General features: G+C 57.7%; 62 protein-coding genes (1 of these 62 cut by a window edge). 36 read left to right on the top strand and 26 right to left on the bottom strand.

The window, feature by feature from the left end:
* The 6 genes from ABJM03_RS03695 to ABJM03_RS03670 form a co-directional block, all read left to right on the top strand.
* A protein-coding gene (locus tag ABJM03_RS03695) for a DNA-3-methyladenine glycosylase I (RefSeq protein WP_348415650.1) crosses the window boundary here: on the top strand, positions 1-87 show its 3' portion. It extends 483 nt beyond the left edge of the window; the window shows 87 of its 570 coding nt (coding positions 484-570); its start codon lies beyond the left edge, outside the window; its stop codon occupies positions 85-87.
* A 114-nt stretch (positions 88-201) separates the two neighbouring features.
* A complete protein-coding gene (locus tag ABJM03_RS03690) occupies positions 202-678 on the top strand; it encodes a hypothetical protein (protein WP_348415648.1) in 477 nt (158 codons plus the stop codon).
* A 190-nt stretch (positions 679-868) separates the two neighbouring features.
* A complete protein-coding gene (gene rpsD, locus ABJM03_RS03685) occupies positions 869-1,489 on the top strand; it encodes a 30S ribosomal protein S4 (RefSeq protein ID WP_348415647.1) in 621 nt (206 codons plus the stop codon).
* Between the two features lie 162 nt (positions 1,490-1,651).
* A complete protein-coding gene (gene hisC, locus ABJM03_RS03680; RefSeq protein ID WP_348415645.1) occupies positions 1,652-2,734 on the top strand; it encodes a histidinol-phosphate transaminase in 1,083 nt (360 codons plus the stop codon).
* 3 nt (positions 2,735-2,737) lie between these two features.
* Complete coding sequence (locus ABJM03_RS03675; protein WP_348415643.1) at positions 2,738-3,664, top strand: prephenate/arogenate dehydrogenase family protein; 927 nt, start codon at positions 2,738-2,740, stop codon at positions 3,662-3,664.
* Positions 3,661-4,422: an extensin family protein gene (locus tag ABJM03_RS03670; protein WP_348415641.1), complete on the top strand. Its 762-nt coding sequence runs from the start codon at positions 3,661-3,663 to the stop codon at positions 4,420-4,422. Before ABJM03_RS03675 ends, ABJM03_RS03670 begins: the two co-directional genes overlap by 4 nt.
* On the opposite strand, the gene ABJM03_RS03665 is transcribed toward ABJM03_RS03670, so the two are convergent.
* Entirely contained in the window at positions 4,419-5,414 is a 996-nt protein-coding gene (locus ABJM03_RS03665) for a DUF2125 domain-containing protein (RefSeq protein WP_348415640.1), read from the bottom strand. The genes ABJM03_RS03670 and ABJM03_RS03665 overlap by 4 nt on opposite strands.
* A 63-nt stretch (positions 5,415-5,477) precedes the next feature.
* Here ABJM03_RS03665 and ABJM03_RS03660 point away from each other — a divergent pair, with 63 nt between their 5' ends.
* From ABJM03_RS03660 to ABJM03_RS03650, 3 genes are all read left to right on the top strand, one after another.
* Entirely contained in the window at positions 5,478-6,008 is a 531-nt protein-coding gene (locus ABJM03_RS03660) for a gamma-glutamylcyclotransferase (protein WP_348415638.1), read from the top strand.
* Positions 6,009-6,076: 68 nt separating this feature from the next.
* Positions 6,077-7,300: a biopolymer transporter ExbB gene (locus tag ABJM03_RS03655; protein ID WP_348415636.1), complete on the top strand. Its 1,224-nt coding sequence runs from the start codon at positions 6,077-6,079 to the stop codon at positions 7,298-7,300.
* Positions 7,301-7,302: 2 nt separating this feature from the next.
* Complete coding sequence (locus ABJM03_RS03650; RefSeq protein ID WP_348415634.1) at positions 7,303-9,114, top strand: peptidoglycan -binding protein; 1,812 nt, start codon at positions 7,303-7,305, stop codon at positions 9,112-9,114.
* Between the two features lie 66 nt (positions 9,115-9,180).
* Here the strand turns inward: ABJM03_RS03650 and ABJM03_RS03645 are convergent, their stop codons facing one another.
* From ABJM03_RS03645 to gloB, 3 genes are all read right to left on the bottom strand, one after another.
* Complete coding sequence (locus ABJM03_RS03645) at positions 9,181-10,074, bottom strand: M23 family metallopeptidase (protein WP_348415632.1); 894 nt, start codon at positions 10,072-10,074, stop codon at positions 9,181-9,183.
* 62 nt (positions 10,075-10,136) lie between these two features.
* The gene (gene clpA / locus ABJM03_RS03640) at positions 10,137-12,458 is read right to left on the bottom strand and encodes an ATP-dependent Clp protease ATP-binding subunit ClpA (protein WP_348415630.1); all 2,322 of its coding nucleotides are present in this window, start codon (positions 12,456-12,458) and stop codon (positions 10,137-10,139) included.
* Between the two features lie 242 nt (positions 12,459-12,700).
* Positions 12,701-13,492 (bottom strand): hydroxyacylglutathione hydrolase, encoded by a 792-nt coding sequence (gene gloB / locus ABJM03_RS03635; RefSeq protein WP_348415629.1) that lies wholly within the window; start codon positions 13,490-13,492, stop codon positions 12,701-12,703.
* 59 nt (positions 13,493-13,551) lie between these two features.
* Here gloB and ABJM03_RS03630 point away from each other — a divergent pair, with 59 nt between their 5' ends.
* Positions 13,552-14,286, top strand: coding sequence for a methyltransferase domain-containing protein (locus tag ABJM03_RS03630; RefSeq protein WP_348415627.1), 735 nt, complete (start codon positions 13,552-13,554; stop codon positions 14,284-14,286).
* An 88-nt stretch (positions 14,287-14,374) separates the two neighbouring features.
* On the opposite strand, the gene ABJM03_RS03625 is transcribed toward ABJM03_RS03630, so the two are convergent.
* A complete protein-coding gene (locus tag ABJM03_RS03625) occupies positions 14,375-14,557 on the bottom strand; it encodes a hypothetical protein (RefSeq protein WP_348415626.1) in 183 nt (60 codons plus the stop codon).
* 642 nt (positions 14,558-15,199) lie between these two features.
* On the opposite strand from ABJM03_RS03625, the gene ABJM03_RS03620 reads away from it, so the two are divergent.
* From ABJM03_RS03620 to ABJM03_RS03595, 6 genes are all read left to right on the top strand, one after another.
* Entirely contained in the window at positions 15,200-15,760 is a 561-nt protein-coding gene (locus ABJM03_RS03620; protein WP_348415624.1) for a F0F1 ATP synthase subunit delta, read from the top strand.
* On the top strand, positions 15,761-17,299 hold the full coding sequence (atpA, locus tag ABJM03_RS03615) for a F0F1 ATP synthase subunit alpha (protein ID WP_348415623.1): 1,539 nt from the start codon (positions 15,761-15,763) through the stop codon (positions 17,297-17,299).
* Positions 17,300-17,312: 13 nt separating this feature from the next.
* Positions 17,313-18,188, top strand: coding sequence for a F0F1 ATP synthase subunit gamma (locus ABJM03_RS03610; protein ID WP_348415622.1), 876 nt, complete (start codon positions 17,313-17,315; stop codon positions 18,186-18,188).
* 19 nt (positions 18,189-18,207) lie between these two features.
* The gene (gene atpD, locus ABJM03_RS03605; protein ID WP_348415620.1) at positions 18,208-19,632 is read left to right on the top strand and encodes a F0F1 ATP synthase subunit beta; all 1,425 of its coding nucleotides are present in this window, start codon (positions 18,208-18,210) and stop codon (positions 19,630-19,632) included.
* A 14-nt stretch (positions 19,633-19,646) separates the two neighbouring features.
* A complete protein-coding gene (locus tag ABJM03_RS03600) occupies positions 19,647-20,075 on the top strand; it encodes a F0F1 ATP synthase subunit epsilon (RefSeq protein ID WP_348415619.1) in 429 nt (142 codons plus the stop codon).
* Positions 20,076-20,197: 122 nt separating this feature from the next.
* Positions 20,198-20,548 (top strand): H-type lectin domain-containing protein, encoded by a 351-nt coding sequence (locus ABJM03_RS03595; RefSeq protein WP_348415617.1) that lies wholly within the window; start codon positions 20,198-20,200, stop codon positions 20,546-20,548.
* Positions 20,549-20,650: 102 nt separating this feature from the next.
* Here ABJM03_RS03595 and ABJM03_RS03590 read toward each other — a convergent pair whose 3' ends face one another.
* Positions 20,651-21,670: a ribose-phosphate pyrophosphokinase gene (locus ABJM03_RS03590; protein ID WP_348415615.1), complete on the bottom strand. Its 1,020-nt coding sequence runs from the start codon at positions 21,668-21,670 to the stop codon at positions 20,651-20,653.
* 104 nt (positions 21,671-21,774) lie between these two features.
* Between ABJM03_RS03590 and ABJM03_RS03585 the strand changes: the two genes are divergently transcribed.
* Entirely contained in the window at positions 21,775-22,371 is a 597-nt protein-coding gene (locus ABJM03_RS03585; RefSeq protein WP_348415613.1) for a 2-hydroxychromene-2-carboxylate isomerase, read from the top strand.
* Between the two features lie 80 nt (positions 22,372-22,451).
* Here ABJM03_RS03585 and ABJM03_RS03580 read toward each other — a convergent pair whose 3' ends face one another.
* The 7 genes from ABJM03_RS03580 to ABJM03_RS03550 form a co-directional block, all read right to left on the bottom strand.
* Positions 22,452-23,492 carry a low specificity L-threonine aldolase gene (locus ABJM03_RS03580; RefSeq protein ID WP_348415611.1) on the bottom strand — a complete coding sequence of 347 codons (1,041 nt, stop codon included), beginning with the start codon at positions 23,490-23,492 and terminating at the stop codon, positions 22,452-22,454.
* Positions 23,492-23,986 (bottom strand): YcgN family cysteine cluster protein, encoded by a 495-nt coding sequence (locus ABJM03_RS03575; protein ID WP_348415610.1) that lies wholly within the window; start codon positions 23,984-23,986, stop codon positions 23,492-23,494. The genes ABJM03_RS03580 and ABJM03_RS03575 overlap by 1 nt, the downstream gene beginning before the upstream one ends.
* Positions 23,983-24,915 (bottom strand): bifunctional riboflavin kinase/FAD synthetase, encoded by a 933-nt coding sequence (locus ABJM03_RS03570; protein WP_348415608.1) that lies wholly within the window; start codon positions 24,913-24,915, stop codon positions 23,983-23,985. The genes ABJM03_RS03575 and ABJM03_RS03570 overlap by 4 nt, the downstream gene beginning before the upstream one ends.
* A gap of 36 nt (positions 24,916-24,951) precedes the next feature.
* Positions 24,952-25,395: a MaoC family dehydratase gene (locus tag ABJM03_RS03565; RefSeq protein WP_348415606.1), complete on the bottom strand. Its 444-nt coding sequence runs from the start codon at positions 25,393-25,395 to the stop codon at positions 24,952-24,954.
* A gap of 91 nt (positions 25,396-25,486) precedes the next feature.
* Positions 25,487-26,359: an HAD family hydrolase gene (locus ABJM03_RS03560; protein WP_348415604.1), complete on the bottom strand. Its 873-nt coding sequence runs from the start codon at positions 26,357-26,359 to the stop codon at positions 25,487-25,489.
* Positions 26,360-26,486: 127 nt separating this feature from the next.
* Positions 26,487-27,407, bottom strand: coding sequence for a manganese-dependent inorganic pyrophosphatase (locus ABJM03_RS03555; protein ID WP_348415602.1), 921 nt, complete (start codon positions 27,405-27,407; stop codon positions 26,487-26,489).
* A 125-nt stretch (positions 27,408-27,532) separates the two neighbouring features.
* Positions 27,533-27,886, bottom strand: coding sequence for an MmcQ/YjbR family DNA-binding protein (locus ABJM03_RS03550; RefSeq protein ID WP_348415600.1), 354 nt, complete (start codon positions 27,884-27,886; stop codon positions 27,533-27,535).
* A gap of 60 nt (positions 27,887-27,946) precedes the next feature.
* Here ABJM03_RS03550 and ABJM03_RS03545 point away from each other — a divergent pair, with 60 nt between their 5' ends.
* The 5 genes from ABJM03_RS03545 to ABJM03_RS03525 all read left to right on the top strand — a co-directional run bounded on the left by ABJM03_RS03545 (position 27,947) and on the right by ABJM03_RS03525 (position 32,808).
* A complete protein-coding gene (locus ABJM03_RS03545) occupies positions 27,947-28,618 on the top strand; it encodes a DUF2161 family putative PD-(D/E)XK-type phosphodiesterase (RefSeq protein WP_348415598.1) in 672 nt (223 codons plus the stop codon).
* 170 nt (positions 28,619-28,788) lie between these two features.
* The gene (locus ABJM03_RS03540) at positions 28,789-29,076 is read left to right on the top strand and encodes a co-chaperone GroES (protein WP_348415596.1); all 288 of its coding nucleotides are present in this window, start codon (positions 28,789-28,791) and stop codon (positions 29,074-29,076) included.
* Between the two features lie 75 nt (positions 29,077-29,151).
* Positions 29,152-30,801 carry a chaperonin GroEL gene (groL, locus tag ABJM03_RS03535; RefSeq protein WP_348415594.1) on the top strand — a complete coding sequence of 550 codons (1,650 nt, stop codon included), beginning with the start codon at positions 29,152-29,154 and terminating at the stop codon, positions 30,799-30,801.
* Positions 30,802-30,974: 173 nt separating this feature from the next.
* Positions 30,975-31,703, top strand: a complete 729-nt coding sequence (locus ABJM03_RS03530; protein WP_348415592.1) for a HAMP domain-containing sensor histidine kinase — start codon at positions 30,975-30,977, stop codon at positions 31,701-31,703.
* A 274-nt stretch (positions 31,704-31,977) separates the two neighbouring features.
* Complete coding sequence (locus ABJM03_RS03525; protein ID WP_348415590.1) at positions 31,978-32,808, top strand: DMT family transporter; 831 nt, start codon at positions 31,978-31,980, stop codon at positions 32,806-32,808.
* Here the strand turns inward: ABJM03_RS03525 and ABJM03_RS03520 are convergent.
* Complete coding sequence (locus ABJM03_RS03520; protein WP_348415588.1) at positions 32,798-33,256, bottom strand: NUDIX hydrolase; 459 nt, start codon at positions 33,254-33,256, stop codon at positions 32,798-32,800. The two genes, ABJM03_RS03525 and ABJM03_RS03520, sit on opposite strands and share 11 nt — an antisense overlap.
* 72 nt (positions 33,257-33,328) lie before the next feature.
* On the opposite strand from ABJM03_RS03520, the gene ABJM03_RS03515 reads away from it, so the two are divergent.
* Positions 33,329-34,105, top strand: coding sequence for an alpha/beta fold hydrolase (locus tag ABJM03_RS03515; RefSeq protein ID WP_348415586.1), 777 nt, complete (start codon positions 33,329-33,331; stop codon positions 34,103-34,105).
* The gene (locus ABJM03_RS03510; protein WP_348415584.1) at positions 34,092-35,234 is read left to right on the top strand and encodes an alpha-D-ribose 1-methylphosphonate 5-triphosphate diphosphatase; all 1,143 of its coding nucleotides are present in this window, start codon (positions 34,092-34,094) and stop codon (positions 35,232-35,234) included. Before ABJM03_RS03515 ends, ABJM03_RS03510 begins: the two co-directional genes overlap by 14 nt.
* Before the next feature lie 52 nt (positions 35,235-35,286).
* Here ABJM03_RS03510 and ABJM03_RS03505 read toward each other — a convergent pair whose 3' ends face one another.
* The 3 genes from ABJM03_RS03505 to ABJM03_RS03495 all read right to left on the bottom strand — a co-directional run bounded on the left by ABJM03_RS03505 (position 35,287) and on the right by ABJM03_RS03495 (position 37,172).
* The gene (locus ABJM03_RS03505) at positions 35,287-36,354 is read right to left on the bottom strand and encodes a 5-(carboxyamino)imidazole ribonucleotide synthase (RefSeq protein WP_348415583.1); all 1,068 of its coding nucleotides are present in this window, start codon (positions 36,352-36,354) and stop codon (positions 35,287-35,289) included.
* Entirely contained in the window at positions 36,347-36,835 is a 489-nt protein-coding gene (gene purE, locus ABJM03_RS03500; protein ID WP_348415581.1) for a 5-(carboxyamino)imidazole ribonucleotide mutase, read from the bottom strand. The genes ABJM03_RS03505 and purE overlap by 8 nt, the downstream gene beginning before the upstream one ends.
* Before the next feature lie 112 nt (positions 36,836-36,947).
* A complete protein-coding gene (locus ABJM03_RS03495; protein WP_348415579.1) occupies positions 36,948-37,172 on the bottom strand; it encodes a DUF465 domain-containing protein in 225 nt (74 codons plus the stop codon).
* A gap of 165 nt (positions 37,173-37,337) precedes the next feature.
* Between ABJM03_RS03495 and ABJM03_RS03490 the strand changes: the two genes are divergently transcribed.
* The 3 genes from ABJM03_RS03490 (at position 37,338) to ABJM03_RS03480 (ending at position 38,929) form a co-directional block, all read left to right on the top strand.
* Positions 37,338-37,751, top strand: coding sequence for an Hsp20 family protein (locus tag ABJM03_RS03490; protein ID WP_348415577.1), 414 nt, complete (start codon positions 37,338-37,340; stop codon positions 37,749-37,751).
* A gap of 5 nt (positions 37,752-37,756) precedes the next feature.
* On the top strand, positions 37,757-37,978 hold the full coding sequence (locus ABJM03_RS03485; RefSeq protein ID WP_348415575.1) for a DUF1150 family protein: 222 nt from the start codon (positions 37,757-37,759) through the stop codon (positions 37,976-37,978).
* 78 nt (positions 37,979-38,056) lie between these two features.
* Positions 38,057-38,929: a PhzF family phenazine biosynthesis protein gene (locus tag ABJM03_RS03480; RefSeq protein WP_348415573.1), complete on the top strand. Its 873-nt coding sequence runs from the start codon at positions 38,057-38,059 to the stop codon at positions 38,927-38,929.
* Positions 38,930-39,010: 81 nt separating this feature from the next.
* Here ABJM03_RS03480 and ABJM03_RS03475 read toward each other — a convergent pair whose 3' ends face one another.
* Positions 39,011-41,086 carry a bifunctional sulfate adenylyltransferase/adenylylsulfate kinase gene (locus tag ABJM03_RS03475; RefSeq protein ID WP_348415571.1) on the bottom strand — a complete coding sequence of 692 codons (2,076 nt, stop codon included), beginning with the start codon at positions 41,084-41,086 and terminating at the stop codon, positions 39,011-39,013.
* Between the two features lie 136 nt (positions 41,087-41,222).
* Entirely contained in the window at positions 41,223-42,170 is a 948-nt protein-coding gene (gene trxB, locus ABJM03_RS03470) for a thioredoxin-disulfide reductase (protein ID WP_348415569.1), read from the bottom strand.
* A gap of 261 nt (positions 42,171-42,431) precedes the next feature.
* Here trxB and ABJM03_RS03465 point away from each other — a divergent pair, with 261 nt between their 5' ends.
* Entirely contained in the window at positions 42,432-42,932 is a 501-nt protein-coding gene (locus tag ABJM03_RS03465; protein ID WP_348415567.1) for an Lrp/AsnC family transcriptional regulator, read from the top strand.
* Between the two features lie 28 nt (positions 42,933-42,960).
* Here ABJM03_RS03465 and ABJM03_RS03460 read toward each other — a convergent pair whose 3' ends face one another.
* The 5 genes from ABJM03_RS03460 to lgt all read right to left on the bottom strand — a co-directional run bounded on the left by ABJM03_RS03460 (position 42,961) and on the right by lgt (position 47,202).
* A complete protein-coding gene (locus ABJM03_RS03460; protein ID WP_348415565.1) occupies positions 42,961-43,737 on the bottom strand; it encodes a Hint domain-containing protein in 777 nt (258 codons plus the stop codon).
* Positions 43,738-44,073: 336 nt separating this feature from the next.
* A complete protein-coding gene (locus ABJM03_RS03455; protein WP_348415563.1) occupies positions 44,074-44,220 on the bottom strand; it encodes a hypothetical protein in 147 nt (48 codons plus the stop codon).
* 287 nt (positions 44,221-44,507) lie between these two features.
* Positions 44,508-45,260, bottom strand: a complete 753-nt coding sequence (pgeF, locus tag ABJM03_RS03450) for a peptidoglycan editing factor PgeF (RefSeq protein WP_348415561.1) — start codon at positions 45,258-45,260, stop codon at positions 44,508-44,510.
* Positions 45,257-46,318 carry an SAM-dependent methyltransferase gene (locus ABJM03_RS03445; RefSeq protein ID WP_348415559.1) on the bottom strand — a complete coding sequence of 354 codons (1,062 nt, stop codon included), beginning with the start codon at positions 46,316-46,318 and terminating at the stop codon, positions 45,257-45,259. Before ABJM03_RS03445 ends, pgeF begins: the two co-directional genes overlap by 4 nt.
* Complete coding sequence (gene lgt, locus ABJM03_RS03440) at positions 46,315-47,202, bottom strand: prolipoprotein diacylglyceryl transferase (protein ID WP_348415558.1); 888 nt, start codon at positions 47,200-47,202, stop codon at positions 46,315-46,317. The genes ABJM03_RS03445 and lgt overlap by 4 nt, the downstream gene beginning before the upstream one ends.
* A 91-nt stretch (positions 47,203-47,293) precedes the next feature.
* On the opposite strand from lgt, the gene ABJM03_RS03435 reads away from it, so the two are divergent.
* The 5 genes from ABJM03_RS03435 (at position 47,294) to ABJM03_RS03415 (ending at position 50,475) form a co-directional block, all read left to right on the top strand.
* Positions 47,294-47,533, top strand: coding sequence for an accessory factor UbiK family protein (locus tag ABJM03_RS03435; RefSeq protein ID WP_348415556.1), 240 nt, complete (start codon positions 47,294-47,296; stop codon positions 47,531-47,533).
* A gap of 315 nt (positions 47,534-47,848) precedes the next feature.
* The gene (locus tag ABJM03_RS03430) at positions 47,849-48,349 is read left to right on the top strand and encodes a YbjN domain-containing protein (protein WP_348415554.1); all 501 of its coding nucleotides are present in this window, start codon (positions 47,849-47,851) and stop codon (positions 48,347-48,349) included.
* A 32-nt stretch (positions 48,350-48,381) separates the two neighbouring features.
* Complete coding sequence (proC, locus tag ABJM03_RS03425; RefSeq protein ID WP_348415552.1) at positions 48,382-49,197, top strand: pyrroline-5-carboxylate reductase; 816 nt, start codon at positions 48,382-48,384, stop codon at positions 49,195-49,197.
* Entirely contained in the window at positions 49,190-49,528 is a 339-nt protein-coding gene (locus tag ABJM03_RS03420) for a tRNA-binding protein (protein ID WP_348415550.1), read from the top strand. The genes proC and ABJM03_RS03420 overlap by 8 nt, the downstream gene beginning before the upstream one ends.
* Complete coding sequence (locus tag ABJM03_RS03415) at positions 49,525-50,475, top strand: D-glycerate dehydrogenase (protein ID WP_348415548.1); 951 nt, start codon at positions 49,525-49,527, stop codon at positions 50,473-50,475. The genes ABJM03_RS03420 and ABJM03_RS03415 overlap by 4 nt, the downstream gene beginning before the upstream one ends.
* Here ABJM03_RS03415 and ABJM03_RS03410 read toward each other — a convergent pair.
* Entirely contained in the window at positions 50,472-51,053 is a 582-nt protein-coding gene (locus tag ABJM03_RS03410) for a thymidine kinase (protein WP_348415546.1), read from the bottom strand. The two genes, ABJM03_RS03415 and ABJM03_RS03410, sit on opposite strands and share 4 nt — an antisense overlap.
* Positions 51,054-51,193: 140 nt before the next feature.
* On the opposite strand from ABJM03_RS03410, the gene ABJM03_RS03405 reads away from it, so the two are divergent.
* Both ABJM03_RS03405 and arsH read left to right on the top strand, forming a co-directional pair.
* Positions 51,194-51,652, top strand: a complete 459-nt coding sequence (locus ABJM03_RS03405; RefSeq protein WP_348415545.1) for a hypothetical protein — start codon at positions 51,194-51,196, stop codon at positions 51,650-51,652.
* Positions 51,639-52,361, top strand: a complete 723-nt coding sequence (gene arsH, locus ABJM03_RS03400) for an arsenical resistance protein ArsH (RefSeq protein ID WP_348415543.1) — start codon at positions 51,639-51,641, stop codon at positions 52,359-52,361. The genes ABJM03_RS03405 and arsH overlap by 14 nt, the downstream gene beginning before the upstream one ends.
* Here arsH and ABJM03_RS03395 read toward each other — a convergent pair.
* Positions 52,358-53,482 carry a beta-ketoacyl-ACP synthase III gene (locus ABJM03_RS03395; protein WP_348415541.1) on the bottom strand — a complete coding sequence of 375 codons (1,125 nt, stop codon included), beginning with the start codon at positions 53,480-53,482 and terminating at the stop codon, positions 52,358-52,360. The two genes, arsH and ABJM03_RS03395, sit on opposite strands and share 4 nt — an antisense overlap.
* Positions 53,483-53,658: 176 nt before the next feature.
* Between ABJM03_RS03395 and ABJM03_RS03390 the strand changes: the two genes are divergently transcribed.
* Positions 53,659-54,114, top strand: a complete 456-nt coding sequence (locus ABJM03_RS03390; protein ID WP_348415539.1) for a BrnA antitoxin family protein — start codon at positions 53,659-53,661, stop codon at positions 54,112-54,114.
* Positions 54,115-54,544: the final 430 nt, after the last annotated feature.

Genomic DNA, 54,544 nt, shown 5'->3' with positions numbered 1-54,544 from the left:
TATGCGTGGATGCAGGCCTGCGGCTTGGTTAATGATCACCTTGTAACCTGCCACAGGCATGCGGCTTGTGCGGGTATGATGCGCTGAAATTGAACAAATTCCGGTGCAGATAACCTCTTGTTAGTAACTATCGGGAAGGGCTCGTGCCTTAGGTGCTTTTGCATCCCGGTATGTCCGGGGAGCAAAAGAGGATAGTAGGCAATGATGACGATTCAGGGCGGCATGCCCGCACAAAACAGCTATGGTCAGAATGCTTCGGGCCTAAGCGATACGCAAAAGGCGGGTCTGGCCCAAGCGTTGCAGAATTATGATGTTGAAAACCTGTCTGATGAAGATGCCAAGGGATTGGTGTCGCAAATTGATGAACTGGGGATCGAGGCGGGCAGGGATCTGACGGCAGCCTTGGGGAGCGTGGGTATCGATGCCAAAGCGCTAGGCGATCAGGCGGGCGGTGGCCCGGGTGGCGCTGGCGGTCGGGGAAAAGGTGGACCGCCCCCTGCTGGTGCCGGGCAAGGAGCTAAAGGCCCGGACAGTGCCGCGATCGAGACATTGCAATCGGTCGTCGAGCAGTTGCAGGAGGCGACCGAGACAGAAGAGGATTTCAGTCTGGTCCTTCTGGAAAGCCTTGAGGCGGCGGGGCTGGATACCTCATCGCCGATCGTAGATTATATGGTCTGATGGCCAGCACAGCGCGCGGGTGGCAAAATTTGTTTTTCGCGCGTTGACTCTGGATCGCAGCATCGTATAAGCGCGGCTCTATTGGTGTTGGTGGCCCTCGCAAGAGGATGCCTGTCGGGGGAAACCCAAAGGACAACGCCCTTTACCGCCCCATCTGCAATCCTGCGGGGGCCTTTGAAGGAGAACAGCCGTGACTAAACGTACAGCTGCCAAACATAAAATTGACCGCCGCATGGGCGAAAACATCTGGGGCCGCGCAAAATCCCCAGTGAACCGCCGTGAATATGGCCCCGGCCAGCACGGTCAGCGCCGTAAAGGCAAGATTTCCGACTTCGGTATCCAGCTGCGCGCCAAGCAGAAGCTGAAAGGCTACTACGGCGACCTGACCGAAAAGCAATTCCGTCGCATCTATGGCGAAGCCGAGCGTGTTAAAGGCGATACAGGTGAAAACCTGATCGGTCTGCTTGAGCGTCGTTTGGACGCGGTTGTGTACCGCGCCAAATTCGTTGCAACAATCTTTGCTGCACGCCAGTTCGTAAATCACCGCCACGTGCGCGTGAACGGCAAGCTCGTGAACATTCCTTCCTACCGTGTAAAAGAAGGTGACGTGATCGAAGTGCGTGACCGTTCCAAGCAAATGGTTGCTCTGGTCGAAGCCACACAGCTGGCCGAACGCGACGTGCCTGACTACATCGAGGCCGACCATTCCAAAATGACTGCAAAATTCGTGCGCACACCTAACTTGGGTGACGTGCCGTATCCGGTTGTTATGGAACCGAACCTTGTGGTGGAATTCTACGCGAAGAACTAAGTTTCTTCGCACTGAGTTTGGAAGGGCCGCATGTAACAATGCGGCCCTTTTTCGTTTGTCGCCCTGTTTTTCTGATATGCGTGCAGTCCATGCGACAAGTTGGGAGTGGCGCCCTGCCAGCCCCAAGGATAAAACGTTCCCAGTTTAGTTGGACCTGATAGAATGACACAGATGATTACGCCCCAGCCCGGTATCATGGATATTGCCCTTTATCAGGGGGGCGCGTCCCATGTCGCGGGACATGACAACGCGCTCAAGCTCAGCTCGAATGAAAACCCGTTCGGCCCGTCCGAAGCGGCGCTGAAGGCCTATGCGAAAGAGGGGCACCAACTGCACCGCTACCCCAGTTCGGACCACGCGGGGCTGCGTGCGGCCATTGCCGAAGTGCACGGGCTGGATGCGCAGCGGGTGATCTGTGGTGCAGGATCGGACGAAATCATCGCCTTTTTATGCCAAGCTTATGCGGGTCCGGGGGCCGAAGTTATACACACCGAACACGGCTTTGCCATGTACCGGATTTCCGCGCTTGCCGCCGGTGCTACGCCTGTTGAAGTCCCCGAGCATGAACGCGTCACTGATGTTGATGCGATCCTTAAGGCCTGCACGGATAAAACGCGTCTGGTATTCATCGCCAACCCCAATAACCCGACCGGCACAATGATTGCCGAGGCGGATGTGGCCCGTCTGGCCGAGGGGCTACCACCGCAGGCTTTGCTGGTGCTCGACGGTGCTTATGCGGAATATGTCGAAGGCTACGATGGTGGTGCTGCGCTGGTGGATCAGCGGGACAATGTCGTGATGACGCGGACATTTTCAAAGATTTACGGCCTTGGTGGGCTGCGCGTGGGCTGGGGGTATGGTCCGGCGCATGTGATTGACGTTTTGAACCGCGTGCGTGGGCCGTTCAACCTTACTAATGCGGCGCTGGCGGCGGCCGAGGCGGCGGTGCGGGATGTGGCTTATGTGGATTACTGCCGCAAGGAAAATGCGCGTTGGCGCAGCTGGATGGCTGATGCGCTGGCCAAACTGGGCGTGCCTTCGGATGTGTCCTTGGCCAATTTCATTTTGGCGCGCTTCACGTCGCAATCCGAAGCGGAAGCTTGTGATCTGCACCTCCAATCCCAAGGGCTGATTGTGCGCCGTGTGGCGGGATATAAATTACCGAGCTGTTTGCGCATTACCGTGGGCGACGAAAGTGGCTGCCGCCGTGTGGTCCATGCGGTTCGACAGTTCAAAGAGGACTGAGACATGGCGCAGATTTATGACCGCGTTGCCTTGATCGGGCTAGGGCTGATTGCGTCCTCGATGTACTGGGCGATGAAACAGGGCGGGCTGGCAGGCACTGTTACCGGCTATGCCCGTTCGGAGGAGACCCGCGAAACCGCGCGTGAAATCGGCCTGTGTGATGTGGTTTATGACGATATTCTTGACGCTGTGCGGGATGCGGATCTTGTTGTGCTTTGCGTGCCGGTCGGGGTGATGGGTACCGTCGCCCAGCAGATTGCACCGGCGTTAAAGCCGGGGGTCACAATCACGGATGTGGGATCGGTCAAGCGCGACGTGATCGAAAAAGTAAGCCCGCATTTGCCTGAAACTGCGCATTTCATTGCCGGTCACCCGCTTGCAGGGACCGAACATTCCGGCCCGCGCGCTGGCTTTGCCGAGCTGTTTGACAACCGCTGGTGCCTGCTGGTGCCGACCGAGGGCTCTGACCCTGCGGCCATCGCGCAACTGCGTGCGCTATGGGAAGGGATGGGATCAAACGTCGAGGAGATGGACGCCGATCACCATGATCTGGTGCTTGCCGTGACCTCCCATGCGCCGCATTTGATCGCTTACACGATGGTTGGTGTGGCTGATGATCTGCGCCGCGTGACTGACAGTGAAGTGATCAAATACTCAGCGGCGGGGTTTCGCGATTTCACCCGCATCGCGGCCTCTGATCCAACGATGTGGCGCGATGTCTTCCTGAGCAATAAGGACGCGACGCTGGAAATTCTTGGTCGCTTTACCGAAGAGCTGTTTGCCCTCCAACGCGCCATCCGGCAGGGGGACGGGGATCATTTGCACGCCTATTTCACCCGCACGCGCGCCATTCGCCGTGGCATCATCGAGGCGGGGCAGGATACGGACGCCCCTGATTTCGGGCGCAGCGGTGGAGCAGTCAAAAAATGAGACATTTGGCGGCTTTGCTATGCGTTACGGCCTCTATCGCAACTGCGGGGCCAGAGACCTCGGTGCGGCCAGAGTTGCGGCCAGGCGCGGCGCAGCCGCAGATCACGGCGGAAGGGACTATTGACCGACCCGAGGTAGAGCCCGCGCGCGAGGGCTTTTTCAAATCCCTGCGGCCAAAATTCCGTTCGCCCAAAGCAGCGCGCGAGCTGCGCCAGCGGCAAAAGGTGCTCGCGGCGGGGGCTGTGTGTGGCGATATCTCAATTCAGGGTGAAGCCATAGGCGCTGTGCCGGGGCGTATTTCCGGGTGCGGCGTTGATAATGCGGTGCGTGTTTCTTCGATTTCGGGGGTGCGGTTGAGCGCAAAGTCCACGATGGATTGCGGCACGGCACGCGCGCTCAAGACATGGGTAGACGGAAGTGCCAAGCCTGCACTGGCGAGCAAGGGTGGCGGCCTGCGCGAGATCAAAGTAGCCGCGCATTACGCCTGCCGGCGGCGCAACAATGCCAAAACGGGCAAGATTTCCGAACATGGCAAAGGGCGCGCCATTGATATTTCGGGGTTTGGCCTTGTTGATGGCAGTCAGATCACCGTGCTCAAAGGGTGGAATGCGCGATCCAGCAGCAAGGCTTTGCGCCGGATGCACAAAGACGCCTGCGGGCCGTTTGGCACAGTGTTGGGGCCCAAGGCGAATAAATTCCACCTTGATCACTTCCACTTTGACACGGCGCGCTATCGTTCGGGCAGTTACTGCCGTTAACGCAGGATAAGCCGCGGCGACGGGCCAAGCGGAAAGAAGCCTACGCGCATCTGACCGCCCGACATGGTGACCGGCAGGTCAAGCGTGCCATCCGCATCGGCCATAGCGCCCAGCACTTGCTCTATCGTGGATTGCCATTTGGACGGTATATTTGTCGTCGCGACCGCCATGTCAAAAATTCGCTGCCAATTCTGCACCCTCACGCGCAGCTCGCCGCGCGGCTCACCCTGATCGTTCACCTCCAGATCGCCAGAGGCTTCAACGCCGATCTCGGACCATATGGCGGTAAGCTGGTCAATCTGGATGCGGCGGGGTTGGGGGCGTGAGCCCGCGAGCGCACTGCGGTCCCAGTGGCGATCGAATGTCGCGGTGATATCCGCGACAACCGGTTCAAACGCGTCCGCCCATTCGGCGGGCATATTCATCCCTTGCCGCAATACACTGCCAAGGGCGACGCCGGTCGCTGTGATATCAATGTCATAGGTCAGCGGATCACCTGTTTGCACAACATCTGCTTGAAGCGCATCAACGCTGATCAATCGCCCCTCGACGGTATCGAGGGATAGCGTGCTGCCAGAGGCCTCAAGCGCCTCCAGCTCAAGGCTGGCACCGGGATGTAGTTTGATCGCGGCCAGCATACCATCCGAGGTCAGCGTCAAGCTTCCCTGCGGCGTGATTATGGCAATCGGGTCGGCTGGCAGGCTTAACGTGGCATCACCGGGCCAGTAAATCGGGGAGGAGAGCGTATATTCAGGCAACGCCAGTTCGCGCTGCGTGCGCGGGTCGGTGATCAGGACATCATGCTGAGTGGCCGCGATCTGCAAAGGGAAGCCTGCGCGCACTGTGTCCGCTATGCGGATCTCAAGCCCATCTGCGCGTTGCCGCTCCCAAAAGGCGGCGATGCTGCGCTCTAAACCCGATGTGGCCAACCACCACCAACCGGTGATGGCCAAAGCGATCAAAACGACAAGTCTTATAATCCAGCGGCCCATGGGCAACACCCCTTTTCATCCACGTATGGTTAGGGTTTACCTATGCCAACACAGGAGAACCAGATGAGTATGTGGGTATTTGGCTATGGGAGTCTGCTTTGGAACCCTGGTTTCCAGGTCGCGGAAAGCGTGATCGGGACATTGCCCGATTATGCGCGTTCGTTTTGCATGCGCTCGATCCACCATCGCGGCACGGTTGAACACCCGGGTCTGGTGCTGGCGCTGGACCGGCAGCCGGGGCAGGCCTGTTCCGGGATGGCGCTGCGCGTGGCCGCAGGGGCGGAGGCGCAGACGCTCGAGTATCTGCGCGAACGCGAACTGGTATCGTCGGCCTATGTCGAGAAAAATCTGGATGTCGCTCTGGAGGACGGGCGCACCGTCAATGCAGTGGTCTATGTTGTGGATGAATCGCACGATCAATATTGCGGGGATCTGCCATTGGAAGAGCAGGCAAAGATCATCGCACAGGCTGTCGGGGGGCGCGGGCCGAATACGGAGTATCTGTATAATACCGCCGATCACCTTCATACGGTCGGGTTAGAGGACGACGCGCTTGATTGGCTGGCTACACGGGTGCGCGAGCTTGCCGCATAAATCTTTTGGATTGTGCTGATTTTACGTTAACAATGGCCGCATAACAAACCGGTCAGGAGCAGAGGCGCATGGCGCAACCAGACCAGAAATTGAAACCTCAGTTTTCTCAACCGATCAGGCAGATCACTTTGATGTTGATGGTGCTTGGCCTATCGGGGTTCGGTGTCTTTGTCGCCTTGCCGCGCGTCTTGCCGGTGTTTCAGGCCAATCCCTATCTGAACGGTTTCATCCTGTTCGTATTCCTGATTGGCGTGGTGGCCTGTTTTCATCAGGTCTTGCAGCTGATCGGCTCGGTCCGCTGGATCGAGAATTTTGCCGCCGATAACGAAACGCCGAATGATACGCCCCCCCAGATGTTGGCCCCGTTGGCGGCGTTGTTGCGCACGCGCGGCGCACGTATGCAGGTGAGCGCCTCTTCGACACGATCGATCCTTGATTCCGTTGCCACGCGCATCGACGAAGCCCGCGATCTGACGCGCTACATCGTGAACACGCTGATTTTCCTTGGGCTTTTGGGGACGTTCTATGGATTGGCAACGACAGTGCCCGCCATTGTTGACACGATCCGAAGCCTCGCGCCGCAGGATGGGGAAAGCAGCACCGAGGTATTTGGGCGGTTGATGACGGGGCTCGAGTCGCAACTGGCTGGTATGGGCGTGGCTTTTGCGTCCTCGCTATTGGGGCTTGCGGGGTCTTTGATCGTCGGACTGCTTGAGCTGTTCGCAGGTCACGGGCAAAACCGTTTCTATCAAGAGCTTGAAGATTGGCTGAGTTCGATCACGCGGGTGGGTTTTGCGTCAGGGGATGACAGCACGCCCGAGCAGGCCATTCTTGCGGGGATGGTGGACCATATGGCCGAGCAAATGGAGAGCATGCAGGACATGTTCAACCGTTCCGAAACCGGGCGCGCCGAGGTCGAGCAGCAGTTAGGCAGTTTGGCCATTGCGATTGAACGGATGGCTGTGCAGCTTGGCGATCAAGGCGGTTCGGACGATGCTTTGGCGCGGATTGCGGCGGGGCAGGAACGGATGATTGCGGCGCTTGAGGCCCGCAACGCGGCACCGGAGGAGGCAAGCAATAGCACAGGGGATGCCGAAAGCCGGATGCGCCTGCGGTCGATTGATGTGCAAATGCTGCGCGTCCTCGAAGAGATTTCCGCCGGGCGTCAGGAAACTATGGCCGAGCTGCGCCAAGAGCTATCGCATCTGACCAAGGCGCTATCGTCGGCGCGCAGCGCAACCGAACCGCGACGTATACGCGCAACCGGTAAAACCGGTAACGAGGAGAGCTGAAAATGGCCCTGTCGCGACGCACAGGAGCACGGTTTCAGGCGTCCATCTGGCCGGGGTTCGTCGATGCGATGACCGGTTTGCTGCTGGTGTTGATGTTTGTGCTGACAATTTTCATGGTCGTGCAATTCGTCCTGACAGAGCAAATCTCAGGACAGGAAACCGAGCTGGACGAATTATCTTCCGAAGTCGCAGCGCTTGCGCAGGCTTTGGGGCTTGAGCAGCGGAATAGTGCGAATCTGGAAACGCAGGTGGGTGCCTTGCGCAGTTCGCTGTCAGAAGCGCAGGCGCAAAGTGCAGATCAGGCCGCGCTGATCGCAACGCTGCAATCCGAGCGTGCTGCGCAGGAGACTGCATTGGCAGACGCCCGGACCCGTATCACAAGTTTTGAGGCTCAGGTGGCATCGCTGATTGCGGACCGTGATGTGGCACGCGGGCAGGTGACTGACCTCGAAGCCCGCGAGGCTGCATTGCTGAGTGAGCAGGAGGCGCTGAACCTTGCTTTGGCGGCGAGCCGTGAGGAGATCGACGCACAGACCGAAGCGGCACGCCTAGCTGCCGCCCGCCGCGAAGCTTTGGAGGCTTTGGCCGCAGAGTTGCGGGCACAGAACGCCGACGCCGAGGCGCAGATTGACGGGCTGACCGCCGATGTTGCCGAGGCCCAAGAGGCGCTGTCGGCGCAGGAAGCTGCAGCTTTGGCCGACGCGGCGGCCGCCGAGGCGCTGCGCGCGCGTCTGCGGGACGCGGATACCGAGCTGACCGCGATGACGCTGTCGCTTGAGGCGCAGCGCAAGCGAGCGGAGGAAACGCTTACGTTGCTCGCCGCTGCACGTGCGGCCGAAGCCGAGCTGGATCAACGGCTTGCGGCGGCGTTGAGCGAAGAAAGCACGTTGGAAGATGCACAAGCGCGCATCGTTCAGCTTGAGGCGGAACTGGATACGGCGCAGACGCAAACGGACAGCGAGGTTGCGGATTTGCGCAACCGTCTTGCGGCGGCACTTGCCGCGAAACTGGCTATTGAAAACGCGGCTGATGAAACACAATCAGAGGCGGCGCAGCGCGCGGCCTTGTTGGCACAAGCGCAGGCGCAGCTCGCCAGTGAGCAAGAAACATCTGCTGCGGCTCAACGTCAGACCGAGCTTTTGAACCAACAGGTTGCGGCCCTGCGCGCGCAATTGCGCGATCTGCAAGGCTTGTTGGACGAGACACTGGAGGTTGACGCTGCCCGTGAGGTCGAGATGCAATCACTTGGCAGTCAGTTGAACACAGCGCTTGCACGGGTCGCCGCCGAGGAGCGGCGCCGTGCGGCATTGGAGGCCGCCGAACGGGCGCGTTTGGAGGCCGAAGCGAAGGACCTTCAGCAGTACCGTTCGGAATTTTTTGGTCGCCTGCGCAGTGTCCTGGGCGCGCAAGAAGGTGTGCGCATCGAAGGGGACAGATTTGTCTTCAGCTCTGAAGTGCTGTTCCCGCCGGGCGGGGCCGAGATTTCGGAAGAAGGACAGGGCGAGATCGCCAAAGTGGCGGATATTCTGCGGAATGTGGCGGTGGATATTCCGGACGAGATTGATTGGGTGATCCGCGTAGATGGTCACACGGATAACGTTCCACTATCGGGTTTGGGTGCATTCGCGGACAATTGGGAGCTAAGCCAAGCGCGGGCGCTTTCGGTTGTGAAGTTCATGTCCGGCGCACTTGGTATTCCGCCGGACAGATTGTCGGCAAACGGCTTTGGCCAGTATCAGCCGGTAGACACGGCGGATACCGATGAGGCCCGCGCGCGCAATCGGCGGATCGAGCTAAAATTTACCGAAAAGTAATTGTCACACATTGTGCACCGGACGTGCACCGCCCGTACCGCAACGCTGCGGCAGGCGGGGCGGTGGTCAGGGTAGGGTGAGTGTGAGGTTTTGTGCTTCGATGACATCGGACCCGCGTGTGAGGGTGGCTGTTCCACTGTATTCTCCGGCGGGCCAGCGATCTGTTCTGCGCTTTTTGCCGATGGCACGGAAGGATTGGGCCTGTGTGCGGTCCAGTTCGATCTTTTGTTCGATTACGGTGCCATTGGGGCCGTTAAGTGCCATGTGGATGACATCACCGGCGCGGGTGCCGAACAGGAAGGCGTATATAACCAGCGCGTCACTGGTTTCGTTGGGTAGAGGGACGGTATTTGCGCGGATGGCGGTGAAATCCGGTATGGCGGGGGCCGTGCCAATGGCGACGATGCCACCCGCGCGGTAGGGGGGCAGGTCGGTCCAGAGTGTGTCGGGGTCCTGTGCGCCGCAGGTGATTGCACCATCAGGATCAAAAGGGTCAACCACGGCACCGTCTTTGCGCACGGAGAGATGCACATGGGGGAAGGCCGCGCGGCCTGACATGCCTACCTGCCCCAGGATATCGCCGGCCTGAACCTGTTGGCCCTGCTCGACCGTGATCGATCCCCGCCGGAGATGGCAGTATTGCGTTTCCCAGCCGTCGGCGTGCTGGAGGACAACGCCATTGCCGCATTCCTTTCCGGCTATTTGTTCGGCCCTGTCGGAGGAATAGCGGATGTCGGCCATACCGTCGCGGACGCCTCTGACCGTGCCCGCAGCAGAGGCGAGCACATCCACGCCCTGTTCGATCATGTCATAGGTCCGCAGGGCAAAGTCGGTGCCCTTGTGGCCATCATAGCTAAGGCCGCTGCATTGGAAATCCGAGGCATCGGGGCCGGGATCATGATCGACATATTGCTGGATGTAACAGGGACCCGTCAGATCGCAGTCGATGGGGGTGGCCAAAGAAAAGTCCTCTGCCGTGGCGGGCACGGCAAAGGACAGGAGCAAGAGAGACGCAAAGCGCATTATTCCGCGGTAAGCAAAGGCGGTTTATCACCTGAAAGGCGCGGGCTGTCGGGACCCTCAATCACGATATCAAGCTCACCTTTCTTGACGCCGACCTTGACGATGCCGCCTTTGGCGAGCTTGCCAAACAACAGCTCTTCGGAGAGCGGTTTCTTGATGTGCTCTTGGATCACGCGGCCAAGGGGACGCGCACCCATTTTGTCATCATAGCCTTTGTCGCCTAGCCATTCGGCGGCTTTGCGGCTCAGCTCGATGGTGACATTGCGGTCCATCAGTTGCGCTTCGAGTTGCAGCACGAATTTCTCGACCACCTGCATGATGACTTCTTTTGGCAGGGCACCAAAGGAAATCACGGCATCCAGACGGTTGCGGAATTCGGGCGTGAAGGTACGCTCAATCGCGGCGGTGTCTTCGCCGGTGCGGCGGTCGCGACCAAAGCCGATGGCTTCTTTGGCTTGTTCAGAGGCACCTGCGTTCGAGGTCATGATCAGCACCACATTGCGGAAGTCCACGGTGCGGCCGTTGTGATCGGTGAGTTTGCCGTGGTCCATAACCTGCAACAGGATGTTGTAGACGTCGGGGTGGGCTTTTTCCATCTCGTCGAGCAGCAGAACGCAGTGGGGATCCTGGTCCACGCCATCGGTCAGCATGCCGCCTTGGTCGAACCCAACGTAACCTGGAGGGGCACCGATCAGACGCGACACCGCGTGTTTCTCCATGTATTCGGACATGTCAAAACGCAGCAGTTTTACCCCTAGCGTATCGGCGAGCTGTTTGGCCACTTCGGTTTTACCCACACCTGTGGGGCCCGCAAAGAGGTAGTTCCCGATGGGTTTTTCAGGCTCGCGCAGGCCCGCACGGGCCAGTTTGATCGCCGAGCTGAGCGCCTCGATCGCTTTGTCCTGACCAAAGACAACCCGTTTGAGCGATGCTTCGAGGTCTTTGAGGACCATAACATCATCCTTGGAGACGCTTTTTGGCGGGATGCGCGCGATTTTTGCGACAACGGCTTCGATCTCTTTGGTGCCGATGGTCTTGCGGCGCTTGGAGGCGGCGACAAGATGCTGTGCGGCGCCGGCTTCATCAATCACGTCGATGGCGGAGTCGGGCAATTTGCGGTCGTTGATATAGCGGTGTGCAAGCTCCACCGAGGTTTTGATCGCATCGGCGGTGTATTTGACGCTGTGATGGTCCTCGAAATAGGGCTTGATGCCTTTGAGGATTTTCTGGGCGTCTTCAACCGAGGGCTCGTTCACGTCGATTTTCTGGAAACGGCGTGCGAGAGCGCGGTCTTTTTCGAAATGCTGGCGGAACTCTTTGTAGGTGGTTGAGCCCATGGTGCGCAGCTTGCCGCCCGCGAGCGCGGGTTTGAGCAGGTTAGAGGCATCCATCGCGCCGCCAGATGTGGCACCGGCACCGATCACGGTGTGGATTTCGTCGATGAAGAGCACGGCATCGTCATGTTCTTCCAGTTCGGTCACGACGGCTTTGAGGCGTTCTTCAAAATCACCGCGGTAGCGTGTGCCGGCCAGTAACGCGCCCATGTCGAGCGAGAAAATGGTGGTTTCCGACAGCACCTCGGGTGTTTCGCCTGCGACGATCTTGCGGGCCAGACCTTCGGCGATGGCAGTTTTGCCAACGCCCGGATCACCCACCAGCAGCGGGTTGTTCTTGCGGCGGCGGCAAAGCACCTGAATGCAGCGCTCTACCTCCGAGTCGCGGCCGATCAGCGGATCAACATCGCCGTCGCGGGATTTCTTGTTCAGGTCCACGCAGTATTTATCGAGCGCTGATTCCTTTTTATCGCCCTCGGTCACGCCTTGGACTTCTTCCTCATGCTCGGGCGTGCCGGAGACGGGGCGTTCTTCGCCAAAGGCGGGGTCTTTTGCCACGCCATGTGCGATGAAGTTGACCGCATCATAGCGCGTCATATCCTGTTCTTGCAGGAAGTAGGCGGCGTTGCTTTCGCGTTCGGCAAAGATAGCGACCAGCACGTTTGCGCCTGTCACCTCGGTGCGGCCGGAGGATTGCACATGGATCGCTGCGCGCTGGATTACGCGTTGGAACGCGGCTGTGGGCACAGCTTCGGAGCCTTCGACATCGGTGACCAGATTGCTCAGGTCTTCGTCGATGAATTCCACCAGCGTATCGCGCAATTCGTCAACGTCGACGGAACAGGCTTTCATAACCTGTAGGGCGTCAGGCTCATCCACCAGCGAAAGTAGTAAATGTTCCAGCGTCGCAAATTCGTGTCGGCGCGCATTCGCAAGAGCGAGGGCGGCGTGAATGGACTGCTCTAGTGTGTTCGAGAATGAAGGCACGTGGGTGCTCCTTTTCGATGGGGGTCGGTGGGGGCGTGAAGTATGCCAGCGCCTTTAATCCGACCATGGCCTGATAGTATTAGAGTTTGGTTGATCGGGGCGCGTCTTCAAGTCCTTTTTGAGATAAATGTGTAACAATTGGTTTCAGGAGCGTCACCGGCTTGGTTTTCCGGCAGTTGTAGGCCTTGTTCGCAACAGCTTTTCACACAGTGTTGAAGGCTTTGTGAAAATTCGGGGATATTTCAGAATTGGTCCTTCCGGTGGCGGACCTCGGCAAAAACCTCGGTATCGCTTGCGTCCTGCATCTGGATTGTTGCGCGAAGGGCGGGGTCATGGGCGCGTAAAAACGGGTTTGTCGCCCGTTCAAGCCCCATGGTGGAGGGAACGGTGAACGCGCCTTTTGCGCGTGCTGTATCAATATCGCGCATCCGTTGTTGCAGTGCGGGGTTATCGGGATCAACGGTAATGGCAAAGCGCGCATTGGCGGCGGTGTATTCGTGGCCGGAACAGATTTGTGTATCATCGGGCCAATCCGCCATTTTGGACAGGCTGGCGTGCATCTGGGAGGGGGTGCCTTCAAACAGGCGGCCACATCCCAGCGCCATGAGGCTATCTGCGGTAAATGCGGCCTTTGCTGCGGGGGCGTAAAAGGCGATATGGCCGATGGTGTGCCCCGAGACATCCATCACCTCGATCTGCGTTTCGCCCAGTGTGAAGCTGTCGCCATCGCCAAGCGCGACATCAAGCGGGGGCAGGCGGTGGTTGTCCTTCGCGGCGCCATAGACAGGGGCGGGGTGATCCGCCAACAGCGCCTTGAGGCCTTGAACGTGATCATCGTGGTGGTGGGTGAGCCATATCTGGTCCAGCGTCCAGCCGCGTGCCGCCAGTTCGGCCTTGATCGGCGCATCGTCTGGCACGTCGATCAGCGCTACAGCACCGCTGGCTTTTTCTTGCAGCAGGAAGGCGTAATTGTCCGCGAGACAGGCGATGGTGACGAGGATGTGGGTTTTGGTCTCAATCGTTGCCGAGGGCATGGGCAAGGCTCCTGTGCTGCGTTAGAGTAGGGAGGATGGCGCAATTAGGGGGCGTGTCAATGCATCTTGATGTGCAGGATCTGCGCAACTTTTATTACCGCAGTGCTTTGGGGCGGGCGGCGCAAAAGTCATTGCGCAACCGTATGCTTGAGTTATGGCCCGAAGCGCAGGGGCAGACGGTGGTGGGCTTTGGTTTTGCGGCACCTTTGCTGCGTCCCTATCTCAAGGATGCGCGGCGTGTGATTACGCTGATGCCCGGACCGCAGGGGGTAATGCCATGGCCTGCTGGCATGGCCAATACATCTGTGCTTACCGAAGAAACGCTTTGGCCGATCGAGACGGGGCATGTGGACAAGCTGGTGTTGATGCACGGGCTCGAGACGTCAGAGCGGGCATCGGATCTGTTGGAGGAATGTTGGCGGGTGCTGGGGCCGGGGGGTAAAGCGCTGTTTATCGTGCCCAACCGCGCGGGCCTGTGGGCGCGCCGCGACCGGACGCCATTCGGCTACGGGAGGCCGTATTCTCCGGGGCAGCTGGATGCGCAGTTGCGCAAGCACCAGTTCCTGCCCGAACGCCACGCGGGCGCGTTGTACCAATTGCCATCAGCCAAACGCACATGGATGAAATCGGGGGGGCTGTTCGAGCGGGTTGGCCGCAAGATGCCCACCATCATGGCCGGCGGTGCTTTTATGGTCGAGGCAAGCAAGCTGGTCTATCCGCCCAAGGGCAAGGTCGAACGGAGGCGCGCACGCGTGGCCATCGGGGTGATGGAGCCGAACGCCAAGGCGGTATAGGCACATCTACTGCAATTGAGAGGGTGGAGCCGGCGGTGTTTGCGACATTGCCGGGACGTGGTTTCAGGCGGATCGCCGTGAAAGCCGATTACTCGTCGCTGGATTCGAGTGGGCTAGGGACAGGATTAATTTGCGGCGTGTCATTGGTCGAATTCGGAGGATTCGCTTTGTCAGCGCTAACATTTTTTTTCTCTTCATTTTCGTCATCCCCGATAAATGCGGTGGCGATCAGTGCGATGCCAGTGAGGATCAGCAGGACCAAAGGTGTCATATGTGCTCCGATAGAACAGTTGGCCTGCACCCGTAAATGTGAGGCCAAAAATTATAGTCTATTTATAATATCCGGGATTTAATTCAACCATCCCGTGTTGGGGTTTCCTATTGAATTGAGGCGGAAATTTGTAACTCTGCGGGTTTTTGCAAGATGCCTTTGCGCTTCGCAAGCCGCCTTTTGGCGCAGGGGCGGGATCAGCCACGGGTTGGTGCGGCGTGTCTCGCGATACCCCTACCGCTAGAATTTCGCGACAGACTGTTCGATTAATGTTCCGTTAAGCCTTTAAATGAAAGGTTAGCTTCCTTTTTTGCAAAAAGTAGACGCGGTGAATCTGCCAGCACATGGTGGCTGTTTTCGGGGCCTTCGGGCGACGAGGGCTTGGTGACAGAATCGCGAAAATGTTACCAAAAAAATGCCAGTGCTTAAAATTTCCGCCGCATAAATTTGCGGCTGTTGTGGTCAAACCCTTGTAAAATAGGAAAGCGTTACAAAGGGCGGGACATTATACTATGTTGCGGCAAGCAGAACGGTCTGCTACATCGCCCATGATTTAACCGCTTGGCAATCTTTCGTCAGGCAGCGCCCACACACTGGCATCGCGATGACCGCGGTCCGGTGAAGACGTATGAGAGGATGGACGTGTCCGAACCAGCTTCGATCTCAACAGGCATTGCGCAGCGCTATGCGACCGCCGTATTCGAATTGGCCAAAGAGGCCAAAAAAGTCAAAGCCGTTGAAACGGATTTGACAGCCCTGCAAGACGCGATGAGCACAAGCGATGATTTTCGCGCTTTGATCCATTCGCCGATCTACACCCGTGATCAGCAGGCAGGAGCGGTTAGTGCACTTGCCAAAAAGATGAAGCTGTCGCCGATGATGGCCAACACGCTGTCGTTGATGGCGCAAAAGCGTCGTCTGTTTGTGTTGCCGCAGCTGGTGCAAACCCTGCGCGACATCATCGCCGAAGACAAAGGTGAAGTGACTGCAGATGTAACAACTGCAAAAGCACTGACCAAGACGCAGGCCGAAAAACTGGCCGCGTCTTTGAAGAAGACAACCGGTAAAACCGTGACACTAAACCAGACCGTTGATGAAAGCATCGTTGGCGGTTTGATTGTTAAAGTTGGCTCGAAGATGATCGACACGTCGATCCGCTCCAAGCTGAATTCCCTCCAGAATGTAATGAAAGAGGTCGGATAAATGGGTATCCAAGCGGCAGAAATTTCTGCAATCCTGAAGGACCAGATCAAGAACTTTGGTCAAGAAGCTGAAGTGGCCGAAGTGGGCCGCGTTCTTTCCGTCGGTGACGGTATTGCGCGCGTCTACGGTCTGGACAATGTCCAGGCGGGCGAGATGGTCGAATTCCCCGGTGGTATTCAGGGTATGGCCCTGAACCTCGAAGCGGACAACGTTGGTGTTGTTATCTTCGGTTCCGACCGCGACATTAAAGAGGGTGACGTTGTAAAGCGTACAAACTCGATCGTGGACGTGCCAATCGGTGACGAACTGCTGGGCCGCGTTGTTGACGGCTTGGGGAACCCCATTGACGGCAAAGGCCCGATTGGCGCGACAAAGCGCGGTCTGGCCGAAGTCAAAGCGCCGGGCATTATCCCGCGTAAATCTGTGCACGAGCCAATGGCAACCGGCCTGAAATCTGTGGACGCGATGATCCCTGTTGGCCGTGGCCAGCGCGAATTGATCATTGGTGACCGTCAGACTGGTAAAACAGCTGTTGCACTTGATGCGATGCTGAACCAAGCGCAGGTGAACAAAGCTGCTGGCGACGACGAGAGCAAGAAAATGTACTGTGTGTACGTTGCGATCGGTCAGAAGCGTTCCACTGTTGCTCAGCTGGTTAAAAAGCTCGAAGAAACAGGCGCGATTGAATATTCCATCGTTGTTGCCGCAACCGCGTCCGAGCCTGCACCAATGCAGTTCCTCGCGCCTTACTCCGCGACAGCCATGGCCGAGCACTTCCGCGACAATGGCCGCCACGCTTTGATCGTTTATGATGATCTTTCCAAGCAAGCGGTTTCTTATCGCCAGATGTCCCTGTTGCTGCGTCGTCCACCCGGGCGTGAAGCGTACCCAGGTGACGTTTTCTATCTTCACTCCCGTCTGCTTGAGCGTTCCGCGAAGCTGGGTGATGATGCAGGCAACGGCTCTTTGACAGCTCTGCCGATCATTGAAACCCAAGGTGGTGACGTTTCCGCGTTTATTCCGACCAACGTGATTTCGATCACCGACGGTCAGATCTTCCTTGAGACCGAATTGTTCTACCAAGGCATCCGCCCTGCTGTGAACACCGGTCTGTCGGTTTCGCGTGTTGGCTCCTCGGCTCAGACCAAAGCGATGTCTTCGGTTGCCGGCCCTGTGAAACTGTCCTTGGCTCAGTACCGCGAGATGGCGGCCTTTGCTCAGTTCGGTTCCGATCTTGATGCTTCCACACAGCAGCTGCTGGCCCGTGGTGCGCGTCTGACCGAGCTGATGAAGCAGCCACAGTACAACCCGCTGACCAACGCTGAAATCGTTTGCGTAATCTACGCAGGCACCAACGGCTATCTGGACAAAGTAGAAGTAAGCGACATTGGCCGCTTTGAAGCTGCTTTGCTGAAGCACCTGCGCAGCAAAAATGCTGATCTTCTGGAAGATATCACCAACAACGACCGCAAGGTTAAAGGTGAGCTGGAAGACAAAATCAAGGCGGCTCTCGACGCGTTCGCTGCTGACTTCGCTTAAGGAGAGATAGGCAATGCCCAATCTCAAGGACCTTAAAAACCGGATCGCGAGTGTGAAAAACACCCGTAAGATCACTAAGGCCATGCAAATGGTTGCCGCGGCGAAACTTCGCCGCGCGCAGGAAGCTGCCGAAGCGTCCCGCCCTTATGCGGAGCGTTTCAACGCGGTAATGGCTTCGCTTGCCGCCTCTGTGGGTGGCTCTGATACGGCACCCAAGCTGTTGTCAGGAACGGGCAAGGATGACGTGCATCTTCTGGTGGTTATGACCGCCGAGAAGGGCCTTTGCGGCGGGTTCAACGCGAACATCGCCAAAAAGGCGCGTGCGCATGCTCAGGACCTGATTGCAGCCGGTAAGGAAGTCAAAATCCTGACCGTGGGCAAAAAGGGCCGTGACCAGCTGAAGCGGGATATGTCCGAATACTTTGTGGGTCACGTTGACCTGACCGAAGTAAAGCGGATCGGTTACGCCGATGCGCAGGGCATTGCCAAGGACGTGCTGGGCCGTTTTGACGAAGGTGAGTTCGATATCGCTACGATATTCTACTCGGAATTCGTCAACGTGGTCAGCCAGATCCCAACGGCGTTGCAGATCATTCCGGCCAAGTTCGAGCAGTCCGAGGGCGAAGCGCCCGACGCCTTGTTTGATTATGAGCCGTCTGAGGAAGCAATCCTTGCTGATCTTCTGCCGCGTGGTGTGGCAACCGCGATCTTTTCGGCTCTGTTGGAAAACGGAGCATCCGAACAGGGTGCGCGCATGTCCGCGATGGACAATGCGACACGCAACGCGGGCGATATGATCGAAGACCTGACGATCGAATACAACCGGTCCCGTCAGGCTGTCATCACCAACGAGCTGATCGAAATCATTTCCGGCGCGGAAGCGCTGTAAGATATTGGAGTAACACGACATGGCAAAAGCAGTCGGTAAAATCACCCAAGTCATCGGCGCTGTCGTTGACGTAAAGTTCGAGGATCACCTGCCGGAGATTCTGAACTCTTTGACGACACAAAACCAAGGCAAAGACCTGATCCTCGAAGTGGCTCAGCACCTTGGCGAAAACACAGTACGTACCATTGCAATGGACGGGACCGAAGGTCTGGTTCGTGGTCAGGACGTAACTGACAACGGCGCGCCGATTTCGGTTCCTGTTGGTAACGCCACATTGGGCCGCATCATGAACGTTGTGGGCGAGCCCATCGATGAAAAAGGCCCTGTTGCCGCTGATGAAAAGCGTTCGATCCACGCCGAGGCACCTGCCTTTGCTGATCAGGCGACAACATCCGAAGTTCTGGAAACAGGCATCAAAGTTATCGACCTTCTGGCACCATACGCCAAAGGTGGTAAAATTGGTCTGTTCGGTGGTGCCGGTGTTGGTAAAACCGTTCTGATCATGGAATTGATCAACAACATCGCCAAAGTGCACTCGGGTTTCTCCGTGTTCGCGGGTGTTGGTGAGCGTACCCGTGAAGGGAACGACCTTTACCACGAGATGATCGAATCCAACGTTATTGTTCCTGACAACCTCACAGAGTCCAAAGTGGCCCTGGTTTACGGTCAGATGAACGAGCCTCCAGGTGCGCGTATGCGTGTTGCTCTGACAGGTCTGACATTGGCCGAGCAGTTCCGTGACCAATCCGGTACAGACGTTCTGTTCTTTGTGGACAACATCTTCCGCTTCACACAGGCCGGTTCCGAAGTTTCCGCTCTGTTGGGTCGTATTCCTTCCGCGGTTGGTTACCAGCCAACACTCGCAACCGACATGGGTGCGATGCAGGAGCGTATTACCTCGACAAAATCCGGCTCCATTACGTCCGTTCAGGCCGTATATGTTCCTGCGGATGACCTTACCGACCCTGCGCCTGCGACATCCTTTGCGCACCTCGACGCGACAACGGTTCTGGATCGTTCGATCTCGGAAAAAGGTATCTACCCTGCGGTTGACCCACTGGGCTCCACCTCGCGTCTGCTCGATCCACTGGTGATCGGTGAAGAGCACTATAAAGTCGCGACAGACGTTCAGCAGGTTCTGCAGCGTTACAAATCCTTGCAGGACATCATTGCCATTCTCGGCATGGACGAACTGTCCGAGGACGACAAACTGACCGTGGCACGTGCGCGTAAAATCGAGCGCTTCTTGTCCCAGCCGTTTGACGTGGCCAAAGTGTTCACCGGCGCAGACGGTAAGCAGGTTCCACTTGCAGAAACAGTACAGTCGTTCAAAGCGGTTGTTGCTGGTGAGTATGACCACCTGCCCGAAGGTGCATTCTACATGGTAGGCGGCATCGAAGAAGTGAAGGCGAAAGCCGAGAAAATGGCAGCAGACGCAGCCTAAGGGAGCACTGAGCAATGGCAGACACGATGCAATTCGATCTGGTGTCGCCTGAGCGGCGCCTTGCTTCGTCCCAAGTGGTTTCGGTGCAGATTTGTGGTGCGGACGGTGATTTGACGGCTATGCCTGATCACGCCGCGACCATCACAACCCTGCGTCCGGGTCTTTTGACGGTCGATGGTCCTGAAGGTCAGACACAATACGTTGTGACAGGCGGTTTTGCCGAAATCACGCTAAAGGGCGTTTCGGTTTTGGCCGAACGTGCCGTACCGCGTGATGAGATGACCCAAGAGACCATGGATGAGATCATGGAAGAAGCCAGAACCATGTATACCAACGTGAAAGAGGCTTTTGATAACCAACCTGGTCCCGTTGATGACGCGGCTAAGCTGTTGTCGGACATGGTCGCCATGGGCGAGCACATGGGGCTGTCAGCCAAGGTCTGAACCCACTACATTACGTTACAGGAGGCCTCGCTGGATCAGCGGGGCCTTTTGGCTTTCAATTAAGGGTTGTTTTCCTTTAAATATGGGACGCGATTGATCCAAAGGTGTACGGAAAGACAAGTATGAAGAAGTTGCGTAGTTTGATTGTCGGCGTGGATAGCGGGGACGAGGTCCTGTTTCAGGATTTTGAAGATGGCGGTGAAATGTGGACCGGCCGCGGCCAACGTGAACGCCGCCGGCGGATCAAGTTCTCGGAGAAATATCTGAGCGTGCCAACGGTGCAGTTGTCGATTTCATTGTGGGATATGGATGCTGGCTCTGTGCTGCGCGCGGATGTGGCGGCGGAGACTGTCACGGAGAAGGGCTTTGACATGGTGTTTCGCACATGGGGCGACACGCGGGTCGCACGCGCGCGCATCGCGTGGACGGCCATTGGTGAGCTTGAGGACTCGGATGCTTGGGATGTTGGCTGAGGCTGGCGAAAGCTGGGCTTTGACCTGACCGAGCGGGGGAGGCGGAGTTGCCAAGCTCATGCAAAGCCCGGCAACTTCGATAATTATAGGGCCAGCCGTGATTTAGCTGGCCGGATACATGCCGTCATAGATCGGGCCAAGCGATTCCTGCTCAAACAGGGACGACACTGATGTGCCGTTCCAGATGTTGAGGATCGCCTGTGCAAACATGGGAGCCGTCGGCACAATGCGGATGTTCGGGGCATTTTTGACCGCCTCTGTGGGTTGGATGCTGTCGGTGATCACCAGTGATTTCATCACCGAGTTGGTCACGCGCTCAACCGCGGGGCCGGACATGACGCCGTGGCTGATATAGGCGTGAACCTCTTTCGCGCCGTTCTCCAGCAGCACTTCGGCGGCCTTGCACAGGGTGCCAGCGGTGTCGCAGATGTCGTCGATGATCAGGCAGGTTTTGCCTTCTACGTTGCCGATAACGGTCATCTCTGACACTTCACCGGCTTTCTCGCGGCGCTTGTCCACAATCGCCAGCGGAGCGTCCAGACGTTTGGCCAGCTCACGCGCACGGGCCACACCGCCAACGTCCGGGGAGATGATCAGCAAATCGTCCATCTGGTCTTTGAAGGCGTCTTTGATGTCGAGAGCAAAGACAGGGGAGGCATAGAGGTTGTCCACAGGGATATCGAAGAAGCCCTGGATCTGCGCGGCGTGCAGGTCCATTGTCAGGATGCGTTCAATGCCGGTGTTGACCAGCATATTCGCGATCAGCTTGGCGGTGATGGGGGTGCGGGCCTTGGTCCGGCGATCCTGACGGGCATAGCCGAAGTAGGGAAGCACCGCTGTAACCCGCTGGGCCGAAGAGCGGCGCAGCGCATCGGCCATGATCAGCAGTTCCATCAGGTTGTCGTTTGCGGGGTTCGATGTGGGTTGGATAATGAACATATCCTCGCCACGTACATTTTCAAAAACTTCGACGAAAATCTCGCCGTCATTGAAGCGTTCAACTCGGGCATCAATGAGGTCAACATTTGTGCCACGATGTAGCGACATGCGCCGTGCGATGGCTTTTGCCAATGGCATGTTGGCATTGCCGGAAATCAGCTTCGGCTCGGAAGTAATAGGCATGAGGGAGGGCTCCGTGGCAGCGGTATAACAGAATCGTTACGTTGAACCCGCATTAACATGTGCCTAGGGTCAGGCAAAGAGAACACGCCGGAATGGAGCTTCAAATGCAGCGTATTGATTACTATTTTGCAACCCTGTCACCCTATTGTTACCTTGCCGGGACGCAGCTTGAAAAAGTAGCTGCGAAAAACGGGGCCGAAATCAACTATAAGCCCTTTGATATTTTACAGGCCTTCCCGCGCACAGGGGGCACGCCTCCGAAGGATCGTCACATCAGTCGCGTGGAATACCGTGCTCAAGCGTTGGTGCGTGAGGCAAAGAAACTGGATATGCCGTTCAATCTGCAACCGGCCCATTGGCCGACCAATGGCGCTCCGGCGGCTTATGCTTTTATTGCGGCGCAAAATGCGGGCGGCGGCGATCTTGGGGCGCTGGTCCATGCGATCACTCGCGCGGTCTGGGCCGAGCAAAAAGACATCGCGCAGGATGATGTCGTGAAGGCCTGCCTGTCCGAGGCGGGGTTTGATCCGGCTTTGGCAGATAGTGGTTTGCTAACGGGTGCGGAAACCTACTCCCGAAATCTCGAAGAGGCTGTGGAAGCCGGTGTGTTCGGGGCACCGTTTTACGTGATCGGGGATCAGCGGTTCTGGGGGCAGGATAAGATCGAAGATGTCGATCTGTATCTTCAAGGTAAGCTATAGCGCAACTGCATACGCTGACGTATGGTGGCGCGGGGTCCGCTACATAGGGCACAAGGTGACTTGTGCCCTATGCCCTGTGGTTAGAAATGGCTCAGGAACTGGTCGATGCTGTCGGTGCTCATGGACCAGTCGCAGACAAGGCGCGCAGTAAGCAGCGCATCGGCTGGGCCGCTGTCCAAATCGCCATCCGTCACATAATATTTTGCACCTGCGGCCTTAAGGCGCTGATGGGTGCCGCGTTCAAAGCGGGCAAAGATCATGTTCGCCTGTGGTTCATGCACCATCTGCACCCCATGGTTGCGCAGACCTGCCGTTAGGCGGGCACAGGCGGCATTGGCGCTGTTGGCCATATCCAGCCAAAGGTCGTCCTGTAGGTAGGCGGCCATCTGGGCGGAAAGGTAGCGGTGTTTGGAGAAAAGATGCGCGCCGCGCTTGCGCCGCAGCTCGAATTCCCATGCCTTTTCAGGATCGAAAAACACCACTGCCTCAACGCCCATGCAGCCGTTTTTTGTGCCGCCAAAGCTCAGGACATCAATGCCGGATTTCCACGTCATATCAGCCGCGGTACAGCCAAGCGAAACCAGCGCATTGGCAAAGCGCGCACCATCCATGTGCACGGGCAGATTCGCGGCCTTTGCCACGGCGGTCAGCGCGCGCAGCTCGTCCAGCGTGAGGACCGAGCCGAATTCGGTTGCCTGAGTGATCGAGACAGCGCCGGCTTGTGCCATGTGGACGCTGCCACCATGCGGACGCCGTGCGATGGCGGCCTCCAATGCCTCGGGGGTCATTTTGTTATCCGTCGGGATCAGCGTAAGCTTGGCCCCGCCCATGTAGAATTCGGGCGCGTTGCACTCGTCTTCCTCGATGTGGCTGTATTGGGCGCAAAACACGGTCTCATAGGGCTGCACATAACTTGCCAAGGCCAGCGCATTGGCAGCAGTGCCTGTCGCAACCAGATAGACCGCTGCCTGCGGTGCCTCAAAGAGGTCGCGGACCGCGGCGCGGACTTCGTCCATTATCGGGTCATTGCCATAGGGCATGGCATAGCCGTCATTGGCCTGCACGATGCGCCGCATGATTTCGGGGTGTACGGGACCTGCGTTGTCGGAGGCAAAAAACATCAGATCGGTTCCTCGATAATATGATCATCCCAGTCTTCAAAGGCGGTTTCCCATTCGCTAACCGTACGGTGGCGCATGGAAGAGCCAGCCTTGTGGACGCTGTCAGGATCGCCGGTAATCAGCGGGTGCCAGTCGGGCAGGGGCTTCCCCTTCCACAGCAGGCGATAGGCGCAGGTCTGGGGCATCCAATAGGCGTGTTCGTCGATGTTTTCAGGTGTCATCACGATGCAATCGGGCACAAATTGGTGGCGGATGTCATATTGGCTGCAGTGGCATGTGGCATCGTCCAGAAGGCGACAGGCCACATTGGTCAGGGCGACTTCGCCTGTGTCTTCATCTTCGAGCTTGTTCAGGCAGCATTTGCCGCAGCCGTCGCATAAGGCTTCCCATTCGCGCTTGTTCATGGATTTGAGCGGTTTGCGCTCCCAGAATTTCGGGCTCAGACCGTTGCGGTCGATGGGGTCATCCGAGGGCGGTTGGGAATCTGATGTCATAGGGCGGCCAATATGCTGCGGGCGCGGGCGCTGTCGGCGTCCATCTGGGTGATCAATGCCTCGAGGCTGTCAAAGTTTTCCTCGGGGCGCAGGTGTTCGACCAATGCAATGGAAATTGCTGTGCCGTAAAGGTCACCTTTGAAATCGAATATAAAGGTCTCGAGGTTGGGTTTGTTTTCGCCGAACATCGGGCGCACGCCCATAGAGGCAACGCCATGATAGCTGCCTGCGTGTGGCCCTTCGAGAACATCTGCCAGAACCGCATAGACGCCAAAGGCGGGCGGGTGCAGCCCGTCGATGGACATATTCGCGGTGGGGTAACCCAGTTCGCGACCGCGTTGTTCGCCGCCGATCACGGGGCCTTCGATACGGTGCCAATGGCCCAACATTGCGGCGGCATCGCGCGGGCGGCCCTCGCTCAGGGCGCGGCGAATTGCGGTCGATGAGACGGTTTGTTCGTATTGGGCCATCAGCGGTGCAGTGGTGACGCCAAAACCGAGCTGTTGACCATACTCGGTCAGATCAGCTGATGTGCCTGCGCGCCCTTTGCCAAAGCAGAAATCGGCCCCCACAACAACGTGGCGAAGCCCGAGACCGCGGTGCAGGATTTTGTCGGCAAACTCAAACGGGGAGAGCGAGGCAAGCGCCGTGTTGAACGGCAGTTGATAAAGCTTTTCAACCCCAAGCTTTTCCAGCCGCGAAGCACGGGCGGCGCTGCTCATGAGTTGGAAAGGCGCTGAATGGGGCGCGAAATAGGCACGTGGGTGCGGATCGAAAGTAACGATGCCAAGCGGCACCTCAGGGGCCGCATTGCGTGCAAGCTCAATCACCGAGCGGTGGCCAAGATGCACGCCGTCGAAATTGCCAATCGCGGCCGTGGCACCGCGATCTGTGTCTTCTACAAACTGGTAGTCTGAAATGATCCGCATGGCTTTGACTAGCCCTGCGCGCGGGTCAGTGCAAGGTCAGTCGAACTTGCGAGAGGGGGCCAGAACAGTGGCTTCGCCCACCAGCACCTTTTTGCCCTCAACAGAGCAGTGGCAATCCATCTTGACGATGCGCTTGGCAGTGTCGATGTCTGTGACCTTTACCTCGGCATAGACGGTGTCGCCGGGGCGGACGGGGCGCAGGAATTTCATGGTCTGGCCCAGATAGACCGTGCCATGACCGGGAAGCTGTTCACCGATCACAGCCGAGATCAGGCCAGCCGTCAGCATGCCATGGGCAATACGGCCCTGAAAAATAGTGTCTTGGGCGTAATCATCGTCAAGATGCACGGGGTTGCGGTCGGTTGATACGGTGGCGAACATCTCGATATCGGCGTCCGTTACCTGCTTGCGCAGGTAGCGGAACATGCCGATTTCGAGGTCTTCAATGACGATGGTGCCGCGCGGTAGGTTGTCCAACATCTTTTGCTCCGTAGGTAATATAAGTTCGGATGGTAGTCCGGTGTGATAACTTAATTACCTTCAGGTCACGTAAGCGCAAGCGTTTTCTAGGTCAGCGCAGGTGACCTATCGTAAAGGTCGGATCGAATTTTTCGGCCTCTAGGTAGGCGTTCAGGGCTGCGGGATCTGGCTGGGTTACGGTTTTTGTTTCTGCTGCGGCAAGGCCACCGGAGATGAACAGAGAATCAATGTCTTCGCCGACAGCGCCTTTCACGTCTGTAAGGATGCCGTCACCGATGGCGAGGATATTGTCGTCAACGATGGTTTTATCCAGCGCATACAACCTGCGCCGTGCCAGATCATAGATCGGCGCGTGTGGTTTGCCGAAATAGAGGCTTTCGCCGCCCATTTCGGTATACATCTTGGCCACGGCACCGGCGCACCATTCGCGCACTTCGCCGCGGTCAACAACAATGTCGGGATTCGCGCACAGCAGTTTGAGGTTACGGTCAAGCGCGATTTCCAGATCGGCACGCCATGTCTCGGGGTCGGCCAGCGGGTCAAAGGGGCCGGTGCATACGATGCCTTCGGCCTCATCCAGCGGGACGCGGTTGATCGGAGCGGGGTTATCGAGGATTTCCAGCGGATCGAAAAAACGGCTGTCTGTGTCGGGGCCGTAGTGCCAGACGTTGTTGCCCACCACGCCGCGGTACATGGCTGAGCGCGCAGAATCGCCCGAGGTGGCGATTGCGTCATAAGCGTCATCGGGCACGCCAAATTGGGCTAGCTGTTTGACCACCCCTGCGCGCGGGCGCGGGGAGTTGGTGACAAGGATCACAATGCCGCCGCCTTGGCGGTAGGTTTGCAGAGCTGCGACCGCGCTTGGGATGGCTTTGACGCCGTCGTGCACACAGCCCCATAGGTCCACAAAGAGAGCGTCATAGGCGCTGGAAACATCAGAGAGGGCGGGGATGATACGTGTCATGGGGCGGCTCCTGTTGAGGGTATGGTTCGGCAATAGCTGAGCGGTCGGGGGATGCAAAGGGCGGGGGGAAACGACAAAGGCTCCCCTGTTGCCAAGGGAGCCTTTGCATAATGCATATCAGAGGGGATCAGACCTTGAGGTTCGGGATGATCTGCTTTTTGCGGCTCATCACGCCGGGCAGGACAACTGTGTCACCGGAGACTTCAACGTCAAAGGATTTCTCGGCCACGGTTTTGGTCAGCTCGTTGGGGACGAGCATGGTGGCTTCTTCGTTGAGGATGTCTACGACGAACAGGAGAACCTGATCTGCGCCGTCTTCGGTTGCCACGCCGGGCATTGCCGCGACCAGCGCGTCTTTGCGGTCCAGCACAGCTTTGGGAGAGGTTGTCTCAAGCACGGAGACGCGGAATTGCTTGCCGCCTACTTCGTATTCCTTGCTGTCCATGCGCAGCAATTCTGCTTCGGAGAAGGAAGAGACATCGGATTTGGCCGCAAACATTTCTGCCGCATAGGTCGGGATGTCGATGCCGAGGCTTTCGGCCAGCGACCATGCGATGGCTTTGTCTTCTTGCGTGGTGGTGGGGGAGCGGAATTCCAGCGTGTCGGACAGGATGCAGGTCAGCATCGCGCCTTTTACGTCATCAGGCATTTGCGCCATGTCCTTGCCGATCATTTTCCACATGATGGTGGCAGTACAGGCAAGCGGTTCGATGCGGATCGGGATCGGGCCTGCGGTCTCAAGGCCGCCAACCAGTTTGTGGTGGTCGATGATGGCGGTGATGTTGGTGTCGTTGATGTTGTCGAACAGCTCGGCCGGGTTGTTGGTGTCGACGATTACCACGTCTTGGCCCGCATCAATGCTGGTCATGATTTCGGGTTTGTCCAGCTTCCAGCGGTCCAGCATGAACAGCGCTTCGGTGTTGGGCTCGCCCAGCAGGACGGGCTTGGCGTCTACGCCCATGATCTCGGACAGATACCATGCCCAAACGATTGGGCTGCCTGTGCTGTCGGTGTCGGGAGATTTGTGGCCGAATACGAGAGTTGTCATAATGCGCTCCTGAAGCGAAAGGGATCAATTTGCGCGCCTTATAACAGCTACGTGGGCCGTGTCACGAGGGAGCATATGCTTAGGGAAAATTTGCGTGCATCGTTTCGCGAAAGCCCCGCAGGCCGCTAGAACCCGAGGCTGGTGCGGAGTTTACGGGTCAGACCAGAGGCAACCAGATCATATGAGGCGCGAATGTGATCGCGCAGGCTGTCATCGGATAGGCCTGGCGGCTCAAAGTGCTGGATCCATTTGAGGCCGCGCGATGCCATGTAAGGGGCAGGGCGCAGGCCCGGGCTATCGGACAGGATTTCAAACGCCATGTGAGAGGTTTTGAACGTGACGGTTGCATCGGTGTGGCCCATGCCGATGATGGCGAATACTTTGCCGCCGATTTTGTACACATCTGCATTGCCCCATTGCACCACATGGGTGGCATGGGGAAGGGCTGCGCAAAAGGAGGTGAGATCATCGCGGGTCATGGAAATAGTTTAGGGGGTCGCGCGGGGTTTGGGAATGGTGATAGCGTTGCGGCCATGAGTATGCGCGAGACAGATCTATACCCGCCGGTAAAGGCCTTCCTTGAGGATCAGGGCTATGTCGTGAAGGCCGAGGTCGGTGCCGCCGATGTGGTGGCCGTGCGTGGTGCCGAGCCGCCCGTGGTGGTGGAGCTGAAGCTGGGGTTCTCGCTGGCGTTGTTTCATCAATGCGTCGAGCGGTTGAAGGTCAGTGATGATGTCTATCTGGCCGTGGCGCATAAGAAGGGAAAGCCCTTTTATAAGGCGGTCAAGGCCAATACGGCCATGGCGCGGCGTCTGGGCTTGGGGCTGATGACGGTGCGGCTGGAGGATGGTTTGGTGACTGTGCATTGTGATCCCGGCCCTTATGCGCCGCGCAAGAATGCCAAGCGCAAAGCGACCTTGCTGCGTGAGTTCGCGCGCAGGCAGGGGGACCCCAATGATGGCGGGCAAACGCGGGCGGGGCTGGTCACAGCCTACCGGCAGGATGCGGTCAAGATCGCCGTCTATCTGTTTGAGGTCGGGGCCAGCAAGGGGGCAGATGTTGCACGTGAAACGGGGGTTGCGCGGGCCACGACGATGATGCGCGATAATCACTACGGCTGGTTCGAAAAGGTCGAAAAGGGCATTTACGGCCTTACGCCTGCAGGGGCTGAGGCGGTCACGGTTTCCAGCCGCGTTTTAGGTGCGGATTAGTCTGCTGTTTGTGCTGCTCACATTTTTCTAATGCTAACCGTTGACTCATGCTCATGCACTCCATACCTATCCCTCGTTAGCACTCGACATTGGTGAGTGATAACGACTGGTCGCTTCAGGTGAAGGGCCGGTTTTAAAGGTATAACTTTGAGCATCAAGGAGCTACAAAGATGGCATTGACACCGCTTCACGACCGCGTGCTGGTTAAGCGCACAGAAAGCGAAGAGAAAACTGCTGGCGGGCTGATCATTCCAGACAGCGCAAAAGAGAAACCTTCCGAGGGCGAAGTTGTTTCAGTGGGCGAAGGCGCACGCAAAGACAATGGTGAGCTGATCGCACCAGCAGTGAAAGCTGGCGACAAAATCCTGTTCGGCAAATGGTCCGGCACAGAAGTAACTGTCGACGGCGTTGAGATGCTGATGATGAAAGAAAGCGACATCATGGGGATCCTGTCCTGATCACAGGGCAGGTGGGTTTCACCCACCCTACGACACGTTTTCCATCGTAAACCAAATTTTTAGGAGACTTCGAAAATGGCTGCAAAAGACGTCAAATTCGGTACAGACGCGCGCAACAAAATGCTCAAGGGTGTGAACATCCTTGCAGACGCCGTCAAAGTAACACTGGGCCCTAAAGGCCGTAACGTGGTTCTGGATAAATCCTTCGGTGCCCCACGCATCACAAAAGACGGTGTATCTGTCGCCAAAGAGATCGAGCTGGAAGACAAGTTCGAGAACATGGGCGCGCAGATGGTCAAGGAAGTTGCTTCCCGCACCAACGACGAAGCAGGCGATGGTACAACAACCGCGACTGTTCTGGCCCAAGCGATCGTACGCGAAGGCATGAAATCGGTTGCCGCTGGCATGAACCCGATGGATCTCAAACGCGGCATCGACATGGCAACAGCCAAAGTCGTCGACGCGATCAAAACAGCAGCGCGCCCTGTCACAGACAGCGACGAAGTTGCTCAGGTTGGTACAATCTCTGCCAACGGCGAAGCGGAAATCGGTCGTCAGATCGCGGACGCGATGCAAAAAGTCGGCAACGAAGGCGTTATCACTGTTGAAGAGAACAAAGGTCTGGAAACAGAAACCGATGTTGTTGAAGGCATGCAGTTCGACCGCGGCTACCTGTCCCCATACTTCGTCACCAACTCCGACAAAATGACCGTCGAGCTGGAAGACTGCATCATCCTGCTGCACGAGAAAAAACTCTCCAGCCTTCAGCCAATGGTGCCGCTGCTTGAGCAAGTGATCCAGAGCCAAAAGCCTCTGCTGATCATCGCAGAAGATGTTGAAGGCGAAGCGCTGGCAACTCTGGTTGTTAACAAACTGCGCGGCGGCCTGAAAATCGCAGCGGTCAAAGCACCTGGTTTCGGCGATCGCCGCAAAGCCATGCTGCAAGACCTTGCAATCCTCACAGGCGGTCAAGTGATCTCCGAAGATCTGGGCATGAAGCTTGAGTCCGTGACCATGGACATGCTGGGTACTGCCAAGAAAGTGCAGATCACCAAGGATGAGACCACCATCGTTGACGGTGCAGGCGCAAAAGCCGAGATCGAAGCACGTGTTGCCCAGATCCGTAACCAGATTGAAGAAACAACATCCGACTACGACAAAGAGAAACTGCAAGAGCGCGTGGCCAAACTGGCCGGTGGTGTTGCCGTGATCCGCGTTGGCGGCATGTCCGAAGTGGAAGTGAAAGAGCGCAAAGACCGCGTTGACGATGCATTGAACGCGACACGTGCCGCTGTTCAAGAAGGTGTTGTTGTCGGTGGTGGTGTTGCTCTGATCCAAGGCGGCAAAGCGCTGGAAGGTCTTGAGGGTGCAAACTCTGACCAGAACGTCGGTATCGCAATCGTGCGCCGCGCAATCGAAGCGCCTCTGCGCCAGATCGCCGAGAACTCTGGTGTTGACGGTTCCGTTGTTGCGGGCAAAATCCGCGAGAGCGACGACCTGACATTCGGCTTTAACGCTCAGACCGAAGAATATGGCGACATGTTCAAATTCGGCGTGATTGACCCTGCAAAAGTCGTGCGTACAGCACTGCAAGACGCAGCGTCTGTTGCCGGCCTGCTGATCACCACCGAAGCAATGGTTGGCGATCTGCCATCCAAAGACGGTGGCGCTGCTGGCGGTATGCCAGACATGGGCGGCATGGGCGGCATGGGCGGCATGATGTAAACGCATCAGCCCTATTGCTGAAAAAGACTGCGCAAGAGGCCCTTTGGGGCCTCTTGTTGCGTTTGGGGCATGGCGTTGGGGGATAATCCAGCCGGACAGGCGTTTGCGTTAACCACCCTGAAAGGTCCAGCTTGATATTGATTTGCGTGACAGGCCACAGAAGGTGATCCATCATGCATAACCCAGCCGCCGCTCTCATGAGCAACCAGCATTCACAAGAGGCTGACGCACAAGACTTTGACGATTTCATTTACCTGATGAGCCATGATGTACGCGCTTCGGTTCGTGCGTTGATCGAGCTGCCGCAATGGATTGTCGAAGACCTTGCCGATGCCGGTGTTCAGATATCCGGTCCGGTGGCCGATTCCATTGAGCTGCTGAACCGCCACACGGCGCGGCTTGACCGGATGTTGGTTGATCTGCTTGCCTATTCGCGGGTGGGACGGATGCAGGACATCGTCGAAGTCAACCTGAACGCCTGTATTGATGAAGTGCTGAGCGGGCTGTCGATGCCGGAAGGGATGACACTGGACCGGGATATCGAATGCGATCACATCCGCATGGGCGAGCAGGACGCGCTGATGGTGTGGAGTGCCCTTATCGGTAATGCGGTCAAACATCACGGAAATGCGGCCGCTGGCAAGGTTGAGCTGCGAACACGAAAAGAGGGGGGTATGGTGCGGTTCACCGTGCGCGATGACGGGCCGGGCATCCCGGAACGGCATTATGCAAAGGCATTGAGCGCTATGACAACCCTTCGTCCACGCGATGAGGTGGAGGGAACGGGCATGGGGTTAGCCAATGTTCGCAAGGTTGCGGCTTATTATGGGGGCTATATCCACCTTTCGGATGCGGCACCGGGCCTGTGTGTGGACCTTGTGCTTCCTGATGGGCATTTCTGATCGGGGTGAGGTGCGTTACCGCCAGGTTTAATCTTTTCCTTTGAAGGCAGGACAAACCGGCCCTCCGAGGCGCAAACGCTATCTGTTGTGGGATTGTTCCAACAAGAACTTGAGTAGGTCTTTGCCCGCTATAGCTATCCGGACGTTGGGTAGGACAGTGGCGCGCTTGGTGCGCTGTTGCGCGATTGCGTGATAACGATGAATTTACATTTTCCTGAACAGGGTCTCTGCAATCTGCTTGGCCGTGGGTGAGGAAGAGGGTAGGCGTGACACCATGCGATTGATCCTTCTGACCATCCTCACCATGTGTGCCTTTGCCGCGAATTCTGTCCTTACCCGCGCGGCGGTTGACGGGGGGCATCTTGATGCGATGTCATTCTCGGTCGTGCGTGTCGCGGCGGGGGCTGCGATACTTGGCGCTATTTCCATGTGGCGCGGTATATCCTTGCCGCTGTTGCGCAAGGTACGGTTGCCGGGGGCGATCAGCCTGACCGCATATATGATCGGTTTCTCGCTGGCGTATCTGACGCTTGATGCCGGTTTGGGGGCGCTTATTTTGTTTGGTGTCACCCAGATCACGATGTTCGCGCACTCCAGTGTGACAGGTCAGCCGCCCACAATGCGTCAATTATCCGGTGCGGGGCTTGCTTTTGCGGGGCTTGTACTGGTGCTTTGGCCCGGACCGGAGAGCGTTACAGATCCTTTGGGCGCGGTTTTCATGGTGATCGCCGGGCTTGGCTGGGCTGTTTACTCGATTATCGGTCGCCGCGAGGCTGACCCTCTGGCGGCCACAGGGGCCAGTTTTATCCTGTGCCTGCCTATTATGCTGCTCACGCTGATTGGTCATCAGATCAACGGTAGCGTCGTTGGCTTTGCCCTTGCCATTGCATCGGGGGCGGTAATGTCCGGCCTTGGATATGCGTTGTGGTATAGCGTTTTGACCCAAATGCGCGGCACAACCGCGGCGGTGGTTCAGTTGAGTGTGCCGGTTATTGCGATCGTCGCAGGCGCGGTTTTATTGGGCGAAGCGGTGCAACCCATTGTCGTGGTGGCGGCTGCGCTGGTGTTGGGCGGTATCGGTTGGGCGGTCACGGCTAAACGATAAAGGGCTCAAGCGGGTCGTACATCGGCGCATCGGCGTCCCCCCACGCCACAGCGGCCAGACTATCGGGTTTGACGCGTAGTTGCTCCATTTCCGTGCGGGTGACCCATCGGCGGTCCGTCACAACCCGGTCCACGTCCTGCCATGTGTGATCCAGCGCTGGCGCGCTCAGCAGGGTACAGCGAAAATAGACATCCACCTGATGAAAGCTGCCGTTCGGGTCGTGAAATTCATTTACCAGACAGGGCGCGCCTACCTCGATTTTCAGGCCGGTTTCCTCATAGACCTCGCGCAGCAGGTTGTCGGGCAGGGCGCTGCCACGCTCGACCCCGCCGCCGGGTGCGCACATCAGATCGCTTTTGCCATCGGGCCATGCGTTGACCAGCAAAAGCCGGTTTTCATGCATTATGATCGCGCGCACGGCAAGGCGTGGTGGGGTCGTGGGAGTCATCGGCCGTGGCCCTTTCCGGTTCGGGACGGTTGGGGGATTACAACCGCGACGATTGGCACTACATAACGCGTCATGAAGCTTTCCCTGATCATAGGTGCCCTGTGCCTGACGGCAAGCGCGGCGCAAGCGCGCTGTGTTGTGCTGTTGCACGGGCTTGCGCGGACCGAGACCTCCTTTGTCCTGATGGAAACCGCACTTGAGGCCGAAGGATGGCGTGTTGTGCGTCCCGGCTATCCGTCGACCGAAGCCCCGATTGCCGAGCTTACTGATGAAACGCTGCCTGAGGCTGTTGCGGCTTGCGGCACGGATAAAGTGGATTTTGTGACCCATTCCATGGGGGGGATTCTGCTGCGCCAGTGGATAAGCGAAGTGGGGCCTGCGCATATCGGCCGCGTGGTCATGCTTGCACCGCCCAATCACGGCAGTGAAATCGTGGATGCGCTGCGCGATGTGTTGGTCTTTGACTGGATCAACGGTCCAGCGGGGCAGCAGATGGGCACGGGGCCTGATTCTCTGCCGCTTAGCCTGCCTGCGGCGAATTTCGAGCTGGGGGTGATTGCGGGGTCGCAGTCGTTCAACCCTTATTTCTCGTCGCTGCTGCCAGGCGAGGATGACGGTAAGGTTTCGGTGGCCTCCACGCGGCTTGAGGGGATGAAGGCGCATCTGACCTTGCCGGTGACGCATACGTTTATGATGAATAACCCTCGGGTGATTGCGCAGACGGTCAGTTTTCTGCGCAGCGGACAGTTTGACCCTGATCTGACGCTTTTGGACGCGGTGTTGGAGCAGTTAGGCTGTCCCGAGGGTGAGTGTTTGCCAGGAGTAGAGACGCGTAATGATGAACCTTGATTTGACTGGGGCCGAAGTGTTGGGCCCGCAAGGCTTGCACCGCGATGGCCTTTCCTTTGCCGAGGGGGTGATCGTGGATGCACCCGTGGGCCGCGAGGTCGATCTGAGCGGCTATCTGGTCTTGCCGGGCATCGTGGATGTGCATGGCGACGGGTTTGAGCGGCATCTGGCCCCGCGCCGTGGTGCCATGAAGCAGATGGCCGAAGGATTGGTTGCCGTGGAGGCAGAGCTTGCCGCCAATGGGATCACGACCGCCACGCTGGCGCAGTTTGTCAGCTGGGAAGGCGGCGTGCGCAGCCTCGAATTCGCCGAACAGGTGTTTTCCAATCTGCGCGATGTGGCCCCCTCTATGGTGACGGACTTGCGGGGGCAGCTGCGCTTTGAGACCTACCAATTGGACCTTTATGAGGGTCTGCCCGCGATGATGGAGGGCTGGGGTCTGCGCTATATCGTGTTCAACGATCACCTTCCCCACGACCGCCTGCAAGAGGGGCGTCAGCCGCGCAGGCTTGTGTCCCAAGCGCTCAAGGCGCGCCGCAGCCCCGAGAAACATCTGGCAATGATGCAGGCGATGGAGGCGCGGGCGGATGAGGTGCCCGGAGCATTGGATGCTTTGTGCAAGCAGCTTGCACAGAAGGGCATCACGATGGGCAGCCATGATGACACCACCCGTGATACCCGTGCGATCTGGGCCGCGCGGGGGGCCACGGTTGCGGAGTTCCCTGAGACATTGGCCGCGGCGGAAGCGGCAGCCGAGATGGGCTCAATCGTGGTGATGGGCGCGCCGAATGTGGTGCGCGGCGGCTCTCATAACCTCAACCTGTCAGCGATTGACCTGATTGCGATGGGGCATTGCGATGCGCTTGCCTCGGATTACCACTATCCCAGTGCGCGGCGCGCGGCCTTGATGCTGTGGCAAAACGGGATGCGGGATCTGAATGGGGCTTGGGGGCTGGTGTCTGCAGGGCCGGCGGCGGTGCTGGGGCTGGATGATCGCGGCGTGCTGGAAGCCGGCAAACGTGCGGATATTGTGGTGCTTGACCGCGAGACGCTGCGCGTGGCGGCGACCATGGTGCAGGGGCGCATGAGCTATATGAGCGGCGATATCGCCGCGCGTTTCATAGGCTGAGGTGTGCGGCAGGGGCGGAGCGTTCATACGCGACGCGCCCCTGCCGCAGGGATCAGGTTTTGATCCGGTTGACGTGGCCCATTTTGCGGCCCTGTTTTGTCTCGGCTTTTCCGTAAAGATGCAGCGCGCAGCCCGTTTCACGGGCAAGCTCGGGCAGGCGGTCCACATCATGGCCAATCAGGTTTTCCATCACGACATCCGAATGGCGGCTGCCATCGCCAAGCGGCCAGCCCGCGATGGCGCGGATGTGTTGCTCGAATTGGTCCACAGCACAGCCATTCTGGGTCCAGTGACCTGAATTATGCACGCGCGGCGCAATCTCGTTCACGATTGGTCCCTGAGGGGTGATAAACAACTCAACCCCCATGACGCCTACATAGTCCAGCGTGTTCAATATCTTGGCTGCAAGCAGGATAGCATCGGTGCGCAGGCTGGCCGGAATGGCTGCAGGAACGGTGGTGGTGTGCAAGATCCCGTCACGGTGCACGTTTTCACCGGGATCATAACAGGCAACCTCGCCCTGCGGGTTGCGCGCGGCAATGATGGAAATCTCGATGGAGAAGTCGACAAACCCCTCCAGCACCGCTGGGGCACCGGCCATATCGGCAAGCGCTGTGGCCGCATCATCGGCGCTGTGCAAGCGGGACTGGCCCTTGCCGTCATAGCCAAAGCGCCGTGTTTTCAGGATTGCGGGCGTGCCAATCGTGGCAATCGCCGCATCAAGGCTTGCGGCATCGGTGATATCCGCAAAGGGCGCGACCTTCAGGCCGATGTCTTGTAGGAAGTTCTTCTCGACCAGCCGATCTTGGGAGGTGCCAAGCGCGCGGCGGTTGGGGTGGATCGGAGTAAGTGCCTCGATCGCATCCAGCGCCTCGGTGGGGATGTTCTCAAACTCATAGGTGACCAGATCGACAGAGCGGGCAAAAGCCTCGAGCGCTGCGGTGTCGTCATAAGAGGCTGTGGTCACGCGATGGGCGACATCTGCGGCAGGCGGGTTGGCACCGGGCTCGAAAATATGGGTGCGCAGGCCCAGACGTGCGGCGGCAACGCTCAGCATGCGGCCAAGTTGACCGCCGCCCAGAATCCCGATGGTTGCGCCTGTTGGTAGAGGGTTAGTCATCGCTGGGCACCTCGGGGATAGAGGCCGAGAGCGCGTCGCGCCATGCGTCCAGCCGTGTGGCCAGCGCAGGGTCTTGTAGCGCCAGAATGCCAGCGGCCATCAGCGCGGCATTGGCTGCACCAGCCGCACCAATGGCCATGGTCGCCACGGGAAAGCCGCGTGGCATTTGCACGATGGAATATAGGCTGTCGACCCCTGACAAGGCTTTGGTCTGGATTGGCACGCCAACCACCGGCACGCGGGTCTTAGAAGCCATCATGCCCGGCAAATGCGCAGCACCACCAGCACCGGCGATGATCACCTGCAAGCCGCGTGTGGCGGCGGTTTTGCCATAGTCCCACAGCCGGTCGGGTGTGCGGTGCGCCGAGACAATGCGTGTCTCATAGGCGATGCCCAACTCATCCAGAAGCGTTGCCGCTTCGCGCATGGTGGGCCAATCGGATTGTGATCCCATGATGATGCCAACGGGGGGGGTGCTCATGAAAATAGGCCCTTTTAGATCATAGATTTCGACCCGCACTATAGTCATTCCGCTTGGCGGGGCAATGTGGCGGAGAGGCGTTGTTGATGTGGGGATGCAGATTTGCGCAGGCTTAGGCGATGATATCCGGCGTCAGGCGGTCTTCAATCTGGGCGATGCGGTCTTTGAGACGTAATTTTTGCTTTTTCAGCCGTTGCAGGGTGAGCGGATCGGCTGTGCCACGTTCATTGAGCGCATGGATCGCATCATCCAGATCGCGGTGCTCGCGGCGGTATACTTCAAGTTCCACACGCAGCACTTCATCGTTCTTCATGGCGGGGTCATTTTGGTCGGTCATAAACGTTTCGATTCTGCTCCGGAATTGTAGTTTTCATCATAAGCCTTAACCACTGTGCCGCCTAGCCCTTGCGCGATTGCTCCGTAGTTCCCATATTAATGAGGTGCCGCTGCCGAAATCGGGGCAGCACAGACTGTCGCTTGAGATCATAAGGACGTGTCATAGATGACGAAACTTACACTTGCCTCATATCCGCATATGTTGGGGTTTGAGCAGCTGGAGCGCGTGTTGGAGCGCAGTGCAAAATCCGGCAACGAGGGGTATCCGCCTTTCAACATCGAACAGACGTCGGAGCGCAGCTATCGCATTACGCTGGCGGTCGCAGGGTTCTCCGAAGCTAACCTGTCGATCACCGTTGAGGACCGTCAATTGGTCATCCGGGGACGACAGAGCGACGATGGCGAAGACCGCGTGTTCTTGCATCGCGGCATCGCGGGCCGCCAGTTCCAGCGCAGTTTTGTGCTGGCTGACGGGGTCGAAGTGGGCGAGGCGCTGATGGAGAACGGTTTGCTGCATGTGGACCTGACCCAAGCCAAGCCTGAAACGGTTGTGCAGACCATCAATATCCGAAAGGGGTAAACGACATGGACATGAGTTTAATGACAGACCAGCAGGATCGCACCGTATATGTCAAAACGATCGCCGTGACGGACCTCCCCCGTGAGGTGCGCGATCAGGCAGAAGGCCTTGAACAGCTGTTCGCAGTGCATGATGCAAAGGGTCAGCAGCTTGCCCTTGTGGGGGACCGCAAGCTGGCATTCGATCTTGCGCGCGAACATAATTACGCGCCTGTATTGGTACATTAGCACGCTTGACCGCGCGATATTTCAGGATTTCATGTAAGGGCTGCCATCGGGCGGCCCTTTTTCATTCGGAGTAGATGGATGGCGTTTGAATTTGATTGGGTGGATGCATTTAGTGATGTGCCCTTTGGAGGGAACGGCTGTGCGGTGGTGCATGGCGGCGCACAGCTGTCTGATGAGGTTTGCATGGCCTATGTGCGGGAAACCTCGTTAGTTGAATGTACTTTTACCGGCCCTTCGGATGTTGCCGATATTCATGTGCGCTACTTTCTTGCCAGTCGCGAGATTCCTTTTGCTGGCCACCCCACCGTTGCGACCGTTGTTGCGATGCGTAACCGTGGCATGATCAACGATGGTCCGCTGGTGTTGGAAACGGGGGCAGGGCTTGTCCATGTGACGGTGCAGGGAGCGCAGGTCAGCATGACCCAGATCGCGCCCGTCTTTGGTGTGCAGCCGGACAAGGCGCTGGTCGCCGCTGTGGGCGGGATTGATCCTGCCGACATTATTCACCCGCCACAGGTTGTCTCGACGGGCTTGCCGTTCTGCATCACCGTGCTCAAGGATCGCGCCACTTTAGAGGCATTGCGCATGGATGCGGACGCGTTGGCGGCATATGGGGCTGCATTGGGCAGCGGTGATATAGATGTGATGGAGCCGTTCTGGGTCACGCTCGAGGGGGCGACCCAAGCAGGCGACACCTACAGTCGCTTGCTCATGGCACCGCCCAGCCCGCCCGAAGACCCGTTCACTGGCTCGGCCACGGGCTGCATGGCAAGTTATCTGTGGGCATATGGGCTGATCAAGAGCCCGACCTTCACAGCCGAGCAAGGCCACGGCATGGGGCGGGCGGGGCAGGCGCAAGTCGAAGTCCTTGGCTCGCGGGATGCGATCACGGGGGTAAAGGTCAGCGGGCAGGGTGTGGTGGTGATGTCGGGCACTGCCTATCTGGATTAGGCGATTGGCGCGGGTTTTCGTGTCGGAACGCAAAAGGCCAACCCCGTAAGGTTGGCCTTTCTTCTTTTCGCTGCAAAGGGTTTAGCCCTTGATCAGACCCATGCTTTCGAGCTTGAGCAGAACCTGATGCGCGCAGTTGTCGACATCAACGCTTTCTGTCTCGATAACCAGCTCAGCATTTGTTGGAACGTCATAGGGATCGGAGATGCCTGTGAATTCCTTGATCTTGCCTTCGCGGGCCAGCTTGTACAGGCCTTTGCGGTCACGGCGTTCGCATTCCTCGATCGAAGTGGCAACATGCACTTCAACAAAGGCACCAAAGCTCTCGATGTCTTCACGCACGGCGCGGCGCGTGGTGGCATAGGGGGCGATGGGGGCACAGATCGCGATGCCACCGTTCTTGGTGATCTCGGATGCAACATAGCCGATGCGGCGGATGTTCAGGTCGCGGTGCTCTTTGCTAAAGCCCAGCTCTGAAGACAGGTTTTTGCGCACAATGTCACCGTCAAGCAATGTCACAGGGCGGCCGCCTTGCTCCATCAGTTTTACCATCAAAGCGTTGGCAATGGTGGATTTGCCCGAGCCGGAGAAGCCTGTGAAGAAGACGGTAAAGCCCTGTTTGGCACGCGGTGGCTTGGTGCGGCGCAGCTCTTTTACAACTTCAGGGAAGGAGAACCACTCAGGAATTTCCAGACCTTCGGCCAAACGGCGGCGCAGCTCGGTGCCCGAGATGTTTAGGATGGTCACATCGTCTTTGTCTTTGATCTCGTCCATGGCTTCATATTGTGCGCGCTCTTGCACCCAAACCATGTGTTTGAAATCGACCATTTCGATGCCCATTTCTTCTTGATGCGCGCGGAAGAGCTCCTGTGCATCATAGGGGCCGTAGAAATCTTCGCCCTGAGAGTTGGAGCCGGGGCCTGCGTGGTCGCGACCAACGATAAAGTGGGTGCAGCCGTGGTTTTTGCGGATCAGACCGTGCCAGACAGCCTCACGTGGGCCAGCCATACGCATGGCGAGGTTCAGCAGCGACATAGAGGTAGTGGACTGTGGGTATTGGTCCAGAACCGCCTCATAGCAACGCACGCGGGTAAAGTGGTCCACATCGCCCGGCTTGGTCAGGCCCACAACGGGGTGGATCAGCAGGTTGGCTTGGGCTTCGCGTGCGGCGCGGAAGGTGAGCTCTTGGTGGGCGCGGTGCAGCGGGTTGCGGGTTTGGAATGCAACCACTTTGCGCCAGCCCATTTTGCGGAAATAGGCGCGCAATTCGTTTGGCGTGTCACGGCGTGCTTTGAAGTCATAGTGCACTGGCTGCTGGATGCCGGTCACGGGGCCGCCCAGATATACTTTGCCGGCTTGGTTGTGCAGGTAGTTGACAGCGGGGTGCGCGTCATCGTCGGCACCGAATACTTTTTCCGCTTCCAGCGCTTTGTTCGGCACCCAGTTGTCGGTGACGGTCATGGTGGCAAGAATCACGCCTTCTTGGTCGCGCAGTGCGATGTCCTGACCGATTTCCAGCGATGCTGCGAAATCTTCGGATACGTCCAGCGTGATTGGCATGGGCCACAGGCTACCGTCGGCAAGGCGCATGTTTTCAACAACACCGTCATAGTCGGCTTGCGACAGGAAGCCTTTGAGCGGGTTGAAGCCGCCGTTCATCAGCAGCTCAAGATCGCAGATCTGGCGCGGGGTCAGGTCGTGGCTGACCATTTCGCCGGCTTCGATCTTCATTTTTTGCGCGCTGTCATATGAGACATAAAGTTCTGGAATGGGATCAAGGTTTGTCATAATGAATTTTGTCCTATGATTTAGGGGGGATAGGCCCGAGGTTGTGCCGGTCAGCTCTGCATGCAATGCGTCATATTCTGCAAATTTTCTGGCCAGAAATTGATCCGTGAGGCGGTTTTTCAGGGCCGCGCCGCGGGGGGTGATTGAGTAGGCAAAGCGCGCGCGCTTGTCTGGTCCGTTGTGGTCTGTAACACGAACAAGCCCCGCATCGGTAGCTTGGCGCAAAAGCGCGTTCAAGCGGCCAAGCGATATTCCGACGGCTTGCGCGATAACCCGCTGCGACGCATCAGACCCGATATCAAGCTGCCGAAGCAGCCGGAACATCTGATCTTCTTGGTCAGCGGTTAATGTTGCAGGAGCAAGGGGCATCGTTCACTCAGGGTTTGTTCATGAGTGAACGTATACATGAAAACTTTGTTCACGAAAGAACAAACTTTGCGGTGGGGCTGTGCGTGTGGTTTTGGCAACGGCCGTCGCGGTGCACCCGCGACGGCCAAGGTCGGGTTCAGGCGTCGTCTTGTTCGGCCAGCCAGCGTTCGGCCTCAAGTGCGGCCATGCAGCCCATTCCAGCAGAGGTGACTGCCTGACGGTATTTGTGGTCCGTCAGGTCGCCTGCGGCAAACACGCCGGGGATCGAGGTTTCTGTGCTGTCAGGTTTGGTGACAACATAGCCGCCCATATGGGTTTCCAGCGTATCCTTGACCAGCTCGTTGGCGGGCGCGTGGCCGATGGCAACAAAGACGCCTTTGCAGGGGATGTCGGTGATTTCGCCGGTCTGGGTGTGCTTGACCTTGATGCCGTCAACGCCCAGTGGGCTATCGGTGCCATAGACTTCGTCAAGCTGGTGGAACCACAGCGGCTCGATCTTGGGGTTTTTCTTCAGGCGGTCGATCAGGATCGCCTCGGCGCGCAGTTCGTCGCGGCGGTGCACCAGCGTGACTTTCGACGCAAAATTGGTCAGGAATAGCGCTTCTTCTACGGCGGTATTGCCGCCGCCGATGACGACGATCTCTTGGCCGCGGTAAAAGAAGCCGTCGCAGGTGGCGCAGGCGGAGACTCCAAAGCCTTTGAATTTCTCTTCCGTCTCAAGACCCAGCCATTTGGCGCGCGCACCCGTGGCAAGGATCACAGCATCAGCCACATAGGTCGTGCCGCTGTCGCCTTTGGCGGTGAAGGGGCGTTTGGACAGATCAAGGTCGGTGATGATATCGCCGATGATCTCGGTGCCCATCGCTTTGGCGTGGGCTTCCATGCGCAGCATCAGGTCGGGGCCTTGTACCTCGTTGTCGCCGGGCCAGTTTTCGACCTCGGTGGTGGTGGTTAGCTGACCGCCTGGCTCAATCCCTTGAACGAGGATCGGCTCCAGCATGGCGCGGCTGGCGTAGATGCCGGCTGTATAGCCTGTTGGGCCTGAGCCGATGATCAGAAGCTTGGTCTTGCGTGTCTCGGCCATGGGGCACCTTTTATATCGAGGAATCTTTGTCAGGCTTGATATATACACCTGTGTAGCTGGCTTAAACCCCAGTGAAGCGGGCGGAGCGCTTCACGCCGCGTTGTTGGGCGTGGAGGGCTTTGAATTACCGGTTTTGAGGGTCGCCATTTTGCGCGCTTGACGCAAGCACGGGCATGAATTTTACTAATGTTGCGCTTGTTTGAAATAATGTTGCGCCTGATCTGATTGCTTGTATAACAATCGAAATCTTTTGGGGGGCTTATGGCTGGTACACGACTGGATCCGATTGACCGGAAAATTCTAGCTGAATTGCAGGCAGATGGGCGGATGACCAATGTTGAGCTGGCCAAGCGGGTCGGCATTTCTGCACCGCCATGTTTGCGCCGTGTGCGCACCCTTGAAGAACAAGGATTTGTGCGCGGCTATCATGCCGAAGTGAACGCACGCGCGCTGGGCTTTGAGGTGCAGGTTTTTGCAATGGTCGGCCTGAGCAGCCAGGCCGAGGCGGATTTGTCCGCCTTTGAAGAGCGTTGCCGCGAATGGTCGCTTGTGCGTGAGTGTCACATGCTTAACGGGGAGGTGGATTTCATGCTCAAATGCGTGGCACCTGATCTGTCGAGCTTTCAAAGCTTTCTCACCGGCCAGCTGTTGACCGCCCCGAATGTGGCAAGCGTCAAGACTTCGCTGGTGATACGAAACGCCAAGGATGACCCCGGCGTTCCGTTCGATGTTCTAGAGGAACGATTGCGCGTCGAGCCGTGATGATGCGGCTCGCTACAAGCTTGGCGTTTTAGTGCACGTCCAGATCGGGTGCGCGCGGTGAGGCCAATGGGCCAAAGTCGGTCAAATGGCTAATTCTGGGAAATAGCGAAATAAACCGGTCGCGTTGGGCGTGTGATATTTCACGCGGCGCGGCAGAGCCGGGATGGAAGGTTTCCATCTCGATCCCGTCCACATTGATCACCGCATGGCGTGACAAGCAAATGTGGAACAGGCGGATAGGCGTCGGCGGCGTCACTTCGATCACATTCACACCATCCACAAATCTCGATGCAGGCGTCAACAGTTGCCGCCCGTCTGACAGGCCGCGCAGGTTGGCGGCGGTGTGCAGGATACGTGCGCCCGGCCCAACGGTAACAGACCGCTCGGGCCGTGATTGGCCAAGGGCATCTGGCATAATGCGGATGAGCGGTGTGCGCTGTCCGGTATCGTGGGGCGAAAATGTTGACGTTCCAATCCACGTAAGCATCGCCGGCTCACCGGTCGAGGTGCGTACCATATCGCCGGGTTGCAAATCCTCGATAGCGATCGGACCCATCGTGGTCTGGATCAGGCTGCCGTGCGTAAAGGCAGAAAAAGCGGATTCAAACAGAGGCAGCGCCGGTGCTGTGCTTTGCCCGATATAAAGTGAGTCGTCCTCGCGCAAGGCGGCGACCTCATACATACGCTTGGCTGTCGGGGCCTGCGGCATTTGGGTGGCAGTGCCCGCCGGAGAAGAGTTCATTATTCCGTACCCTGTTTTACGGCCCTTAAGCCGCACGGCAGCTGGATTGGCAGTCAATGTCATGTGCGTAACCTGCTTTGGTTTTGTCACATCCCTCGTCGGCCCCCACCGACAACGACGGAAATAACATAATGTGTCATTTCGTGTCTTTTACCAGACATAATTCGCCATTTTTCCGCCTCATTGTCAAAGGTTACACGACATTTCGGCTGCTCTGGGCATCAATAATAGTAATTTTTTAGAATTTGTTTCCGTTTCTTTCGATGCAGCTGCCACATTGTTGATGCAGGGCGCGAAATGAGGGGGCTGGAATCGAAAACTCCCCACGAATCGACGCGGGGAGAAATCATGATCAACGCACATTCGGGGGAAGTGCGCTGCTATTTATTCAGATGTGCCTCAGGCAGTTTTGCGCAGCGGGGCTTCGGCAGCATTGCGTTTTGCGATAAAGGCGGCGCGGCGGGTCCCGCGGGCCCAAGGCATCACGGTGTCATTCTCGGCAGCGGCTTTTACGATCGACTTGATGAAACGTGCGTTGGTTTTCATGGTTCTTGTCCTCATGGTCTGCTTTGTTTTGGGGCGATGCCCTTGCTTGAGGATGAATATGAACGGGCAATCGGGCCGGTTTACGGCAAATAGCGAAGAATCTCAGAAAATACGGCACGTGTAGCGGAGCAATTGAGGCACGGGCTGCCTTATTTTACGAGAGCCTTGAAAATATGGGGTTAGGGCATGATTGTGCGTATCCGGGAAACAGTGCAGTTGATTGTTTCGCTGCGCTAAGCTGTCGATTTAGGCATCCAAGGGGCGCTAGGTGCCGCAATTGTGCCGGATTACAGGGTGATGGCCGCAATCAGACGACCATAGTCGGCCTCTTTCGCATGAGTGGCCCGCCGGTAGGAGTAGAAACGATCCGGATCGGAAAAGGTGCAGTGGCGCGTCCATTCTGCATGTCCCACACCCGCCGCCCGCAAACGGTTGAGGCCAAAGCCCGGTAGATCAAACAACAGCCGGTCACCGGTGCCGTTGATAAAATAGCGGGCAAAGTCGGGGTCGTTATCCATGAAGCTGTCCATGAATTCGGGACCGACCTCATAGGCGCGTTGGCTGATCGAAGGGCCAATGACCGCGACGACATTCTCGCGTGCAGCACCCAATGTCTCCATCGCGTCGACAGTGGCCTCTAGCACACCGTCAAGCGCACCGCGCCATCCCGCGTGGGCCGCACCAATCACACCGGCCTGCGCATCGGCAAACAACACAGGCTGGCAATCGGCGGACAGTACAGACAGGGCCAAGCCGGGGGTGGCCGTGACCAGCGCATCGGCGCGGGGCTTTTCCGGCATGGGAGAATCGACAACGATGGCGGTGGGCGAGTGGACTTGATGCACGCCCAAAAGGTGGTCAGGTGCCACACCCATTGCCTCGGCCACCCGCGCGCGGTTGATGGCGACGATCTCGGCCTGATCGGTTGATCCATGCCCGCAGTTCAGCCCTGAAAACACCCCCGAAGAGGCGCCGCCGCGGCGCGTGAAAAAGCCGTGCTTTGCGGGCAGCGAATCGAGGGTCAGGATTTCGAGAGTCATGTTTCCAGTCCGGGTAGCATGGGGGCGCCATTTGGCACGATGCCGAATGTCTTGAACAAGTTTCCCATTTCCTGCGGGTGCGTCAAGCGGCGATGTGCGGCGATGTGGTCATCTAATTGCTCACCGGTGAGGCTTTGGGCAAGAGACTGCGCGCGCTGGGTGATGCCAAGACGTTCCAGAAATACCCCTTGGGGGGTGATGCGGCTGGGCACGGCTGGTGGGCATGCACGCAGCAAGGCCTCGAAATCCACATGGGCCGTCAGGTCGGCACATCCGGGGGCCGCCAGCGGATCGGTGGGCGCATGGTCTTGTACGGCTTGCAGGGTATCGCCCAGCGTGCGCCAGTCGCCATAGTCAAAGATCAACGCGGCACCGCCGTGGCTGGCGATCCGGGTTGAAACTGTCGACAGGATCGGCGCTGCGGCAGGGCAATCCTCGATCAGGTCGCCGTCCTTGGTATCCTCAAGCCGGTCGGCAAAGGCGGGCTGTGGCTGTGCAGGTCCAAGGCCAAACACCAAAGCACCGTCCTGTACGCCAACCTGACGTTCGCGCCATTTGGTTCCTTCGCGGACGAATTGGCGAATGGGGAGCGCGTCAAAAAACTCATTTGCAACAATAAAGGTCGCCTGATCAGGGAGCTCTTCGATCTGGTCGATCCAGCGGGGGGCATATCCCTCAAGCGCCTCTGCCTGAAGCGCGCGCAGGGCCGGGGATGCTTCCATCAGGGTGATTTGAGCGGCATCGTGAAATCCTGGCACGGCTTTGGTTGCGCGCAGGATGTCGGCCATCAGCGTGCCACGACCGGGGCCAAGCTCGGCAAGGGTGAAGGGAGCGGGCGCACCCTGATCCAACCAGTTTTGCGCAAGGGCAAGGCCTACAAGCTCTCCGAACATCTGGCTGATTTCGGGTGCGGTGACAAAATCGCCTTGGGCACCAAAGGGCGTGCGGGTTGTGTAGTACCCATGCGTCGGGTGCAGCAGGCAGGTCGAGATATAGGCATCAAGACGCATGGGCCCCTGTGCGGATATCTGGGATATGAGCGTGTCGCGCAGGCTCATGCGGCTTGCCGCCGTGCCCGCACAATAAAGAACAGGCCAACGGCAATCATCGGCACGCAAAGAACCTGTCCCATGGTCAGCCCGTAACCGCCCGACTGCAAGGCAAGGCCCAAGGGATTGCCGGCAGTGACAAATTGCGCATCCGGCTGGCGCACGAACTCGACCAGAAAGCGCGCGACGCCATAGCCGGCAAGAAAGGTCCCCATCAGCAGGCCCGGCGTTTTGAAAGCACCACGTCGCCATGCAAGCCAGACAAGGATGGCGCCCAATATGGCCCCCTCAAGCGCGGCTTCATAAAGCTGCGAGGGATGGCGTGCACAGATACCCACGACGTCGGGGCAATATTGCGCAGCCTCCGTCGGAAAGGCTACACCCCAAGGCAGATCGGTGGGGCGGCCCCATAATTCGGCATTGATGAAATTGGCCAGCCGACCCAATAGCAAACCCGGAAAAATGCCCAATGCGACCAGATCGCCGGCGCTGATGCGGGGGATGTTGTGGCGGCCCGTATATAGAAAGGCCGCGATGATCACGCCTAGTGCGCCACCATGAAAGGACATGCCGCCCTCCCAGACCCGTAAAATTTGGGCGGGGTTCGAAAGGTAAAATCCGGGCTGGTAAAACAGAACATATCCCAGCCGCCCGCCAAGGATCACCCCGAGGATCACCCATGTCAGCAGATCTTCGATCTGCACGGGGGTCATGACGGGCTGTTCCCCCCGCCAAAGGCGCGGCGTTTTTGCGGCTCGCACGACCAAGCGCCAGCCAAGCAAAATCCCTGCAATATAAGCCAGCGCATACCAGCGCAGCGCAAAGCTCATGCCAAAAAGATTGATCGAGAAAATCTCGGGCGAGATGTCGGGGAAGGGGATGAATGCGTGCATGCGGTGATTGAGCGCGGCTGGCGGGCGATGTCAACCTTGCATGGCGGCGCAGGGCACTCCATATAAGGGCTATAGCCAGTGGAGTACCCTCATGCAGACCCGCAATAAAATTTTTGACGACCTCAGCCAGATCATGACAAACGCTATGGGCGTGGCTCAGGGGGCCAAAGACGAGGCTGAAAATGCCATGAAGGGCATGTTGGACCGCTGGTTGGCTGATCGCGATTTTGTGACCCGCGAAGAATTCGATGCTGTGCGCGCAATGGCACAGAAGGCGCGCGAAGAGAACGAAGCGCTCAAGGCGCGGCTGGACGCGATCGAGGCAAAGTAAGCCGCAACCGGCGCGATCCGGAGGCACGCCACCCTGCGCGGCCTCGCTTATTTTCAGTGAAGTTTTTTGAATGCTCTGCCGTTGGCGGGGCATTTTTCGATATATTGCGTAAATTTTCGATTTTTCCACAATATTTTGCGGTTACCCCCAGATAGTTGCGGGTTATCCCCAGAAAAACACTTGCCAGACTGTATCGTGCCCGCCACCATATGTTGTAGGGCGCACAGGCAAACACGCGTCCGCTAGCGTAAGCACCCAAGGCTAGGGGGCGCAGATCAGGCCCCACCGCTTTGGCGACAACAAAAAGGTGGCATCATGGCCCTGTCCGAACAGTATCTGGAAGATGACATTCACCCCATTGATATCGTTGAGACCCTAGCGGCTCATCATGAGTGGGATTTTGACCGAATTTCCGATGAACAGATCGCTATGACTGTGGAAGGCCAATGGCGCACCTATTCGGTGACACTGGCCTGGTCGGCCTATGACGAAACACTGCGCCTCATTTGCACCTTCGAGATGGAGCCACCGGAAGACAAGTTGCCGGCGCTTTATAGTCTGCTCAACGATGTGAATGATCGCTGCTGGGCCGGTGCCTTTACCTATTGGGAAGAGCAGCAGATGATGGTGTACCGCTACGGTCTGGTGTTGTCGGGCGGCCATATCGCCAGCCCTGAACAGATCGACACGATGATCGGTGCCGCCGTGATGAGTGCCGAGCGGTACTACCCTGCGGTTCAGTTGGTGATCTGGGGCGACCGCAGTCCGCATGATGCATTGCAAGTCGCCATTGCAGAGGGCTACGGGCGCGCGTAACCCTGTTCCCCGAAAGCTAAAGGGGGATACTCATGGAAAATTCACGCATCGCGGCGCAGGGGCTGGTGCTTTTGGGCTGCGGCAAGATGGGCTCGGCCATGTTGGAAGGGTGGTTGGCGCGCGGACTGCCGGCGGCGTCGGTTTGGGTACGTGACCCGTATCCATCCGAATGGTTGCAGGCGACGGGTGTGCAAATAAACACGGACCTTCCTGCGACCCCTGCAATTGTTCTGGTGGCGGTAAAGCCGCAAATGATGGCTGAGGCGTTGCCGGTTTTGCGCAATATGGGCAACAGCGACACCGTATTCGTAAGCGTGGCAGCCGGTACGCCGATCTCCTTCTTTGAAACGACATTGGGGGCGCAAACACCTGTTGTGCGCGCCATGCCCAATACGCCTGCTGCCATCTCGCAAGGGATCACGGCGATTGTAGCCAATGACCATGCAGGCGCGCGCGGTCTGGACGAGGCGGAATCGCTGCTCTCGGCTGTAGGCGAAGTTGTGCGGTTGTCCGAAGAGGCCGAGATCGACGCGGTCACCGGCGTAAGCGGCTCTGGTCCGGCCTATGTCTTTCATATGATCGAAACGCTTGCTGATGCCGGTGTCGCCGAAGGCCTGCCTGCCGATATGGCGATGCAGCTTGCCCGCGCGACGGTCGCGGGGGCAGGGGCCTTAGCCATGGCCGCTGACGAGGATCCGACACAACTGCGGATCAATGTCACCAGCCCTAATGGTACGACGCAGGCCGCACTGGAGGTGTTGATGGATGAACAAGACGGGATGCCCGCGCTGATGCGGCGCGCGGTTGCTGCGGCAGCGGCGCGATCACGGGAGCTGGCACGTGGCTGAGATTTCTTTTGATGATTTTATGAAGGTCGACATCCGCACCGGACGCGTGACAAAGGCCGAAGCCTTCCCTGAGGCGCGCAAGCCAGCGATAAAGCTGTGGATCGACTTTGGCGCTGAAATCGGTGTGCGTAAAACCTCTGCGCAGATTACCGTGCACTACACGCCCGAAAGTTTGATCGGGAAGCAGGTGATGGCGGTGGTCAACTTCCCGCCGCGCCAGATCGGCCCGTTTATGTCGGAAGTGCTGGTGCTGGGTGTGCCGGATGAAAACGGGGCCATCGTTTTGGTCACACCGGACAGCGAAACCCCCAGTGGAGGACGGATGCATTGAAAAAGCTGCTTATAACCAGAGTATTGCCCGACGCGGTGTACCCGCTTCTTGACGGGTGGGATGTTGTGCGGCGCGATCTGACAACGCCGCTAGACGGTGCCGAGATGCGCAGCGCGTTGCAAGAATTCGATGCCGTCCTGTGTACGCTTGGGGATCAGTTCTCGGCAGAGGTGTTTGCCGATGTTACGCAGCCGCGCTGCCGGATGTTGGCCAATTTCGGCGTAGGTTATAACCACATCGACGTAGCCGCAGCACAGGCCGCGGGCCTCGTGGTGAGCAACACACCCGGGGCGGTTACCGATGCCACGGCGGATGTGGCCATGACCCTGATGTTGATGAGTGCGCGGCGCGCAGGTGAAGGTGAGCGGCTGGTGCGTGCGGGGGCTTGGGAAGGCTGGCACCCGACGCAAATGCTGGGCATGCATCTGACGGGCAAAAGCGTCGGTATTGTCGGTATGGGCCGCATCGGGCAGGCCATCGCGCGGCGTTGTCATTTCGGTTTTGATATGGCGGTGCATTACTTTGGGCGCGGCCGGAAAGAGCTTGCCTTTGAAGCGACGTATCACAGTGATCTAAAGGCTATGGCCGCTGCGGTTGATGTGTTGGTGACTGCGGTCCCGGCCAGCCCTGCAACGCATCATATCATCGACAAGGACGTCTTGTCTGCGATGCAGCCTCATGCGCGTTTGATCAATATCGCTCGCGGTGATGTGGTCGCCGAGGATGCGCTGATCGAAGCGCTTGGCAACAAGACAATCGGGGGTGCGGGGCTGGATGTCTACGAATTCGAGCCTGAGGTCCCCGAGGCATTGAGGGCTCTGGATAACGTGGTGCTATTGCCGCATTTAGGTACTGCAACCGAGGAGGTGCGTGTGGATATGGGCCGTATGGCGGTTGAGAATCTACAAGCCTTCCTAGTCGGAAAAACGCCTCCGAACCTCGTTTAGCTGCCGTTAACGGCAGCACGCCAATGGCGGCGGCAAAGCGAGACATAGGTTTCATTGCCGCCGACCTGCACCTGCGCGCCATCGCGCATGGTATTGCCATCGGCATCAAGGCGGATCACCATCGTCGCCTTTTTTCCGCAATGGCAGATGGTTCTGATCTCGCGCATCTCGTCAGAAAGCGCCAGCAGAGCGGCAGAACCGGGAAACAGCTGCCCCATAAAATCCACACGCAGCCCATAGCACATGATCGGCACGCCCAGCTCATCTACTGCGCGGGCGATTTGCCAGACCTGAGCATCACTTAGGAAGTGTGCTTCATCAATGAAAATACAGGCACAGGGGCCTGTGTTCAGACGATTCTGCACTTTGGCGAATAAATCTTCGTGAGCGTCAAAAGTGTCCGCGTCCTCGCCGATGCCGATACGGGAGGCGATCCGCCCTTCGCCTGCGCGGTTGTCAAGCTTTGCGGTCATCAAATACGGGACCATGCCGCGTTCTTTGTAATTGTGAGCCGCTTGTAGCAAAACAGTCGATTTGCCTGCGTTCATGGTGGAATAATTGAAGTAAAGCTTTGCCATAGCGGTTTTTACATAGTCGGAAGTTCCAATTACAAGGCGTTTGGCGCATTTTTGGTCGAAGTTGCGGGAATTGTACTATGACTGTCGTAACTTGGCCTATATATGCAATAAAGAACGGACTCGCGTTTAAGGATACGAACATGAATGCCGCTGGCAACTATTTGAAGAAGCATACTGAAGCATTGGTCAAAGCCGTAGGCGTTGAAGCCGCTTGTGAAGTTACTGGCAAATCCAAGGCCACGCTGGGGCGGTATTATTCGGACCATGATGAACATGCAGATCGATTCATGCCGGTGGATGCGGTGGCAGCACTGGAAACGGCGGCTGGCTACCCCCATCTGACCCAAGCTTTGGCTGAACTTTCAGGTGCGCATCTTCAATATGACGAACGCAGGCCCAATGACATGTCCAAAGGGACGGTTAATTCGGATGTGATCGCGCTGAGCCAGCGGTTCGCCATGCTTATGGCGGAATACCAACAGTCCATGGAAGACGGGAAGATCACCATCAACGAGGCCAAACGGCTGTTGAAGGAAACGACCATGCTGCAGCAGGTTCTGGTGGATATGAAGCTGCATCTGGAAGATGAAGGTGTCTGACAACCTTCCTGCATTGAACGCAGCCGCGCTTCCGGAAATTGATGTCGAATATCTGAAATCCAATGATGATCCGGGGCATAAGCCACGGATTTTATTGCTTTACGGATCACTACGAGAGGAAAGCTATTCCCGCCGTGCAGCGGAGGAATCAGCGCGTATTCTTGAGCTGTTGGGCTGTGAGACCAAGCTGTTCGATCCTCGTGGTTTACCGCAGCCTGATGACGCAGACGCGGATCATCCCAAAGTCGCTGAATTGCGCGAACTGGCTATCTGGTCCGAGGGGATGGTCTGGTCCAGCCCCGAGCGGCATGGGGCGATGACGAGCATTATGAAAAGCCAGATTGACTGGCTTCCGCTGTCCTTGCAGGGAGGCATACGGCCGACGCAGGGCAAGACATTGGCGGTTATGCAGGTGTCTGGCGGGTCGCAGTCGTTTAATACGGTCAACCAGATGCGGATTTTGGGCCGCTGGATGCGGATGGTGACCATCCCAAATCAATCCAGTATTCCAAAGGCTTGGCTGGAGTTCGATAAGGATGGGCGTCTGCCTGAGGGGCCGTTTTATGCGCGTGTAGTTGATGTGATGGAAGAGCTGGTGAAATTCACCTGGCTGGTGCGTGGCCGCGCCGACTATCTTGTGGACCGGTATTCAGAACGGGTTGAGACAGCGGCGCAGGTGCATGAGCGGGTATCGCTCAAAAAGATCTAGCCGCGTTTCTGAACGATCACCGAGCCCACGGAATACCCCGCCCCGAAAGAGCAGATCAGGCCGGTGTCTCCATCCTCGAAGTCATTGGAATTCTGAGAAAAAGCGATGATCGAGCCGGCGGAGGATGTGTTGGCGTAATCTTGCAGGATGTTGGGTTGCTCACCTTCTTCGGGGGTGCGCTCCAAGACCTTTTTGCCGATGAAATCATTCATGGATTTATTGGCTTGGTGCAGCCAAACACGTTTTAAATCAGTGGCTTGCACGTTGTTGTCGGTCATGTGTTCTGAGATATGGGCAGCCACCATGGGCAGCACCTCTTTGAACACTTTGCGGCCATTCTGCATGAATTGCATATCGCGGCGGTCAGCCAAGCCGTCGGGTCGGGAGCGGCGCAAGAAGCCGTTGTTGTTGCGGATGTTGTTCGAGAAGTCCGTCGCGCAACGGGTTGATTTGATTTCAAAGTAGGGGCCGGTCGCATCCTCTGTCCGTTCCAGAAAAACCGCCGTCGCCACATCGCCAAAGATGAAATGGCAGTCACGGTCGCGCCATTCTAAATGGGCAGAGCATATTTCCGGGTTAACGACCAGCGCGCTGCGGATTGAGCCGGAGCGGATCATGTCTGCGGCTGCCTGAATCCCGAAGGTGGCAGAGGAGCAAGCGACATTCATATCAAAGGCGAAGCCGTTGATTTCCAACAGGTCTTGGATCTCTATCGCGACGGCAGGATAGGCGCGTTCGAGGTTGGAGGCGGCGCAGATCACGGCGTCTACATCGGCGGCGGTTTTGCCTGCGGCGGTGAGGGCTTTGGTGGCGGCATCAAGGGCCATTTCGGCCATGAGCGAGGGTTCGTCATCGCTGCGCTGGCGCAGGAGGGGATGCATCACAGTTGGGTCGAGGATACCTTTTTTATCAATGACATAACGCTGGTTGATGCCAGAGGCTTTGACGATGAATTCTTCGGAGGAATATGCTTTTGCGGGCAGCTCTCCGGCGTCGATTTTTGCTGCGTTTTCAGCGTTGTAGAGATCGACATAAGCGTTGAAAGAGGCGACCAGTTCGGCGTTGGTAATAACCTGTTCAGGGGTGAAAACGCCGGAGCCTGTAATTGCGGGTGTGTACATCTTTGTTTCCTCTTTAATCACGGGCTTCTAGCGTGGTTAACGCCTGTGGATAACGCGGTGTCTGCGGGGGTGTCACACAATGTGCACCGCGCGTGCACCGGCTGTGCATACGCTCTGTTCGGACGTTATTAACGAAAATTTTGCAGACTGCCCATGGGAATTTTGAAAGGGTTAACATGCGACAGGCGGGCAAGATACAGCGTGAACATCATAATTACTTTGTCGATCTGATGAAGCAGATCGAATGGGACCTGCACCAGCAGATGCTGGACAAACGCCGCGTGCCTGACGAATGGCACGAGATCGCGCGCGGCAAGATGCGGCAAGCCAAGACGCGGGTGACGCTGCGGCTGGAGGAGGACGTGGTGAAGTTCTTTCGCAAGATGGGGCCGGGGTATCAGCAGCGGGTGAACGATGTGCTGTCGGCGTGGATGCACGGGCGGCTGGCGGCGCTGATCAAGGGGCCGGATGCCAGCGATATTGACCTAGAGCTGATGCGGGTGGATTGGCGCGCACGTCTGGGCGACCGAGAGCTGAGCGAGCATAATCTGGTACGGGGGAAAGACGGGCGGATATTTGATGTGGAGGCGGTGCGGTATTTGGATGAGGGGGAGGGTAAAGGGCGGCTATAAGAGATGGTGCTCTTCTGGATTTTCTGCGCTTTTCAGCTAAAGCGGGAGTGACACTGAGAGATATCTACTTCTTATTAAGATAAAGAATGCTTGCACCACCATGGCAATGGAACGATGCTTGGCGGTATTTCTAAGAGATTTAGCTCACGTCATGATCCTGAATATTAAGCCGATAATCGAGTTTATTCAACTTCGGCAGCAATACCTTTTTTGGATAGCAATACTGTCCTGCGTTGTCTATTTCGTAAGTCGGATTTTTCCTGATGAGTTCTCGGAACAATTCGCTGTCGTGAGCTACCCCCCGAAATTCGGACACTGACGTAAGCTGCGATTTGTAGTCTGCTGATCTTCAACACGAAGGAGATCAGGAATGTCGAAACGGAAGCAACATCATCCAGAATTCAAGGCCAAGGTGGCGTTGGAAGCGCTG

This window comes from Sulfitobacter sp. (assembly GCF_039977885.1).
In the GTDB taxonomy this organism is placed as follows: Bacteria; Pseudomonadota; Alphaproteobacteria; order Rhodobacterales; family Rhodobacteraceae; genus Sulfitobacter.
This window is presented reverse-complemented; position numbering and strand designations above follow the sequence as displayed.

Coding starts and splice junctions, on each gene's coding strand:
- atpA (WP_348415623.1), top strand. CDS start 15,761: ATGGGTATCCAAGCGGCAGAAATTTCTGCAATCCTGAAGGACCAGATC.
- ABJM03_RS03410 (WP_348415546.1), bottom strand. CDS start 51,053: ATGGCAAAGCTTTACTTCAATTATTCCACCATGAACGCAGGCAAATCG.
- ABJM03_RS03665 (WP_348415640.1), bottom strand. CDS start 5,414: ATGGGCCGCTGGATTATAAGACTTGTCGTTTTGATCGCTTTGGCCATC.
- ABJM03_RS03430 (WP_348415554.1), top strand. CDS start 47,849: ATGGCCCTGTCCGAACAGTATCTGGAAGATGACATTCACCCCATTGAT.
- hisC (WP_348415645.1), top strand. CDS start 1,652: ATGACACAGATGATTACGCCCCAGCCCGGTATCATGGATATTGCCCTT.
- ABJM03_RS03670 (WP_348415641.1), top strand. CDS start 3,661: ATGAGACATTTGGCGGCTTTGCTATGCGTTACGGCCTCTATCGCAACT.
- ABJM03_RS03565 (WP_348415606.1), bottom strand. CDS start 25,395: ATGTTGGACAACCTACCGCGCGGCACCATCGTCATTGAAGACCTCGAA.
- ABJM03_RS03575 (WP_348415610.1), bottom strand. CDS start 23,986: ATGACATCAGATTCCCAACCGCCCTCGGATGACCCCATCGACCGCAAC.
- proC (WP_348415552.1), top strand. CDS start 48,382: ATGGAAAATTCACGCATCGCGGCGCAGGGGCTGGTGCTTTTGGGCTGC.
- gloB (WP_348415629.1), bottom strand. CDS start 13,492: ATGCCCTCGGCAACGATTGAGACCAAAACCCACATCCTCGTCACCATC.
- ABJM03_RS03625 (WP_348415626.1), bottom strand. CDS start 14,557: ATGACACCTTTGGTCCTGCTGATCCTCACTGGCATCGCACTGATCGCC.
- ABJM03_RS03595 (WP_348415617.1), top strand. CDS start 20,198: ATGAAGAAGTTGCGTAGTTTGATTGTCGGCGTGGATAGCGGGGACGAG.
- pgeF (WP_348415561.1), bottom strand. CDS start 45,260: ATGACTCTCGAAATCCTGACCCTCGATTCGCTGCCCGCAAAGCACGGC.
- ABJM03_RS03600 (WP_348415619.1), top strand. CDS start 19,647: ATGGCAGACACGATGCAATTCGATCTGGTGTCGCCTGAGCGGCGCCTT.
- ABJM03_RS03585 (WP_348415613.1), top strand. CDS start 21,775: ATGCAGCGTATTGATTACTATTTTGCAACCCTGTCACCCTATTGTTAC.
- ABJM03_RS03570 (WP_348415608.1), bottom strand. CDS start 24,915: ATGCGGATCATTTCAGACTACCAGTTTGTAGAAGACACAGATCGCGGT.
- ABJM03_RS03545 (WP_348415598.1), top strand. CDS start 27,947: ATGCGCGAGACAGATCTATACCCGCCGGTAAAGGCCTTCCTTGAGGAT.
- ABJM03_RS03445 (WP_348415559.1), bottom strand. CDS start 46,318: ATGAGCCTGCGCGACACGCTCATATCCCAGATATCCGCACAGGGGCCC.
- ABJM03_RS03475 (WP_348415571.1), bottom strand. CDS start 41,086: ATGCCCCTTGCTCCTGCAACATTAACCGCTGACCAAGAAGATCAGATG.
- ABJM03_RS03490 (WP_348415577.1), top strand. CDS start 37,338: ATGACGAAACTTACACTTGCCTCATATCCGCATATGTTGGGGTTTGAG.
- ABJM03_RS03390 (WP_348415539.1), top strand. CDS start 53,659: ATGCGACAGGCGGGCAAGATACAGCGTGAACATCATAATTACTTTGTC.
- ABJM03_RS03540 (WP_348415596.1), top strand. CDS start 28,789: ATGGCATTGACACCGCTTCACGACCGCGTGCTGGTTAAGCGCACAGAA.
- ABJM03_RS03555 (WP_348415602.1), bottom strand. CDS start 27,407: ATGACAACTCTCGTATTCGGCCACAAATCTCCCGACACCGACAGCACA.
- ABJM03_RS03655 (WP_348415636.1), top strand. CDS start 6,077: ATGGCGCAACCAGACCAGAAATTGAAACCTCAGTTTTCTCAACCGATC.
- atpD (WP_348415620.1), top strand. CDS start 18,208: ATGGCAAAAGCAGTCGGTAAAATCACCCAAGTCATCGGCGCTGTCGTT.
- ABJM03_RS03480 (WP_348415573.1), top strand. CDS start 38,057: ATGGCGTTTGAATTTGATTGGGTGGATGCATTTAGTGATGTGCCCTTT.
- ABJM03_RS03460 (WP_348415565.1), bottom strand. CDS start 43,737: ATGACATTGACTGCCAATCCAGCTGCCGTGCGGCTTAAGGGCCGTAAA.
- arsH (WP_348415543.1), top strand. CDS start 51,639: ATGAAGGTGTCTGACAACCTTCCTGCATTGAACGCAGCCGCGCTTCCG.
- ABJM03_RS03610 (WP_348415622.1), top strand. CDS start 17,313: ATGCCCAATCTCAAGGACCTTAAAAACCGGATCGCGAGTGTGAAAAAC.
- lgt (WP_348415558.1), bottom strand. CDS start 47,202: ATGCACGCATTCATCCCCTTCCCCGACATCTCGCCCGAGATTTTCTCG.
- ABJM03_RS03560 (WP_348415604.1), bottom strand. CDS start 26,359: ATGACACGTATCATCCCCGCCCTCTCTGATGTTTCCAGCGCCTATGAC.
- ABJM03_RS03395 (WP_348415541.1), bottom strand. CDS start 53,482: ATGTACACACCCGCAATTACAGGCTCCGGCGTTTTCACCCCTGAACAG.
- ABJM03_RS03650 (WP_348415634.1), top strand. CDS start 7,303: ATGGCCCTGTCGCGACGCACAGGAGCACGGTTTCAGGCGTCCATCTGG.
- ABJM03_RS03690 (WP_348415648.1), top strand. CDS start 202: ATGATGACGATTCAGGGCGGCATGCCCGCACAAAACAGCTATGGTCAG.
- ABJM03_RS03510 (WP_348415584.1), top strand. CDS start 34,092: ATGATGAACCTTGATTTGACTGGGGCCGAAGTGTTGGGCCCGCAAGGC.
- ABJM03_RS03520 (WP_348415588.1), bottom strand. CDS start 33,256: ATGACTCCCACGACCCCACCACGCCTTGCCGTGCGCGCGATCATAATG.
- ABJM03_RS03405 (WP_348415545.1), top strand. CDS start 51,194: ATGAATGCCGCTGGCAACTATTTGAAGAAGCATACTGAAGCATTGGTC.
- ABJM03_RS03590 (WP_348415615.1), bottom strand. CDS start 21,670: ATGCCTATTACTTCCGAGCCGAAGCTGATTTCCGGCAATGCCAACATG.
- ABJM03_RS03435 (WP_348415556.1), top strand. CDS start 47,294: ATGCAGACCCGCAATAAAATTTTTGACGACCTCAGCCAGATCATGACA.
- purE (WP_348415581.1), bottom strand. CDS start 36,835: ATGAGCACCCCCCCCGTTGGCATCATCATGGGATCACAATCCGATTGG.
- ABJM03_RS03525 (WP_348415590.1), top strand. CDS start 31,978: ATGCGATTGATCCTTCTGACCATCCTCACCATGTGTGCCTTTGCCGCG.
- ABJM03_RS03530 (WP_348415592.1), top strand. CDS start 30,975: ATGCATAACCCAGCCGCCGCTCTCATGAGCAACCAGCATTCACAAGAG.
- ABJM03_RS03485 (WP_348415575.1), top strand. CDS start 37,757: ATGGACATGAGTTTAATGACAGACCAGCAGGATCGCACCGTATATGTC.
- ABJM03_RS03505 (WP_348415583.1), bottom strand. CDS start 36,354: ATGACTAACCCTCTACCAACAGGCGCAACCATCGGGATTCTGGGCGGC.
- trxB (WP_348415569.1), bottom strand. CDS start 42,170: ATGGCCGAGACACGCAAGACCAAGCTTCTGATCATCGGCTCAGGCCCA.
- ABJM03_RS03660 (WP_348415638.1), top strand. CDS start 5,478: ATGAGTATGTGGGTATTTGGCTATGGGAGTCTGCTTTGGAACCCTGGT.
- groL (WP_348415594.1), top strand. CDS start 29,152: ATGGCTGCAAAAGACGTCAAATTCGGTACAGACGCGCGCAACAAAATG.
- ABJM03_RS03455 (WP_348415563.1), bottom strand. CDS start 44,220: ATGAAAACCAACGCACGTTTCATCAAGTCGATCGTAAAAGCCGCTGCC.
- ABJM03_RS03675 (WP_348415643.1), top strand. CDS start 2,738: ATGGCGCAGATTTATGACCGCGTTGCCTTGATCGGGCTAGGGCTGATT.
- ABJM03_RS03495 (WP_348415579.1), bottom strand. CDS start 37,172: ATGACCGACCAAAATGACCCCGCCATGAAGAACGATGAAGTGCTGCGT.
- ABJM03_RS03630 (WP_348415627.1), top strand. CDS start 13,552: ATGCATCTTGATGTGCAGGATCTGCGCAACTTTTATTACCGCAGTGCT.
- ABJM03_RS03465 (WP_348415567.1), top strand. CDS start 42,432: ATGGCTGGTACACGACTGGATCCGATTGACCGGAAAATTCTAGCTGAA.
- ABJM03_RS03550 (WP_348415600.1), bottom strand. CDS start 27,886: ATGACCCGCGATGATCTCACCTCCTTTTGCGCAGCCCTTCCCCATGCC.
- ABJM03_RS03515 (WP_348415586.1), top strand. CDS start 33,329: ATGAAGCTTTCCCTGATCATAGGTGCCCTGTGCCTGACGGCAAGCGCG.
- ABJM03_RS03580 (WP_348415611.1), bottom strand. CDS start 23,492: ATGTTTTTTGCCTCCGACAACGCAGGTCCCGTACACCCCGAAATCATG.